Raw genomic sequence first — 57,671 nt, forward strand, 5'->3', positions numbered from 1 at the left:
CAGTTCGATCCGGAGGGGATCTTCAATCCTGGCCGGCTCTATCCGGACCTCTGATCCGGTCGACGCCGTCATCCGCCAGCTTCCGCCCGCACGATGCAAACCCACCTGGCTCCCGAGTTCCAAGGCACCCCGGAAGGCAGCGCCGCCGAGGCGATCCTGCGCCGCTGCGTGCATTGCGGCTTCTGCACGGCGACCTGCCCGACCTACCAGCTGCTCGGCGACGAACTCGACGGCCCGCGCGGACGGATCTACCTCATCAAGCAGGTGCTGGAAGGCTCGCCGCCGACCGCGGCGACGCAGCAGCACCTGGACCGCTGCCTGACCTGCCGCAATTGCGAAAGCACCTGTCCGTCCGGCGTCCAGTACGGCCAGCTCGTGGAGATCGGCCGCCAGGTCGTCGAGGCCAAGGTCGGGCGCCCGCGCGAGGAGCGCCTCAAGCGCTGGCTCCTCAAGGAAGGGCTGACCTCGCCGCTGTTCACGCCGGCGCTGCGGCTCGGCCAGGCGCTTCGGCCGCTTGTGCCCGCCGCGCTGAAGGACAAGGTGCCGCCGCGTCCGGAAGCCCGCGCGTTCCAGTGGCCGCGGCGCGAGCATCCGCGCAAGGTGCTGATGCTGCTCGGCTGCGTGCAGCCGGCCATGATGCCCAACATCAACGCCGCCACGGCCCGGGTGCTGGATGCCGCCGGCGTGCAGACACTGGTCGCCGACGAGGCCGGCTGCTGCGGCGCGATCCGCGCCCATCTGAATGACCACCATGGCGGGCTCGACGACGCCCGGCGCAACATCGACGCCTGGTGGCCGATGGTCGACGGCCATGGCGGCGAGGTCGAGGCCATCGTCATGAACGCCTCCGGCTGCGGGGTCCAGGTCAAGGACTACGGCCGCCTGCTCGCCCACGATCCGGACTACGCCGAGAAGGCCGCCCGGGTTTCGGCCCTGACCCGCGACTTGAGCGAGTTCCTGCCGGCGCTGGCCGAGCCGCTGCGGTCGCGCCTCGGGCAGGGCGGGCCGGGAGCGCGGCCCAAGCTCGCCTACCACCCGCCCTGCACGCTGCAGCATGGCCAGCAGTTGCGCGGCGGCGTCGAGGGGCTGATGCGCGAACTCGGGTTCGAGATTTCGGTCGCGCCTGCCGAGAGCCACCTGTGCTGCGGCTCCGCCGGCACGTATTCCGTGCTGCAACCCGCGCTGTCCAAGCAGCTGCGGGACCGCAAGCTCGAGGCGCTGGCGCCGCTCGCGGCGGACGCCATCGTCTCCGCCAACATCGGTTGCATCCAGCACCTGCAATCCGGCACCGGGACGCCGGTGCGCCACTGGATCGAGGTCCTGGACGAGGCGCTGGGCGCCTGAGCGTCGCGCCGGCGCGTCACTCCCCTCGAAAACACCTCCCACTTGAGGAGGAGTTCTCACTCTCAGCGCACCGCCAAGGGCAAACCCGGGCATGCGCATTGCCTGCGGCCCGCACAATCGCGCTCAATAACAGGAGGGGAGCGCGTCAAGCGATCCAACCAGAAAGCGAAAGAGGCCGGTCACCGCGTGGTGACCGGCCTTTTTTCCGTCCTCGGCGGCTGGCGGCCACGGATACTCCACGGTCACATTTCCTTCATCCGGCTTCGTCCGAAGCCCGATCCGCCATGATCCTGACCCGTCGCACCTGGCTGCTCGCGCCCGTCCTGGCCGCGCTGGCCGCCTGCAGTTCCGCTCCGACTTCCACGCCGGCCGCCCCGCCGGCATCCGCCGCCGCCCAGGCAAGCCCTGGCCCCTTCGCGGCGAAGAAGCCGCCAAGACTGGTGGTCTTCATGGTGATCGACGGGCTGCCGATCCGGCAGGTGCTCGGCTACCGCGACCAGCTGCAGCCGGACGGCTTCAAGCGCTTCCTCGATCGCGGCGCCTGGTTCGCCAATGCGTATTACGGCCACGGCTACACGGTCACCGCGGCCGGCCACTCGATCATGCTCAGCGGCGCCTATCCGCAGCGCAGCGGCATCATCGGCAACGAATGGCGCGACCCCGTGACGGGCGAGCCGCAGTACAACACCGCCGATCCGCGCTACCAGTACATCGGCAACAAGACCGAGCCGCTGGCCGGCACCAGCCCCGAGAACTACAAGGTGGAGACCGTCGGTGACGTGCTGCGCACGCTGCAGCCGGGATCCAAGGTGATCGGCATCTCCGGCAAGGACCGCGGCGCGATCCTGCCGGCGGGCCACAAGGGCACGGCCTACATGTTCATGGGCGGGACCGGCCAATTCGCGTCGTCCACCTATTACATGGACAAGCATCCGGCCTGGGTCGACGCCTTCAACGCGGCCAAGCCGGCCGACCAGTTCTTCGGCAAGACCTGGGCCCCGATGCTGCCCGAGGCCGCCTATGCGCGCAGCGTGCCGGACGGCCAGCCCTGGCAGGCCAACAGCGGCAACGGCAACAGGCTGCCGGCGGTGCTTGGCGCCGGCATGGACGGTCCGGGACCGCGCTTCTACGGCAACATCCTGCCCTCCCCGTTCGGCGACGAATTGACGCTGGCCTTCGCCCGCGCCGCGGTCGAGGGCGAGCAGCTCGGCACCGACGACCAGACCGACATCCTGTCGGTGAGCCTGTCCAGTCACGACTACATCAACCACGCGTTCGGTCCGGAATCACGGCTGTCGCACGACCACTTCCTGCACCTGGACGCCCACCTGCAGGCCTGGTTCAAGTACCTCGACGCCAAGGTCGGCCGCGACAACTACATCGCCGTGCTGACCGCCGACCACGGCTTCACCGACACCCCCGAATGGGCGAAGTCGCAAGGCCGGGATGCCGGCCGGATCAATCCGGCACAGGCGGTGGGCTTCGTCAACGCGGGACTGGCGAAGCAGTTCGGCGAAGGCCGCTGGGTCGCCGGCCTGTCAGGCACCGGGCTGATCTTCGACGAGGCGGCCATCCGGGCGAAGGGCCTCCAGCCCGACGACGTCTACGCCGCCGCGAAAACGCTGGTCGAGCAGGTGGACGGCGTGCAGGCCGCCTTCACGCGGGCGCAACTGGCGGGCACCGACACGGCCACGCCCTACCTCGAGCAGATGCGCAGGTCCTGGTATCCGGGCATCGCCGCCCCGCTGCAGGTGGTGCCGAAGCCGGGCTGGATGTTCGGCGCCCGCATGACCGGCACCACCCATGGCAGCCCCTATGAAGCCGACACCCATGTGCCGCTGCTGACCTGGGGCCCGGGCTGGGTCGGCCAGGGACGCATCGAGCAGCGCGTCGAGATCGTCGACTTCGCGCCCACGCTGAGCGCGATCCTGCACATCCCGGCGCCGCGCCAGGCTCAGGGCAAGGTGTTGCCACTGCCGGCGCAATAAGGAACGGGGGACGCCGAAAGGGGGATGGCGTCGGCCAGCCGTACGGCGATTCCCCCCGTTCAGCGCAGCCACCCGCCACCGAAGCGGGGAGTGGATGCGCCTGACAAATGGCTGCTGTAGGCTGGCCGGTCTCAAAGAAATAAAAGGGAGACCGCCATGTTTGGCTGGTTCGAGAAACTCGTCGATCCGTTTCCGCAAAGCCCGGCGCCGCAGCCGCCCCAGGGCTTCTTCGCGTTCGTCTGGGCCGGCTCGCACGGCATGCGCAAGCTGGTGCTGGTGCTGGTCGTCCTGACCGCCGCCATCGGCGCCTTCGAGGCCTTGCTGTTCTCGATGCTGGGCTCGGTCGTCGACTGGCTCAGCCAGGTGCCGCCGTCGCAGTGGTGGTCGACGCAGCGCGACAAGCTGCTGCTGCTGGGCGGCATCCTGCTGGCCAGCCCGGTGCTGATCGCGCTGCAGGCGATGAGCAAGTACCAGGGTCTGTCCAGCAACTTCCCGATGCGGCTGCGCTGGAACTTCCACCGGCACCTGCTCGCCCAGAGCATGAGCTTCTACCAGGACGAGTTCGCCGGCCGCGTCTCCGCCAAGCTGATGCAGACGGCGCTGGCGGTGCGCGAGTGCTGGCTGATCGTCACCGACATCCTGGTCTTCATCACGATCTACTTCGTGACGATGCTGGGCGTGGTCGGAAGCTTCGATGCGACGCTCCTGATCCCGTTCCTGGGCTGGCTGGCCTGCTACCTGGTCGCGCTGGTCGTCTTCGTGCCGCGGCTGGGCAAGGCCGCCGCCGCGCAGGCCGACGCCCGCAGCCTGATGACCGGCCGCGTCACCGACGCCTACACCAACATCAGCACCGTCAAGCTGTTCTCGCATTCGAACCGCGAGGCCGGATTCGCCCGCGGGGCGATGCAGGACTTCCTGGGCACGGCCTACCGCCAGATGCGGCTGATCAGCGCGTTCGAGATCGTCAATCACGCGCTGTCGATGGGCCTGATCGCCGCCACCGCCGGCATGACGCTGTGGCTGTGGACGCAGGGCCAGGTCGGCATCGGCGCGGTCGCCGCGGCCACCGCGATGGCGCTGCGGCTCAATGGCATCTCGCACTGGATCATGTGGGAGATGGCCAGCCTGTTCGAGAACATCGGCACCGTGCAGGACGGCATCACGACGCTGTCGCGCCCGATCGCGATCCAGGACGCCGCCGGCGCGGCGGCGCTCGACGTGACCCGCGGCGAAGTGCGCTTCGACCATGTCGACTTCAGCTACGGCGGCCGCAAGACGGTGCTGCACGACCTGACCCTGACGATCCGGCCGGGCGAGAAGATCGGCGTGGTCGGGCGCTCGGGCGCCGGCAAGTCCACGCTGGTCAATCTGCTGCTGCGCTTCTATGACATCGACAAGGGCCGCGTGCTGATCGACGGCCAGGACATCGCCACGGTGACGCAGGACAGCCTCAGACGCCAGGTGGGCATGGTCACGCAGGACACCTCGCTGCTGCACCGCTCGGTGCGGGACAACCTGATGTATGGCCGCCCGGACGCGACCGAGGACGAGATGCGGGCGGCCGCCGAGCGCGCCGAGGCGCAGGACTTCATCGATGGCCTGACCGATCCGAAGGGACGCCAGGGCTACGACGCCCACGTGGGCGAGCGCGGCGTGAAGCTGTCCGGCGGCCAGCGCCAGCGCATCGCCATCGCCCGCGTGATGCTGAAGGACGCGCCCATCCTGTTGCTCGACGAGGCGACCAGCGCGCTGGACTCCGAGGTCGAGGCCGCGATCCAGCGCAGCCTGTACCGGCTGATGGAGGGCAAGACGGTGGTGGCGATCGCGCACCGGCTCTCGACCATCGCCGCGATGGACCGGCTGATCGTGATGGACCAGGGCCGCATCGTCGAGCAGGGCGACCACGCGTCGCTGCTGGCGCAGGGGGGCCTGTACGCGAAGCTGTGGACCCACCAGAGCGGCGGCTTCCTGGTCGAGGACGGTCTGGACGAGGAGACCGGCGGCACGCCTGCACCACGCCGGAACGGCCCTGGCGGCCAGCTGGCCAGCGATGACCGTGACGTGGTGCACGACGAGGCGGATTGACCCGGTCCGCCGCTGTCGCTGGAACAGGGCCGGCGGCATGGCGCGTTCGGCCCGGCGCGGCGCGAGGGCCCGGTGTCATGCTGGCGCTCAAATGAGGTTTGCCAACGGATTTCTCGTAAGCCGGCGCTGACTTATCCCTCGAATGACGGACGCTGCACGCCACCCGTTCAAGGGGTTCGGCGGGGTATCCGGGTGAGGGCAGGTATGAAACACTGCGTTGGCAGGTCGGACGGAAGCGCCGATCCGCTTGAGCGTCCGCCCTTTCCGGGGGCGCGTGCACCACGAAAGCTGAGCATATGGACCACAGCAGCGACACCACCCCGCAGTCTTCGGCCACTCCGGCGCCCGGCGCCGGATCCGTCGTCTCGCAGCGCCGCCGCCGCTTCATCCAGGCGGGCGTGGTGCCGGTCGGTCTGACGCTGGCCAGCCGTCCGGCGATGGCCTGGCACTGCAACACGACCTCGGCCTGGGGCTCGGCGATCCTGCGCAATGGCGGGGCCAGCGTGCAGGCCCGCGCCGATCAGGCGGTGATCAACAACACCGAGTGCTGGACCATCACCAACTGGAACAGCAACTCCGGCCGCTCGTCGGTGCGCGGCGGCACCGCGCCGTGGACCCTGGTCATCAACACCTGGTACGCGGGCAAGAGCCTGACCTATGCGCGCAACACCCTGACGGTGGCGAAGGTGTATCCAGGCGGCCTGAAGAACGTCAGCAGCACGGCCAAGGTGTCCGATCTGCTGAAGAACGATCCGGGCGGCTACGGCACGATGATGCTGGTGGCCCGGCTGAACACGCTGTTCGCCGGCAACAACGTCGCGCAATGCGTGGTGTCGTCGAGCGGCCAGGACATGCTCGTGCAGATGGCGTCGCAAGGACCCGGCGTCTTCAAGCCGGCCAACTCGACCGGCGCGGCCTGGTCGACGACGGACTTCAAGAACTACCTGTACAGCAACTGGCTCGTGTCCACCTGATGGCTGGGCCGGCCTGGCACTGCAGGCAATCGCTGAATGACGTGCTGCTCGCCTGGGAGGGTGAACAGCACGCCGTCTATTTCGACCCCGAGAGCGGGGACACCCACCTGATCGCCGCGCTCGGCGCGCAACTGGCTGAATGGCTGGCCGACGCTCCGCTCGACCGCGATCAGCTGCTGCAGCGGCTCGCGCGCGATGTGGACTGGGACGAGCCGCCGGCCCCCGAAGCGCTGTCCGAGATCCTCGACCTGCACCTGCGCCGCCTGGCCGAGATCCACCTGCTGAGCGAGGACCCGGCACAGGAGCCAAGCGCTTGAAGCTGCAGGACATCGGCACGGACGGGCTGCGGGCCCGGATGAGCGGCGAAGGCCTGACGCTCAGGCTCTCGCCATTCACCGTGCGCGTGCGGTCCGACATTGCGCATCTGGCGGCCGATGTCGCGGCGATGTACCGCGACTTCGAACTCGCCGGCGATGAGGAGTTCGTCGACTTCCACGTCGCCGTGCTGCGCAGCCCGCATTGGCTGAGCCGGCTGCAGGGCCGCGCCGAGTTCTGGTTCGATGGCCAGCGCTCGTTCACGCCGCTGCCGGCCGCGCAGGCGCTGGCGATGCTCGAGTGGGGCATCAACTGGTGCATCGCGGCCCACGCCCATCAATACCTGCTGATCCATGCCGCCGTGCTCGAGCGCGGTGGCCGCGCGCTGCTGATGCCGGCGCCGCCGGGTTCCGGCAAGAGCACGCTGTGCGCCGCGCTGGCGCATCGCGGGTGGCGGCTGCTGTCCGACGAACTCGGCCTGCTCGACATGGCCACCGGCCTGGTCCACGGCATGGCGCGGCCGATCAATCTCAAGAACGCCTCGATTCCGCTGATCCGCGCCTTCGCGCCCGACGCGTTCTTCAGCGCGTCGATGCCCAACACCTCGAAGGGCACCGTCGCGCTGGTGCGTGCGCCGCGGGACGCGATCGAGGCGCGCCTGGCGCCGGCGCGGCCGGCCTGGGTCGTGCTGCCGGCCTGGCGCGCCGAGGCGCCCGCCGCGCTGATGCCGATCGAGCGCGCCCGGGCCTTCATGGATCTCGCCGAGCAGTCGTTCAACTACGACGTGCACGGCCAGGCCGGGTTCCAGGCGCTGGGCCGGCTCGTCGGCGCCTGCGGGTGCTACCGCTTCGAGTACAGCCGCCTGGACGAGGCGCTGGCCCACTTCGACCGGCTCGCCGAATCCGTGCCGGAGCCCGGATCCGTGTCCGCACCCATGCCGGCGGGAGCGCCATGAGCGCCGAGCGCCGCCGGCCGCTGCTGGTCCGGGTGCTGCTGCAGCCGGCGGTCGCCGCCGGGCTGGGGCTGTCCGACTGGGACCTGCTGCTGCGGCAGGCGCGGCGTTCCAATCTCGCCGGCAAGCTGGCCGAGCAGATGGAACGCGGCGGCTGGCTCGACACCCTGCCCGAGCCGGTGCGCCCGCATCTGCGCTCGGCGCTGCTGCTGTCGCGGCGGCAGGCGCAGATGCTGCGCCGTGAAGTCGACCTGCTGCGCCAGACGCTGGCCGAGCTGCCGGGCCCGCTGATCCTGCTCAAGGGCGCGGCCTATGCGCTCGGCGGCCACGCGCCGGCGCCGGGCCGGATGTTCAGCGACATCGACCTGCTGATCCCGCCCGAGCAGTTGCCGCGCTGCGAGACCACGCTGCTCGTCCATGGGTGGGACTTCGACGAGGGGCTGGACGCCTACGACCAGCGCTATTACCGCGACTGGATGCACGAGCTGCCGCCGCTGCACCACAAGCGGCGCGGCACCTCGCTGGACGTGCACCACACGCTGCTGCCGCCGACCGCGCGCACGCCGCTGGACAGCCGCGCGCTGTTCGATGCGCCGCGGCCGTTGCCGGGACTGCCCGGCGTGTTCGAGTTGCCGCCCGAGGACATGCTGCTGCACAGCGCCGCCCACCTGTTCCATGAAGGCGAGCTGACCAACGGCCTGCGCGACCTGTTCGACCTCGACGCGCTGCTGCGCGAGTTCGGCGCGATCGAGGGCTTCTGGCCACGGCTGACGGCGCGCGCGCGGCGCATTGGTCTGACGCGCCCGCTGTGGCTCGCGCTGAGATATACGCGGATGCTGCTGGACACGCCTTGGCCGGAGACGCTGCTGGAGGAGGTCGGGCCGCCACCGGGCGCGCTCGCGTTGAGGCTGCTGGACGCGTGCTATCGGCGCGCGCTCAGGCCGGCGCATGACAGCTGCCGGCTGCCTGGGCATGAACTGGCGGAAGGGGCGCTCTATGTGCGCTCCCACTGGTTGCGCATGCCGTCGGGACTGCTGGCGCGGCATCTGCTGCGCAAGGCGTGGTCCCGGATGACAACCTCTCCCGAAGTGCGCAAGGCTGAGGTGCCAGGCAACGGCTGATGGCCCTCCACCCCCACCCGCTCCCGCAAGCGGGCGAGGGGGTAAGAGCCGGACGTCGTAGTAAACCCCCTCGCCCCAGCGGGGAGAGGGAGGGGAGAGGGGGCTCGTGCCACAGCGCTGCTGCCGTTCGAAGCACCCCCTCTCCCCTGCCCTCTCCCCCCTCGCGGGGGGCGAGGGAGTTCTTGCGCAAGGCAAGTGCGGGTAGACACCGGCCCCGGAGCAGAGCGGGGCGGGGCGGGCGCGGCCATTGCCGGGGGGCGGGGAGCCTTCGCTTATGCTCGCTCCCCATGAACCGACCCAAGCCTTTCTCCATGATCCGCGAGTTTCATCTCGCGGACTGGTTCACCCTGGGCAACGCCTTCTGCGGAGTCGGCGCGCTGTTCTCCGTCATGACCTTCCTGCAGACCGGGCTGACGCTGCATCTCTACTACGCCTGCGCGCTGATCCCCGCGGCGCTGGTCTTCGACGTGCTGGACGGCCGCATCGCGCGCTGGCGTCAGAAAAGCTCCGCGATGGGACGTGAGCTGGACTCGCTCGCCGACGTGATCTCGTTCGGCGTCGCGCCGGCGGTGATCGCCTACGGCTGCGGCATGCAGGGCCTGTGGGACCGCATCATCCTGGGCTTCTTCGTCGCCTGCGGCGTCTCGCGCCTGGCCCGCTACAACATCACCGCCGAGTCCCTCTCCGGCGGCAGCGACAAGGTCGCCTACTTCGAGGGCACGCCCATCCCGACCTCGCTGCTGCTGGTCATCGTGCTGTGGATCGCGGCCTGGCAGGGCGCGATCGGCGAAGCGCTGTGGTTCGGCAGCCTCAGGATGGGCGGCTTCACGCTGCATCCGCTGGTGCTGCTGTTCGCGATTTCGGGCTCGCTGATGATCAGCCGGATCCGCATTCCCAAGCTGTGACCGCCGGGACGGCGGCCCGCGCCGCCGCCCGCTGCCGGCTCACTTCGTGACGGCGCTCGTCGCGGTCGACATGTTGCCGGCGGCGTCCCGCGCGACCGCCTGGATGGTGTGCGCGCCGCTGGACGCCTTCTTCAGGTTCCACGTGTAGCTCAGACTCGCCCCCGTGCCGGAGGCCACCACCGCGCCGTCGATGTAGATCGTCTGCTGCAACCCGGCCGTGCCGGCGTTGTCGCTGGCGCTGGTGGTGATCGTCACGTTGTTGCCCGTGAGCCGCGTGTTGCTGGCCGGGCGCGTGATGGCGATCTCCGGCGCCTGGGTATCGGCCAGCGCCGAGTTGGACACGTTCAGCGTCACCGAGGCACTGGTCCCGCTGTTGCCGGCGGCATCGACGGCGGTGGCGGAGATCGTCACCGGCCCGTTGCCCATGCGGGTCGAATCCCAGCTGAAGCCATAGGGCGGCGACGTGTCGGACGCCACCACGCTGCCGTTGACCCGCAGGTCCACGCGGGTGACGCCGACGTTGTCGCTGGCGGACACGTCGAAGGCGACCAGCCCGCTGACGATCGCGCTGCCCAGCGGCGCATTGACCGCCACGGCCGGCGCCTGCGTGTCGGGCGCCGGCGTGGTCAGCACCGCCTGCATCGCCGCGCCCGCGTTGAGGCGGCCCCAGCCGTAATACGGATCGCGCCCCGCCGCGCCGAGGTCGACGGCCGTGGTGAACAGCGCGTTCTGGATCGCGGTGATGCTCAGCGAGGGCCGCGCCGACATCAGCACCGCCACGGCGCCGGCGACGACCGGGCTCGCCAGCGAGGTGCCCCACCAGGTCCCGTAGCTGCCGCCGCGCTGCGTCGTCCAGATGTTCTGCCCGGGCGCGGACAGCGCGACGAAGCTGCCATAGCTGGACCAGCTGGTCTTGGTGTCGGTCTCGTCGGTGGCGGAGACCGGGATCATGCTGGCGGTCGGCGTGATGCCCTCGTCGATGCCGTTGTTGCCGGCGGCGACCACGACCAGCCCGCCCTTGCTGCGCATGTAGTCGGCGGCGCTCTGCACGGTGCTGCTGCCGGCGACGCCGCTGTAGCTGATGTTGGCCACGCGGGCGCCCTGGTCGGCGGCCCAGGTGAGGCCCTGCGCCACGGTGCTCCAGTAGGCGTAGGCATTGGGATCGGCAATGCGCACCGGCATCAGCTGCGCCTGCCCGGCGATGGAGGCCACGCCGACGCCGTTGTTCAGCGCGGCTGCCGCGGCGCCCGCCACCGCGGTGCCATGTCCGTTGACGTCGCTGGTATCGGCATTGCCGTCATAGAAGTTCCAGCCCGGGACCAGATGTCCGGCCAGGTCGGGATGCGTGCCGTCGACGCCGGTATCCAGGATCGCGATCTTGATGCCGCTGCCCTGCGCCGTGTCCCAGGCCTGCGGCGCGTTGATGCGTGTCAGGTGCCACTCGCTGCCCATGTAGGGATCGTTGGGCGCCATCGCGGGCGAGACGCGCATGTCGAGCTCGGCCGACTTCAGCTGCGGATGGCGCGCCAGCAGCATCGCGATGGCGGTCTCGGAGGCATTGGCCGGCAGGTCCACGACGGCCAGCTGCGTGCGTCCGACGCGGCGTGCCTTGCCACCATGCGGGGCGAGGATCCTGGCCAGCGCCTTGTCGTCGAGCCCGGCGCGGGTCTGGATCAGCAGGCGCTGGCGCGCCCAGCCGTTGGCGGTGCCGGCGGCGGGGGGCGGCAGCATGATTTCCGACTGCGGTCCGCCCGGGCGGATGCGCAGCGCCTGCGCGAGCGCATCGAAGGCATCGGGCTTGCGCCGCACCAGCCGCGCGAGCATGCGGCCCTCGACGGTCATCGCGACGCAGGTGTCGCCCTCGCAGAACACCAGGGCGCCGGCCTCGGCGGCGGGTTTCCAGGACGACAGGTCGAGGCGGTCGCACAGCTGGCCGCCGATCAGCGCATGGCGGATGTCGTCCTCGTAGCGGTACTGGCCCTGGACGCCCTCGCGCCCCAGCATCACCAGGTCGTCCACGCGCAGCTGCGCGATGCGGCGGGCCAGCGCGTCGCGGACGGCGGGGCTCAGGTCGGTGTAGCGGTCCAGGGCCTGCGTGGGCGCCTGGTCCGAGCGCAGCTGCGACGGCAGCGCCGGCGAGCACGGCGGGGTCGAGGCTGGCGGCGCCGCGGCGGCGGCGGCAAGGATGAGCGAAGCAAGCACAGGCATGGCAGTCCCCTCCTCTCCGCGAGGCATGGCGGCCATGCGGGCACGCCGCCGCGGAGCTTCTCGTCACCCCCCTGCTCGCTGCCGGCGCATCTGCGCGCGTCCGGCCAGACGGGGCGAGCAAGCCCCGGGCCAGATCGGCAAGTGCTGATAGGGATTGAAGTTTTTCAGCAGCCCGCGAAGCGGACGCGCGGGACTGTCAAATCAGCCGACACGGCGAGCGCCGGCGCGGCGCCGGCTCAGTGTCCCCGGGCGGCCAGGCGCAGCCGCCGGTGCACCGCGCGCGCTTGCGGGACCCAGCCCAGGCGCGCCCAGCGGCGCCACATCAGCAGGCCGCGGATCCACTCGTCGGCGGCATAGGCGATCCAGAGCCCGACCAGTCCCAGGCCCAGCACCTCGCCCAGCAGCCAGCTCCCGCCGGCCAGCACCACCAGCATCGAGCCCGCGCCCACCACCACCGGGTACTTCGCGTCGCCGGCCGCGCGCAGCGCGTTGATGACGACCAGGTTGAAGGTCCGTCCCGGCTCCAGGATCACCGTGATCCACATCAGCACGGCGGCGCTCGCGAGGATGGTCTGGTCGTGCGTGAACATCGTCAGCAGCCACGGCGCCGCGAGGGCCGCCGCGCCGGCGACCGCCACGCTGATCGCCAGCCCGCGCGCCAGCGCCCGCCGCACCAGCCGGTGGGCGTCGTGCAGCTGCCCGGCGCCGATCAGGTGGCCGACGACGATCTCCGCCGCGAAGCCGGTCGCCAGCCCCGGCAGCAGCACGAAGTACATCAGCTGCGAGGTGTAGCTGTGCGCCGCCAGCGCCGACGCGCCGAGGTGGCCCGCCACCGCCACGCTCACCATGTAGGCGAGCCGGTAGGCGATGTTCTCCGCCGCGCCGGGCAGCCCGATGTGCAGCACCGCCGCCAGTTCCGCGCGCGGCAGCCGCCACCAGTCCGAGGCCCGGGGCCGCAGGTCCAGCCGGGCGCGCCACAGCCACACGTGCAGCCCCAGCCCGAAGGCCCGGCTCATCGCCAGCGCCAGCGCGAAGCCCGGCAGTCCCAGACGCGGCATCAGCGTCAGCGACAGCAGCAGCTGCGCGAACTGCATCGCCACCAGCACCATCAGCGTGTCGCGGCTGCGCAGGTGCGCGCGCATCACGCTGGCCATCGAGGCATTCCAGGCGTCGAGCATCAGGGCCGGCGCCAGCGCCATCAGGAAGGGCTGCGACAGCGGCAGCACCTCGGCCGGCGCATTCATCAGCCGCAGCAGCGGGCCGGCGAAGAGCAGCGCCATCAGCGCGGTGACGCCGCCCAGCCAGCTGCTCGCGCCCAGCGCGGCGCGCGCGGTCGCGTCGGCCACCGCGCGCCGGCCGCCGCCCAGCGCCTGCGTGATCACCACGCTGATGCCGGCGCCGATGATGCGGAACAGGATGAAGAGCGTCGCCGCCAGCTGATTCGCCAGCGCGAACGCGGCGCCGGCCGGATCGGAGATCCGCGCCGCCAGCATCGTCCCGATCACGCCGACGGCGATCCCCAGGCAGAGCTCGAGGAACAGGGGCCAGGCCAGCGAGAACAGGCGCGGGGTCGGCGTCGGCAGCGGAGAAGGGGACGGCATGGTGCGGCGGCGGGAGATCGCGGCCCACCGATGACAACGGTGGACATGAGCGCGGGATTCTCTCGTGGCGCTTTCGCGCCAGAGGCCGTAACCGCGATGAAACCGGGGCCGGCGGGCGAAGACGTCCGCGTCTGTGGTTTCGCCGCCACCGCGGCGCGGCGCGTCAGGCGCGGGGCGTGGCGATCAGGGGCGCGTGGCGTCGCCGCCGGCCGCGGCGACCGGGCACATCGGCAGGCCGCCGGCGAGGAAGGCGCCGCGCTCCGAATCGGCGGCGGCGCGCAGCGACGCCAGTTCGGCGCGCTCGCCGTAGAGCTCGTCGAGCTCCTCCAGCAGCAGCGCGCGCACCTGCGCCTCCGCGCAAGGCGGCAGTGCGCGGACCCATTGGCGGTCTCGCCCGTCCAGGCGGTATCCCACCACCCAGATCACGCAGGTATCGATGAAAGCGGACATGCGCGCAGCCTAGTCGAGCCGCCACCGGCTGGCGATGGGGCCGCCCCGCGCGAGGTGCGCCATATTCATCGAATCGGCCCGCCGCGAAGGGGCGGCGGTCAAGTCCCGTGACGGAAGTCCGGATCGCCGTGACGAATGGACGCCAGCCTCAGCGCCACTCGACCACGGACACGCCCAGCCCCACGCGCGATTCGCGGAAGTTGTAGTCGATCAGGCTTTCCCCGTAGCCGCTGAACAGCTGCAGGTAGCCATGCAGGCCGCCGCCGATCGGGAACGCCCACTCCAGCTGCGCGGAGCCGCGCGAGCGATCGCCAAAGCGCAGGCTGTGCCGCGCCGTCAGCGCCAGCACGTGGCGCCCCAGCTTCTGTGTCACCAGCACCTCGCCACGGCCGACGTAGTCCTGGATGCGCGGGTTGTCGTCGTTGCCGGTGTTCAGGATCCGCCACCAGGGGCGCAGGCTGACGGTGGTCTCGCCGCGTTCCAGGCTCAGCTCGCCGATCAGCCGGTTCCAGCTGCGCGACAGCGGCGCCGCCCGGCCATTCGATTGGTGATTGAAGCTCAGGCCCACCAGGCTCGCCTTCCATCCGAAAGGCAGCGTGACGTCGCTGCCGTGCGTCACGATCAGCTCGGGCTCGTAGTTGGTCTCGCGGAACGGGCGCGACACCCGGCCGTTGTAGACCTGCCAGCGCGAGCTCTGCGTGTAGGCGCCCCACACCGACAGCGTGCCGTGGTCGTCCAGGGACCAGATCTTGGACTTCAGGCTGATCTGGAACTTGGCCTCGTTCTTGTCGAGATCGAGCGCGTCGACCAGCCCGTTGTCGGGCGTCTCCGACGAGCGCGCCGGCGACCGGTTGCTCCGCGAGGTCCACGACACCGGCAGCAGGTAGACCGGCTTGTAGGGGCGCGGCAGGAAGCGCGGCAGCTGATCGCGGCAGGACAGCTCCCAGCGCTCCGACAGCGTCGAGCCCAGGTAGTTGCGCGCGCTGCCGGACGCCTCCGGCAGGCGCGAGCAAGGATCCTCGCCCGGCATGCTGGCCGCCGCCGCCACCGGCAGCGCGGCGGGCACCGGCTGCACCGGCGCCTGCACGGCGGCCGACGGGGGCGCCACCTCGGGCGGGCGGCCGTGCAGCCGGTCGTAGCAGGCCAGCCGCGCGCTGTTGTCGGCGATCGCCGCGCAGTCCTGCGCGCGCGGCTCGGACTGCGCCGACGCGTCGGTCGGCAGCGCCGCGATCAGCGCCGCCAGCAAGGCCGTCAGCAAGGTCACGGCCATCGCGAAACGATGACGCAGCTCCCGGATCCACAACTTCCGCACACGGCCTCCTTCGGTCGGACGGCCTCCTCTGCAATCAGCGTTCCCGGCCGCCAATGGCCGCGTCGGGAAGACTTGCCGCACGCGATCCCTAGAATCGCTCGCCATGCTGCCGCTCTCGCTTCCACGCTTCGCCCCGGCCATCCCTGTGACGGGCAAGTCCTGGCCCCGCTGGATGGCGCTTGGCGCGCCCCTGCTGCTCGCGGCCTGTGCCCAACTGCCCAAGCCCGCGGCCACGCCCGCCGGGCCATTCAGCCCGGTCGCGCTGCAGGCCCTGAGGCCGGAGCAGTTCCGCTCGACGGTCGGCAGCGCCGCGCAGGCGCAGGAGCGGCTCGACGCCGATCGGGCGCGCATCCGCGCCGCCGCCGCGCAGGCGCTGGCCGCGCCGCAGGACGAGGCCGCCCTGCGCGAGCTCGCGCAGGCGCTGCGCCTGGCCGCCCACTACCGGACGGAGATCGACAGCGCCCGCCCTGCCCTGCTGGCCGCGCTGCCGGCGCTTGGCGCCCAACCGGTGGACGTCCAGCGGCCGCTGCTGACTGCGGCCCACACGCTCTATGCCTTCGACGCCGCGCCGCTGCTGCGCCCGCTGCTGCCGCAGCTCGCCACGCCGCGCGAATTCGCCATCGCCGCCTATGCGCTGATGCAGTCGCGCCAGCCGGCTGACCTGGCGCTGATCCAGTCCCAGCTCGCGCAGCGCGACCGCGACGAGCCGCGGCTGCAGGCGCTCGCGACGGCGGTGGCCGCGGCGCAGGGCGTGCCGCAGCCGGCGCGGCCGCCGCTGGCGGATCTGCTGGCGATACGTCCCGGCTATCCGGTGGTCTTCAGCTTCCAGCGTCCGGGCCGTCAGCAGATGGGGCTGGCGCTGGTGCGGCAGGCCGACGGCCGTTTCGTCCGGCGCGCCGACGGCGGGATCTTCAACGTCGAGCAGCTGGCGTTCTCGAGCAGCGGCCTGCCCGGCACGATCACGCTGGGCAACACGCCGCAGGGCTTGTTCACGATCCAGGGCGCGGGCCGGGCCGCGACCAACATCTGGATCGGACCGACGCCGTACCTGCACACCAAGGTGCCGGGAGAGGCGAGCGTGGCCGAGTACGAGCAGCGCGTCCCGGGCGCCGACGAGCCGGCCTGGACGCTGGATCGTTACCGCGCGCTGCTGCCCGCCTCATGGCGCGACTACGCCCCGCTGCAGGAGGCATGGCTGGCGGGCCGTGCCGGCCGTGACGAGATGCTGATGCATGGCAGCACGATCGACCCGCGCTACTACGCGGGCAGCCGTTTCTATCCGGGCACGCCCTCGGATGGCTGCCTGGTCGCGATGGAGTACTGGTCGCCCGAGGGTGTCATGGTGCACAGCGACCAGATCGCGCTGCTGCAGGCCTTCACCGCGCAGGGCCGGGACCGCGGCTACATGGTGCTGGTCGAGCTCGACGCCGCTCCCACGCCGGTGGCCCTGGCCGAAGTGATCCAGTCCGTGCTCGACGCCGAGGCCCGCGCGCCTGGACGCCGGTGAGGCTCGAACAGGGCGTGAGGTTCGCGGACGCGAGGCCTCATGCCCTGGTCGGGCCTGCGCGCCGCCGGTGGCAGTCCTTGCCAGAGCCCTCGCGATCACCATGGGTTATGGCGTTCCCGCGCCGTTTCATTGGCAGCGGTCCGGCCTGGCCACTAGAGTAGGTCATGCCTCATTCCCAGCAGCCTCTGAACACCGAATCCCCGAGCGAGCTCCATCCCGACCTGGATCTGTACGACAGCGCCCGTCTGATGGAGGTCTTCATCGATGACCAGCGTGTCGCGGTGGACGCGGCGCGGGCGGCGGCGCCGGCGTTGGCTGCGGCGGTGGAGGCGGCCTTGCCGCGCATCGCGGCGGGTGGCCGGTTGCTGTATGCCGGCGCGGGCACGTCCGGCCGGCTGGGCGTCTTGGACAGTGTCGAGTTGGTGCCGACCTTTTCGTGGCCGCGCGAGCGGGCCCTGGCGGTGCTGGCGGGCGGCGAGGGGGCGATGTTCGTTGCCGTCGAGGGCGCGGAGGACGACGAAGGCCAGGGCCGCCGCGACATCGAGGCGCTTCGCCCCACGCCGGATGACGTGTTGATCGGCATCGCGGCCTCGGGCCACACGCCGTATGTGCTGGGCGCGCTGGCGGCCGGCCGGGCGGCGGGTTGCCTGACGATGGCGCTGGCCAACAACCCGGGGGCGGCGGTGCTCGCCGCGAGCGCGCATCCCATCCTGCTGGACACCGGTGCCGAGGTCATTTCCGGCAGCACGCGGCTGAAGGCCGGCACGGCGCAGAAGATCGCGTTGAACAGTTTCTCGAGCGCGCTGATGGTGCGGCTGCACAAGGTCCACGGCAACCTGATGGTGGACATGAAGGCGACCAACGCGAAGCTGGTGCGCCGCGCGGTCGCGCTGACGATGCGGGCCGCTGGCGCCGACGAGGCCGCGGCGCGCGAGGCGCTGGGCCGAAGCGGCTTCAGCGTGAAGACCGCGGTCGTCATGCTGCTGCGCCAGCTCGACGCCGACGGTGCGCAGGCGCTGCTGGCGCGCCACGCGGGCAGCGTGCGGCGCGCGCTTGCCGACCGCTGACCGCCGCGCCCGTGGTCCGCACGCAGGCGCGGCATGTCCCGATGCGGCCGCCTCCGCGTTTGCACCGACACTGAGGGCCATGCACGCCTCTTCCGTTTCCTCCAGCGCCCGCGGCCCGTGGGCCTGGGTGCCCACGCTGTACTTCGCGCAGGGCATGCCGTACGTGGTCGTGATGACGCTGTCGGTCATCATGTACAAGAACCTGGACCTCTCGAACACCGACATCGCGCTCTACACCAGCTGGCTCTACCTGCCCTGGGTCATCAAGCCGCTGTGGTCGCCGCTGGTCGAGATGCTGGGCACCAAGCGGCTGTGGATCGTCACGCTGCAGTTCGCCATCGGCGCGGCGCTCGCGATGGTGGCGCTGACGCTGCCGATGGCGCGTTTCTTCCAGCTGTCGCTCGCGGTGTTCTGGCTGATGGCCTTCGCCTCGGCCTCGCATGACATCGCCACCGACGGGCTCTACCTGCTCGCGCTGGAGAAGCATGAACAGGCCGCCTTCGTCGGCGTGCGCTCGACTTTCTATCGCGTCGCCAACATCGGCGGCCAGGGCGGGCTGGTGTGGCTCGCCGGCGAGTGGCATGACCGCGGCGGCAGCTGGGCGCTCGCGTGGCAAGGCGTGATGGCCTTGCTGGGGGGGATCTTCCTGGTGCTCGCGGCGTACCACTGGTGGCGACTGCCGCGCCCCGCGATCGATGCGCCGGTGCCGCCCGGCCAGCGTCATCCGCGCATGTTCCTCGAGATCTTTCTCGAGTTCTTCCGCAAGCCGGGCCTGGCCGTGACGCTCGGTTTCCTGTTGCTGTATCGCTTCCCGGAGGCGCAGCTGCTGAAGCTGGCCACGCCCTTCCTCCTCGACAGCGTGGCCAAGGGCGGCCTGGCGCTGAGCAACAAGGAGGTCGGCCTGGCGTACGGCACCATCGGGCTGCTCGCGCTGACCTGCGGCGGACTGCTGGGCGGCTGGATCATCTCGCGCGTGGGGCTGAAGCGGGCGCTCTGGCCGCTGGTCCTCGCGATGCACGTGCCCAATGCGGTCTTCCTCGCGATGGCGTGGTCCCACCCGGGCAGCCTGGCGATCGTCAGCGCCGCGCTGGCCGTCGAGCAGTTCGGCTACGGCCTGGGTTTCACCGCCTATCTGATGTACATGGTCCTGGTCGCCGAGGGCCCTCACAAGACCGCCCATTACGCGATCTGCACCGGCTTCATGGCGCTCGGGATGATGCTGCCCGGCATGTGGAGCGGCTGGCTGCAGGACCACCTGGGCTACCTGCATTTCTTCGCCTGGGTGCTGATCGCCACGATCCCGTCGCTGGTCATGACGGCGCTCATCCGGATTCCCGACGGCTTCGGCCGCAAGGCGTCATGAGCGCGCCGCGCGCCGGCGGCGAGCGGCTGCTCGCGCTCGATGCCTTCCGCGGTTTCGCGATCGCGTCGATGCTGCTGGTCAACAACCCGGGCGACTGGTCCGCGCTCTACGCGCCGCTCGAGCACGCCCCGTGGCATGGCTGGACCTTCACCGACTGGATCTTCCCGTTCTTCGTCTTCATCAGCGGGATCTCGATGAGCTTCAGCCTGGCCCGGCGCGGCCAGTCGGTCGACCGCGGCGCGCTGCTGGGCCACATGTGGCGGCGCGGCGCGACGATCGTCCTGATCGGCCTGCTGCTGAACCTGTTTCCTCATGTCGATCCCGGCACGGTCCGCATTCCCGGCGTGCTGCAGCGCCTCGGGCTGGTCACCATCCTGGTGGCGCCGATCGCGCTCTGGTGCGGCGGGCGCGCCCAGCTGGCGTGGTTCATCGGACTGCTGCTCGGCTACGGACTGGTCCAGACACTGGTTGCCGTCCCCGACGCGCAGGGCGTCTGGCATCGCGGCTCGCTGCAGCCGGGCGAGGACGTCGGCGCCTGGCTGGACCGGACGCTGCTTTCGGGCCATCTCTGGGTCAGGAGCAAGACCTGGGACCCCGAGGGCCTGCTGGGCACGCTTCCCGCGGTGGCGAGCCAGATCGCGGGGCTGCTCGCGGGACGCTGGCTCGCGCGGCGCGGCCGCGATCCCGGCGAGAAGGCCACCTGGTTCATGGTGGCGGGTCTTGCCTGCCTGTGGATCGCCCAGGTCCTCGACGCCTGGACGCTGCCGATCAACAAGAATCTCTGGACCCCCGCCTTCGTTTTCCTCACGACCGGCTGGGGCTGCCTGGTGTTCGGCGTGTTCTACTGGCTGCTCGATGCCGCGCCCCTGCCGCGGATGCGCGACGCGATGGCGCGGCGCTTGCAGCCGCTGGTGGTGCTGGGCATGAACGCGCTGTTCCTGTTCGTGCTGTCGGGCCTGGTCGCCCGGTTGCTCGGGCTGGTCCATGTGGCCGAGGGCGTCTCGCTCAAGGTCTGGCTCTTCGCGCCGCTGCGCGCGCTGCCGGTGGACCCGCGCTTCGCGTCGCTGCTGTTCGCCGCCGGCTTCGTCGCGGTGTTCTACGGCATCGCCTGGGCGATGTGGCGGCGCGGCTGGATCGTGAAGGTGTGAGCGGGCCGCGCGGCGCCGCCGGGTGAGCTTCGATGCGACGACGACAGTGGATGACCGCGGCCCTGGCCGCGCCGGTGATGGGAACCTTGGGCGGCGCGCTGGCGGGCTGCTCGACGCGGCCTGCGCAGGCCGTGCCCGCGCAGCCGGGCGCCTCGGGGGGCGAGGTGCCGCCGCCCGCGCCGCGCGAGTTCCGCGCCGCCTGGGTCGCCACCGTGGCCAACATCGACTGGCCGAGCCGGCGCGGACTGAGCGACGCGGCGCAGATCGCGGAGATCCACGCGCTGCTCGACAGCGCGAGCGCGCTGCGCCTCAACGCGATCGTGCTGCAGGTGCGCACCAGCGCGGACGCGCTGTACCGCTCGGCGCTGGAGCCGTGGAGCGAATACCTGTCCGGCGTCCAGGGCCAGGGGCCGGGCTATGACCCGCTGGCGGTCTGGATCGAGCAGGCGCATGCGCGCGGGCTTGAGCTGCACGCCTGGATCAATCCCTATCGCGCGAAGCAGAGCGGCGCCCGCTCGGCCCCGGCGCCGTTGCACGTGAGCCGCACGCGGCCGGAGTGGGTGCGCAAGTACGGCGACCAGCTCTGGATCGATCCCGGCGAGCCCGCCGCCGCCGAGCACACGCTGGCCGTGTGCCGGGACCTGCTGACGCGTTACGAGATCGATGGCCTGCACATCGACGACTACTTCTATCCGTATCCGGTCCAGGACGCGGCCAAGCAGGACATCGACTTCCCCGACGAGCCCAGCTGGCAACGCTACGTGCGCGGCGGCGGCACGCTGGCGCGCGCCGACTGGCGGCGCGACAACGTCGATCAGTTGGTGCGGCGAATGCACGAGCTGGTCCGCGAACTGAAGCCGGCAGCGCGCGTCGGCATCAGTCCGTTCGGGCTGCCGCGGCCGGACCTGCGGCCGGCGGGGATCACGGGGTTCTCGCAGTACGACAAGCTCTATGCCCATGTCGAGCACTGGCTCGCCGAGGGCTGGCTGGACTACCTCGCGCCGCAGCTCTATTGGCCGCGCGCTCAGAAGGCCCAGGCCTTCGAACCGCTGATGCGCGCCTGGCAAGGCGTGAATCCGCTGGGGCGCCATGTCTGGCCGGGCCTCTTCACCAGCCGGGCCGGCAACGACGCCGACGGCTGGCCGCTGGACGAGATTCCCGCGCAGATCGAGGTGATGCGCGCCGCACCGCCAACCCATGGGCATCTGCACTTCAGCATGGTCGCGCTGCTGAAGAACCGCCGCGGCATCGCGGACGCGCTGCGGGAGGGCGTTTACGCGCAGGCGGCGCTGCCGCCGGCAACGCCCTGGCTGACGGCGCCAGCGTGCGGGCCGGTCGCGCTCGCCAGGGAAGCAAACGGCGCGCTGCGCGCCATGGTGAGCGGCCCGCCAGCGGCGAGATTCGCGCTCTGGCGGCGCGCGCCGGGCGGTGCCTGGCGCTTCGACGCGCTGCCGCCCGACGGACGCCTGCCCGCGACGGCCGCGGGCGAAACGCTGGTGCTGTCGGCGCTCAACGCGATCGGCGAGGAAGGCCCCCGCACGACGTTCGTGGCCTGAACCCGAGGCCCATTCTGTCGATTCGGCGCAACGACTGACCCTGGCCGCGTGCGGTGATCACGCCCAGGGAAAACCCTCGATTCCAGCAGCTTCGAGCCCTCCACGAAGCGCGGCTCCGCGCGCGCCGCGGCAGTGCCTTCGCGCCCCGTTTCCGGCGCGTGTTGCGCGAGTGCACCAACCGTCAACGCCAGTGAACACTTGTCACAGCTCCTCAACATTGGCTCACCAGACTGCGGCGCTGACGCGGTGGAAGGTGCTCCGCCACGGCCCCGGAAAAGGGCCCGAATGGCGCATTGACACCGCGGCGAAAGCGAGAGGTCTCCCGATATTGCCGCATTGATGCGGCATGTTCCGGCTGGTAGGCTTTTTGCTTCATAAGCGGAGATGGCGCGCCCAGGAGCGTGCCCGTCGCAACAACAAAACGAGGGCGCGAGTCGCCGGCAGACGCATCAGATTGCGTGGAAGTCGGCAACGGAAAACGTTTGCGGAACGTTTTCCGCCGCCTTGGGAACAGGTTTCGGTCTGACGTCGCACAGGAGCACAGGAATGAATCAGAAGGATTGGTTGGGTTTTTCGCGCACGGCGCTCGCCGCCGCGGTCGCCATCGTGGCGGCCGCGCCGGCACTGGCCCAGAACACCACCTCGGCCATCGGCGGCCGCGTGGTGGGCGCTGACGGCAAGCCCCTGGCGGGCGCCACCGTGGTGATCCTGCACAAGGAGTCCGGCTCCTCGAACACGCAGACCACCGACGCCGACGGCCGCTACAACGCGCGCGGCCTGCGCGTGGGCGGCCCCTACGTCGTCACCGTCACCAAGGGTGGCGACCGCGAGGTCAGCGAGAACGTCTACCTGGCCCTGGCCGAGACGTTCAATCTGGACGTCCAGCTGGGCAGAGCCTCGACGCAGCTCGACACGGTCGTGACGACCGGCTCCAGCACGGCCGCGAAGTTCAACAACTCGTCCATGGGCGCCGGCACGCAGTTGAACCGCGCCGACCTGGATGCCTTCGCGTCCTTCTCGGGCAACCTGCAGGACTACGCCCGCAACGATCCCCGCCTGGCGCAGACCGACAAGGAGCGCGGCGAGATCTCGGCGATGGGCCAGAACTCGCGCTACAACTCGATCACCATCGACGGCGTCGCGATCAACGACACCTTCGGCCTGGAAAGCAACAACCTGCCGACCGCCAAGCAGCCGATCTCGATCGACGCCATCCAGTCGGTGCAGGTCAACCTGTCCAACTACGACGTGACCCAGAAGGGTTACACCGGCGCCAACATCAACGCCGTCACCAAGTCCGGTACCAACGAGTACAAGGGCAGCGTGTACTACAAGTACCGCGACGACTCGATGATGGGCCAGCGCTTCGACCGCGGCACCGGCCGGTACAGCGACTTCCTGTCGTTCAAGGAAGACACCAAGGGCGTCACGCTGGGCGGCCCGATCATCAAGGACAAGCTCTTCTTCTTCGCCAACTACGAAGAGACCAAGAGCAACCGCGCCCAGCCCGAATACGGCCCGATCGGCAGCTCGCTGTCGAACACCGCCATCTCGCAGGCGCAGCTCGACGCGATCACCAAGACCGCCAAGGACGCGTATGGCATCGACACCGGCACCGTGCTGGGCACCTCGCGCCTGACGGTCAAGGATTACCTGGCCAAGATCGACTGGAACATCAACGACCAGCACCGCGCCAGCGTGCGCGTGGCCCGTACCGAGCAGTCGGACACCAACAACGGCGGCTTCGGCGGCTACAGCGCCACCGGCCTGCAGATGACCTCGCAGTGGTGGCAGCAGAAGAAGAAGATCGACACCGTCGTGGCGCAGTGGTTCGCCGACTGGACGCCGGACTTCTCGACCGAGCTGAAGGTCTCGAGCCGCGACTACAACAGCGTGCCGCAGAACAACAGCAACCTGCCGGCGATCGGCATCCGCTTCAACGGCGCGCTGCCCGACGGCGCGCCGGCGGGCGCCAGCACCGGCAACCGCTTCGTCAACTTCGGCACGGAGCAGAGCCGCCAGTACAACATCCTCGACACCAAGACGCTGGATGGCTACCTGGGCGCGACCTGGATCAAGGGCGACCACGAGATCAAGTTCGGCGGCGACGTCCAGCGCAACAAGATCTTCAACGCGTTCTTCCAGAACGTGAACGGCAACTACACCTTCGGCTGCGAAAGCGCGTGGCAGTACACCTTCGGCACGATCAACTGCAACACCGCCTCGTCGGCGCTGGTGCAGCAGGCGGTGCTGGAGAACTTCACCCGCGGCCGTCCGTCGTCGTACCAAGTGCAGGTGCCGGTCACCGGCGGCACGCTGGATGACGGCATCGCCAAGTGGACCCTGACCCAGGCCGGCCTGTTCCTGCAGGACACCTGGAACATCTCCAAGGACCTGAACATCACGGCCGGCTTCCGCGTCGACCAGATGAGCACCGGCGACAAGCCGACCTACAACGCCGCGGCTGCCGCCCCGGCCGCGGCCGGCGCCGTGACCGGCCCCAGCGCAGTGACGCGCGCCACCGGCGGCTTCGGCTTGGACAACTCGACGACCGTCGACGGCGAGAACCTGTTCCAGCCGCGCTTCGGCTTCAACTACGCGCTGGACAACCGCGCCGGCCACAAGAAGCAGATCCGCGGCGGCGCGGGCCTGTTCCAGGGCGCCGCGGCCTCGGTCTGGCTGACCAACCCGTACTCCAACACCGGCATGGCCACGCGCCTGGTCGGTTGCGGCACGGCCGGCCTGAGCGCCTGCTCGGGCACCGCTTCGGGCGTGTTCAACGCGGATCCGTCCAAGCAGCCGATCCTGCCCGGCGTGACGCCGGCCGCGAACGTCGACTTCATCCAGAAGGGCCTGGGTCAGCCGTCCGTCTGGAAGATGAACCTCGCGTATGACGCGGAGCTGCCGTTCTTCGGCATGAACTTCGGCGTCGAGTGGGTCTACACCAAGGTCAACACCGGCATCTACTACCAGCATCTGAACCTGGGCGATCCGACCCGGACCGGTCCGGATGGCCGCTCGCTGTACTACACGCCGCAGAGCTATGACCCGGGCTGCTGGACCAACACCAGCGGCAGCCTGAGCACCACCGGCGCCTGCGCCAACGGCCGTTCGCGCGCGCTGTCCAACGCCTCGTTCGGCAACGTGACGCTGGCCACGAAGACCAAGAAGGGCGACGGCAACGCCATCACCCTGTCGTTCCAGCGTCCGGCGCGTGACGGCTTCGGCTTCGGTGTCGCCTACACGTACACGGAAGCGTCGGAAGTCAGCCCGCTGACCTCGTCGGTGGCCAACTCCAACTTCAACTCGCGCGCCGTCTTCAACCCGAACGAGAACGTGGCCGCCAACTCGGCGTACATGATCCGTGACCGCCTCACGGCCAACGTGACCTGGCAGAAGGCGTTCATCAGCAACCTGAAGACGACGGTGGGCCTGGTCTGGGAAGGCCGCAAGGGCAAGCCCTACAGCTGGACCTACCTGAACGACATGAACGGCGACGGCGTGGCCGGCAACGACCTGCTGTACATCCCGGCCTCGCGTGGCGCGGCCGGCGTCAAGTTCGTCACCCCGGCGGACGAGGCGGCGTTCTGGAACATCGTCGACAGCACGCCGAGCCTGTCGAAGTACAAGGGCGCCGTGGTGCCGCGCAACAGCTCGTTCTCGCAGTTCGTGAACAGCTTCGACCTGCGCGTCAGCCAGGAAGTGCCGGGCTTCTTCCCGCAGCACAAGGGCAAGGTCACCTTCGACATCCTGAACATCGGCAACCTGCTCAACAAGAAGTGGGGCCGCATCGACGAGGTGACGTTCCAGTCCGCCGGCGGCAACCGCCGCAGCTTCGTGAACTTCGCCGGCATCGACAAGGACGGCAACTACGTGTACCGCACCAACGCCGCCGCGATCAACGACAACCTGAACATCCGTCAGGTCAAGGGCGAATCGCAGTGGGCGCTGCAGGTCACGGCCAGCTACGAGTTCTGATCCCCGCCAGGATCGGCCGGCCCTCGCGGCCGGTCCTTCCAGCGACCGCCACGGGCTCCTTCGGGAGCCCGTTTTTCATGGGAGCCATGACCCAGACTCATACCCGCCCCGCGCATTGACAATGGCGGGCGCGCGATGCGGCTCGTAAGCTCCGCGCGCCAAGCCGCCCCGACATGAGCTCCCTCTCCCCTCCCCTCGCCGACTCCCGCGCGCCCCACCGGGCCGGGACCGCGCGCGCCGGTGCCGGGTTGGGACTCGGGCTGGACGCCGGCGGCACCCAGACGCGCTGGGCACTGGCCCGGCGGGACGGCACCCAGGTCGCGCGCGGCGAAGTCGGCGGCTTCAGCGCGCTGCTGCTGGACAGTGGCGCCGGCCGCGTGCTGCTGGCGCAGACGCTGCAGTCACTGGCCGCCGCGGTGCTCGCGCATGCGGCGCCGGGCGCGCTGCGCGGCCTGCAGGCCGGCATCACCGGCCTGGGCGAGCCCGACGGCCCCGCCGGCCGCCAGCTGCGCGCCCTGCTCGCCCAGCAGCTGGGCCTGGCGCCGGCGCAGATCCATTGCGACAGCGACATCGCCCAGGCCTGGCACGCGCTGTACCGACCCGGCGAGGGCTATCTCGTCTACGCCGGCACCGGCGCGATCGCCGCCTTCATCGACGAGGACGGCACCCTGCACCGCGCCGGCGGCCGCGGTCCGCTGCTGGGCGACGAAGGCGGCGGCCAGTGGATCGCGCGCGAGGCGCTCGCGCTGGTCTGGCGGCGCGAGGACGAACACCCCGGCGCCTGGTCCGCCTCGCCGCTGGCCCGCCATCTCTTCGACGAACTCGGCGGCAGCGACTGGCCCACGACGCGCGCCTTCATGTACGGCGGCGACAACGCCGCCCGGCGCGGCGCGATCGGCCGCCTGGCGCTGGCCGTGGCGCGCGCGGCACGCGAGGACGATGCCGACGCACTGACGCTGCTGCGCCGGGCGGGCCACGAACTGGCGCGCCTGCCGCTGGCGCTGGCGCGCCGGCTGGGGGTGCGTCCGGTCACGGCCTCGGGCCGTGTGCTGCAATTGCACCCCGCGATCGAATCCGGCCTGCGGGCCGCGCTGCCGCAAGACCTGCCCCTGGCCGTCCATCAACCCGACACCGCCCTGGCCGCCGCCCGGCGCGCCGCCCTCGCCTCATGAAGACCAAACTCCTGACCCTCGCCGCCGCCTCGCTGCTCGCGGCCTGCGCCTCGCCCACGCTGCAGATCGACCGCTCGCATGTCTCGCAGAACCAGGACAGCCGCGCGCAGTTCCTGATCCTGCACTACACCGTGCTCGACTTCGACAAGTCGATGAAGGTGCTGACCACCGGCGGCAAGGTCTCGGCCCATTACCTGGTGCAGGACAACCCGTCCCGGGTCTACCAGCTCGTCGACGAGAACCGCCGCGCGTGGCACGCCGGCGTCAGCTACTGGGCCGGCGCGACCAACCTGAACTCGGCCTCGATCGGCATCGAGATCGTCAACCCCGGCTTCACCGAGACGCCGATGGGCCGCGTCTACGCGCCCTATCCGAAGGCGCAGATGGACGACGTGATCCGGCTGAGCCAGGAGATCGTCGCGCGCCACGGCATCCGCTCGGACCGCATCCTGGGCCACAACGACATCGCCCCGGGCCGCAAGCAGGACCCGGGTCCGGAGTTCCCGTGGAAGCGCTTCGCCGAGGCCGGCCTGATCCCCTGGCCCGACCAGACGCAGGTGGAGATCAAGACGGCGATCTACCAGGTCGGCCCGGTGCCGGAGGTCGACTGGTTCCAGGACCGGCTGACCAAGGTCGGCTACCAGACGCCGCGCACCGGCGTGTTCGACGTCGCCACGCGCGAGGTCATCAGCACCTTCCAGATGAAGTACCGTCCGGCCAACTTCTCCGGCGACATGGACGCTGAGACCGCCGCGCTGCTGGACGTCGTGAGCTCGCCCGGCGGCATGAAGACCAAGGCCCCGCTGCCGGCCGACGAGCAGCCGCGCTCGGAGTTCTGAACCCCCCTGGCTGGACCGCCTTGCTGAACTTCCTGCTCCGCCGCCTCGCCGCGCTGCTGCCGACGCTGATCGGCGTGACGCTGGTCGCCTTCGGCCTGATCCGGCTGGTGCCGGGCGATCCGATCGCGATCATGATGGGCGAGCGCGCCCTGGACGACGCGACCCATGCGCGGCTGATGCACGAGCTCGGCCTGGACCAGCCGCTGTGGCGGCAGTACGCGGACTACGCCGGCGGCCTGCTGCACGGCGACCTCGGCCGCTCGCTGGTCTCGCACGAGCCGGTCTCGCAGGAGTTCCTCGCGCTGTTCCCCGCGACGGCGGAGCTGGCGCTGTTCGCGCTGCTGCTGGCGATCCTGCTGGGCATGGCGCTGGGCACCGGCGCGGCGCTGCGGCGCGGCTCGCTGCTGGACCAGGGCGTGATGGGCGTGGCCACCGTCGGCTACTCGATGCCGGTGTTCTGGTGGGGGTTGATCCTCATCATGTTCTTCTCGGTGGGCCTGGGCTGGACGCCGGTGTCGGGCCGCATCGCGGTCGAGTACGACGTGCAGCGCGTCACCGGCTTCATGCTGATCGACGCGGCGCTGCATGACGAGGCCGGCGCCTGGCGCTCGGCGCTGCGCCACCTGCTGCTGCCGGCGCTGGTGCTGGGCACCAGCACGACGGCGGTGATCGCGCGCATGACGCGCTCCAGCCTGCTCGAGGTGCTGCGCGAGGACTACATGCGCAGCGCCCGCGCGCGCGGGCTGTCGCCGGCGCGCGTGGTGCTGGTGCATGGGCTGCGCAATGCGCTGATCCCGGTGATCACGGTGATCGGTCTGAAGGTCGGCAGCCTGCTGGCGGGCGCCGTGCTGACCGAGACCATCTTCAGCTGGCCCGGCATCGGCAAATGGCTGATCGACGCGATCGCGCGGCGCGACTATCCGGTGGTGCAGGCGGGGATCCTGATCTCGGCCTGCACCTTCATCGCGGTCAACCTGCTGGTGGACCTGCTGTACGGCGTGGTCAATCCGCGCATCCGCAAGCAGGGATGAGAACGGCATGAGCGCCCTGCCCGCCTCCTCCGCGCCGAGGCCCCCTCCGGTGCCCCCTTCCATGCCCCCTTCGGCGCCGGCCGCTCCGCCGGGGCCGCTGGCCGAGTTCTGGCGCGGCTTCTCGGCCAATCGCGGCGCGCTCGCCGCGCTGATCGTCTTCACGCTGCTGGCGCTGGCCGCGCTGCTGGCGCCCTGGATCGCGCCGCACGATCCGGTGCGGCAGTACCGCCAGCACATGCTGACGCCGCCGGTGTGGATGGAGGGCGGCCTGCCGCGCTTCCTGCTGGGCACCGACGAGCTCGGCCGCGACCTGCTGTCGCGGCTGCTGCACGGCGCGCGCGTGTCGCTGGGGATCGGGCTGGCCTCGGTGGTGCTGTCGCTGATCCCCGGCGTGCTGCTGGGCCTGCTGGCCGCTTTCCATCAGCGCCTGCTCGCGCCGGTGGTGATGCGGGTGATGGACGTGATGCTGGCGCTGCCCGGGCTGCTGCTGGCGATCTGCGTGATCACGGTGCTGGGCCCAGGACTCATGAACACGGTGATCGCGATTGCCATCGGCAGCCTGCCGGAGTACGTCCGGCTCACGCGCGCCGCGGCGCTGGCGGAGCTGGGCAAGGACTACGTCACCGCCAGCCGCGTGGCCGGCGCGTCGACCTGGCGGCTGATGTTCTCGGCGGTGCTGCCGAACTGCATGGCGCCGCTGATCGTCAATGCGTCGCTGAGCTTCTCGGCGGCGATCCTCGAGGCGGCCGGTCTGGGCTTCCTGGGCCTGGGCGTGCAGGCGCCGATGGCGGAGTGGGGCACGATGCTCTCATCGGCGCGCGACTACATCGTCCGCGCGCCGTGGGTGGTGACGCTGCCGGGGCTGGCGATCCTGGTCTCGGTGCTGAGCGTCAACCTGATGGGCGACGGCCTGCGCGACGCGCTCGATCCGCGCCTGAAGAGGGCCTCGTGATGCTGGAGATCCGCGGCCTGCGCGTGCGTTTCGGCGCCTTCCCGGCGGTGGACGGCGTGGACCTGGCGGTCGCGCCGGGCGAGGTGCTGGGCATCGTCGGCGAGTCGGGCTCCGGCAAGTCGGTCAGCATGATGGCGCTGATGGGACTCATCGACCCGCCGGGCCAGGTGAGCGCGGCGACGCTGCGCTTCGAGGGCCAGGACCTGCTGACGCTGCCGCCCGCGCGGCGCCGGCGGCTGATCGGCAAGGACATCGCGATGGTGTTCCAGGACGCGCTGGCGAGCCTCAATCCCAGCTACACCGTCGGCCACCAGATCGAGGAGGTGCTGCGCGCGCACCTCGGCCTGCGCGGCGCAGCAGCGCGGCAGCGGGCGCTGGAATTGCTGCAGCAGGTCGAGATCCCCGATGCCGCGAGCCGGCTCAAGGCCTATCCGCACGAGCTGTCGGGCGGGATGAACCAGCGGGTGATGATCGCGCTGGCGATCGCCTGCGCGCCGAAGCTGCTGATCGCGGACGAGCCCACGACGGCGCTGGACGTGACGATCCAGGCCCAGATCATGGATCTGCTGCTGCGGCTGCAGCGCGAGCAGGGCATGGCGCTGGTGATGATCACGCACGACCTGGCGGTGGTGGCGGAGATGGCGCAGCGCGTGGCGGTGATGTACGCGGGCCAGGTGGTGGAGACGGGCGCGCTCCCCGAGGTCTTCGAGCATCCGTCCCATCCGTACACGGCGGCGCTGATGGCCGCGATCCCCGAGCACAACCGCGGCGCGCGCCGCCTGCAGGCGCTGCCGGGCATCGTGCCGGGCGCGTTGGACCGGCCGGCGGGATGCCTGTTCTCGCCGCGCTGCCCGCGGGCGCGGGACCGCTGCCGCGTGGAGCGGCCAGAGGTCGTCGACGGCGTGCGCTGCTTCTTTCCGCTGACCGAGGAGCGCCCGGCATGAGCGCCCCGCTGCTGCAGGCGCGCGATCTGGCGCGTCACTACCGCGTCAGCCGCGGCTGGTTCGCGCCGAAGGCGACGGTGCGCGCGCTGGATGGGGTGAGCTTCTCGCTGGCGCCGGGCCGGACGCTGGCGGTGGTGGGCGAGTCGGGCTGCGGCAAGTCGACGCTCGCGCGCGCGCTGACGCTGATCGAGACGCCGACCTCGGGCGAGCTGCTGATCCACGGCCGCGATGCCGCCGAGGCGGGTGCGCGCAAGGCGCTGCGGCGTGACGTGCAGATGGTGTTCCAGAACCCGTACGCGGCGCTCAATCCGCGCAAGACGATCGCGTCGACGCTGGCGGAACCGCTGGTGATCAACACGGCGCTGGGCCGCGCGGAGCGGCGCGAGCGCATCGAGGCGCTGGCCGCGAAGGTCGGACTGCGTCAGGAGCATCTGCAGCGCTACCCGCACATGTTCTCGGGCGGGCAACGCCAGCGCATCGCGATCGCGCGGGCGATGGTGATGCAGCCGGGCATCGTGGTGGCGGACGAGCCGACCTCGGCGCTGGACCTGTCGATCCAGGCGCAGATCCTGAATCTCTTCATGGACCTGCAGGAGGAATTCGGGACGGGCTACGTGTTCATCTCGCACAACCTGGCGGTGGTGGAGCATGTGGCGGACGAGGTGATGGTGATGTACCTGGGCCGCGTGGTGGAGCACGGCGACAAGCGGCGCGTGTTCGCGCGGCCGCTGCATCCGTACACGCAGGCGCTGATCAGCGCGACGCCGGCGTTGCGCCCGGCCGACCGGCGTCGGCGCATCCGCATCCACGGCGAGCTGCCGAGCCCGCTCACGCCGCCGACGGGATGCGCGTTCCATCAGCGCTGCCCGATGGCGATCCCGCGCTGCGCCGAGCAGCGCCCGGAGCTGCGCGAGATCGACGGGCGACTGGTCGCGTGTGATGTGATCTGAGGTATCGATGCGCCCTGCCCTTCCCCTCTCGCTGGCCGCGGTGCTCCTCGCGGCGCTGCCCGCCGTCCACGCGGCCGGACCGGCCGCGCCCAAGCCGCTCATCTACTGCACCGACGCCAGCCCCGAGGGCTTCGATCCCGGGCTGTGGGACTCCGCCAGCACCAACAACGTCAACAACCAGATGTTCCAGGGCCTGGCCCGCTTCGAGCGCGGCGGCACCGCGCTGCAGCCAGCCCTCGCGACGTCCTGGACCATCTCGCCCGACGCCCGCGTCTTCACCTTCACGCTGCGGGAGAACGTCCGCTTCCACAGCCGGCCCTGGTTCACGCCGACGCGCCCCTTCAACGCCGACGACGTGCTGTTCACCTTCGGCCGCTTCCTCGACCGCGCGCATCCGTTCAACCAGGCCTTCCCGGCCAACTTCGTCTATCCGCAGAACCTGGGCCTGGCCAAGGCCATCGCGAAGATGGAGAAGCTCGACGACCGCACCGTCCGCTTCACGCTGAGCCAGCCCAACGTCACCTTCGTCACCTGGTTCGCGATGGCCTTCGCCGGCATCCAGTCGGCCGAGTACGGCGCCCAGCTGCTGCGCCAGGGCAAGGCCGCGCAGATCAACCGGCTGCCGATCGGCACCGGCCCCTACCGCTTCCGCAGCTATGCCAAGGACGACGTCGTCCGCATGGAAGCCAACCCCGACTACTGGGGCGAGCCGCAGAAGACGCGCAAGCTGATCTTCACCATCAGCCGCGAGGCGCCGGTGCGCGTGCAGAAGCTGCTCGCCGGCGAATGCCAGATCACCTCGCCGCTGCGCGACATCGACGTCGCCGCGATCGACCGCCACCCCGAGCGCATCCGGCTCGAGAAGATCCAGGCGCTCAACATCTCCTACCTGTCCTTCAACCTGCGCAAGCCGCCGACGGACAACCGCCTGGTGCGCGAGGCGCTGGACATCTCGATCGACCGCGACGCGATCTTCCGCGCGCTGTTCCCGCGCGGCGACGCGATGCAGGCCGTCAACCCGTTCCCGCCCGCGATCCCCGGCTACAACCACGCGCTGAAGAACGCGTACGACCCCGATCGCGCCAAGGCGCTGCTCCAGCAGGCGGGCTTTCCGAATGGCCTGGACATCGACCTGTGGGCGCTGCCGGTGACGCGGCCGACCAATCCCAACGGCCAGCTGATGGCGCAGCTGATCCAGCAGGACTGGGCCCGCATCGGCGTGCGCGCGCAGATCCGCACCTACGAGTGGGGCGAGTACCTCAAGCGCGCCAACGCCGGCGAGCACTCGGTCTACATGAGCGGCTGGTCCGGCGAGAGCGGCGATGCCGACGACTTCCTCACGCCCAACCTCAGTTGCGCGACCAACAAGTCCGGCGTCAAGTTCTGCAACCCGGAGTTCGAGCGTCTGATCGACGCGGCCCGCGCCACGCCCGACCAGGCCCGGCGGATCGCGCTCTACGAGAAGGCCCAGGAGATCTTCAAGCGCGAACGCCCGTGGATCACGATGGCACACTCGACGGTCTACATCCCCACCAGCAAGGACCTGCGCGGCTTCAAGATGCAGCCGAATGGGGGGGTGGTCTTCGAGAACGTCTACCGCGAGTGACCATGCGCCTCCGTCACATTGAAGTCTTCCACGCGATCATGCAGGCCGGCACGATCAGCGGCGCCGCCCAGCTGCTGCACATCTCGCAGCCGGCCGTGACGAAGGTGCTGCAGCACTGCGAGCTGCAGCTGGGCATGCCGCTGTTCGACCGTGTCCGCGGCAAGCTCTATCCGACCCCCGAGGCGCAGCGGCTGTTCGTCGAGATCGACAAGCTCAACCGCGACCTGGTGGCGATCCGCCGCCTGGCCGCCAACCTGCGCGGCGGCGAGTCCGAATCGCTGCGCCTGATGGCCACGCCGACGCTGGGCGCGGCGGTGATCCCGGCCGCGATGACGCATTGGGCGCAGGCCTTCCCGCGCAGCCGCTGCCAGCTCAGCACCAATCACACGCGCGAGATCGTCTCGGCGCTGCTGCTGGGCGAGGCCGATCTCGCGCTGAGCCTGCACGATCCGCGCCATCCCGGCATCAAGGCGGAAGTGCTGGCCAGCGGCTCGATGATGGCGCTGTGCCCGCTGACCAGCCCCGAAGCGCAGGGCAGCGGCCCGCTGCCGCTGGAGGAGATCCAGTCCGAGCTGATCGCGATGGCCGAGGACGATCCGCTGGGCCACATGCTGCACAACGCCAGCGAGGCCGAGGGCCGTCACCTTGACAGCCGCATCACTGTGCAGACCTACCAGCTCGCCCGCGCGCTGGTCGAGGCCGGCGTCGGCATGACCGTCGTCGATCCCTTCACCGCCGCGTCGGCGGACCGTGCCCGCGTCAAGGTCCGCCCGCTGGCGCCGTCGATGACGATCCAGCTCTACCTGCTGACCTCCGCGAGCGCGCCGCTGGCGCAGGCGGCGCGCCGGCTGGTCGGCTATCTGCGGGACGCGGCCCGCGCCAACCTGGAGAGCCTCGGTTGACGCCGCCCGCGCCCATCCCCTGCGAGGAGATCGCCGCGCATCCCGAGTTCCGCTCGCTGCTCGCGATCCCCGGCATCGCGGTGGACCTGCGCTACGCGACGCCGGACAACTTCGTCGGGCGCAACGTGTACGGCGGCCTGGACTGCGCCTTCCTGCGCCGGGAGGCGGCGGCCGCGCTCGAGGAGGCGGCCGGCCATCTCGCGCGCCACTGCCCCGGCCTCACGCTGGCCGTGCTGGACGCGCTGCGGCCGCAGCGGGTGCAGGAGGCCTTGTGGAAGGAACTCGAAGGGACGCCGCTGACGAAGTACCTGGCCCATCCGGCACGGCGCTCGATCCATTCCTTCGGCATGGCGGTCGACGCGACGCTGCTGGACGCGGACGGCCGCGAACTCGACATGGGCACGGGGTTCGACGAGATGACGCCCGCGTCGCACCCCGAGTTCGAAGCGGAGCAACTGGCCGCCGGCGGACTGACCGCCGCGCAGCTGACGCATCGCGGCTGGCTGCGCGCGGCGATGCGCCATGCCGGCTTCCAGACCATCAGCACCGAGTGGTGGCACTTCGACTTCGGCGACCGCGACCAGGTCCGCCGCACCCTGCCCCTGGTGCTGTGAGCGCCACCCCGCCTGAACGCCCATGACCGCCTCCCGTCGACAGATGCTCACCGGCGCCGCGACCGCGGCGGCTTGCGCGCTCGCCGCCGCGCTGCCCGCGCAGGCGCAGACCGGAGCGCCCGCGCCGCTGCGCGCGCGCCGCCTCAAGCCGGGCGACACCATCGGCCTGGTCAGCCCCGCCAATGCCACCTTCGAGCGCGAGCCACTGGACATCGCCATCGAGTCGCTGCAGGCGCTCGGCTTCAAGGTCAAGCCCGGCGCCCATCTGCGCAGCCGCTACGGCCAGTTCGGCGGCACCGACGCGGAGCGGGCCGGCGACATCAACGACTTCTTCGCCGATGACGGCGTCGACGGCATCCTCGCGATGACGGGCGGCTCCGGCAGCAACCGCATCGTCGACAAGCTGAACTACGCGCTGATCCGGCGCAAGCCGAAGTTCTTCGGCGGCTTCTCGGACCTGACCAGCCTGGTCAATGCGATCCACCGGCAGACGGGATTGATCACCTTCCATTGCCCCGTGGCGGGGTCGGAGTGGAACGAGTTCTCGGTGCAGCAGTTCCGGGCCGTCGCGATGGAGGGGCAGGCGCAGTTGATGCAGAACCCGCAGGGCGAGCGCGGCAGCGACCTCGTCCAGCGCGAGGACCGCATCAGCACGCTGCGAGCGGGCGTGGCGCGCGGGCCGCTGATCGGGGGGAACCTGGCGGTGCTGTGCTCGCTGGCGGGCTCGCCGTACTTCCCGGATACGCGCGGCGCGATCCTGTTCCTGGAGGAGATCAACGAGTACATCTACAGCGTCGACCGGCTGCTGTCGACGCTGCGGCTGAGCGGCGCGCTCGATCAGGTGGCGGGCGTGGTGCTGGGCAAGTTCACCAACTGCGGGCCGGGCAGCGGCGGGTATGGCGTGCTGACGCTGGATGAGGTCTTCGACGACTACTTCCTGCCGCTGAAGGTGCCGGTGTACCGGGGGGCGATGATCGGGCACATCAAGAAGAAGTTCACCGTGCCGGTCGGGCAACCCGCCGAAATGGACGCGACTGCGGGAACGATCAGGCTGCTGTCGCCCGCAGTGGTCTGAAGACCCTCTCCCCTGCCCTCTCCCGCAAGCGGGCGAGGGAGTTCGAAGCGCGGGACGGCGCAGTAACTCCCTCGCCCCTTCGGGGAGAGGGAAGGGGAGAGGGGGCTCGTGCCACGGCGCTGAAGCTCTTCGACGCTCCCCCTCTCCCCTGCCCTCTCCCCCTGTGGGGGCGAGGGAGTTCTTGCGGTCGGTGGTGGCGATCGCTGGGCTTTAGTGGCTGGCCACCCACTCCACCAGCGCGTCGATCGCGGGCCGGGCTTTCATCGCCTGCTCGTCGTTGACGACGGCGACGACGATCCAGGTCTTGCCCCTCGCGTCCGGCACGAAACCCGCGAGCGCCACCACATCGCGCAGCGTCCCGGTCTTCATCCGCGCCCGCCCCTCGGCGGCACTGCCCGTGAACCTCCGCGCCAGCGTCCCATCAACGCCGGCCACCGGCAGCGTGGCCAGGAACTCCGGCCCGTGCGACCCCTTCGCCGACGCCTGCAGCAGCCCCGCCAGCTGATTCGCCGTCGCCCGCTCCACGCGCGACAGGCCCGCGCCGTTCTCCAGCACCAGCCCCGCCGCATCGAGCCGCTGCGCCGCGAACCACTCGCGCACCACGCGCGCCGCGGCCTGCTGCGTGTCCTCTCCCGGCTGCGCGGCCGACGCGCCCAATCTCAGGAAGATCAACCGCGCCAGCGCGTTGTCCGAGGCCTTCATGATCGGCCGCAGCAGCTCCGCCAGCGGCCGGTCCCGATGCTGCGCGAGCACCTTGGCGCCCTCCGGCGCCGTGCCCTCGCGGATCTCCCCGGTCAGCGTCCCGCCCAGCGAGCCCCACAGCTGCCGCAGCGCCTGGGCGGTCTCCCACTGCCGGTCCAGCACGTTGAGCGCCTGCACGACCTGGCACCCGCGCGGGAACTCCCCCGCCAGCGCGACCCGCGCCGCGCCGCCCGGCAGCGCCTCGAAGCGCGACGGCATCCAGCCGTCGTCCCAATCCTTGCAAGGCTTGTCATTGAGCCGCATCCCGCTCGTGTCGACCGCCAGCGCGCCGAACTGCGGGAAGGGCCGCGCCGTCACCCCGCGCTCGTCGGCCGCGAGATCGAACTGCAGCAGGCTGCCATTGAGATGCAGCGCATCGGGGATGACGTTGTAGGGGAACTCCGCCTGCTCGTCGAAGCGCGGCGCGCCGATCTCCGGCCGCGCCGGATTGAACAGCCCCCGGTCGACCACGATCCCGCCCGCCAGCTCACGCACGCCATGGCGCTCGCGGACCTCGCGCAGCATCGTCCACAGCGCGCCCCAGTCGAGATCGGCATCGCCGCCGCCCTTGAGCACCAGCGGCCCGTCCAGACGGCCGTCGCGGATCTCGCCCGCCGCGAGCAGCTGCGTCTGCCCCCGGCTGTTGGGCCCCAGCCGGTCCAGCGCGACCACCGCGGTGACGGTCTTCATCGTCGAGGCCGGCGCCATCGGCCGGTCCGCGTTCATCCGCCAGCCGCTGCCGGGCGCCTCCATCGGGAACGCCACGACGGCCAGCGAGGAGGCCGGCACGCCGGCTTGCCGCAGCGCCTGCTCCACGGGCGCGGGCGGCGTGTCGCGCAGGCTCGCGCAGCCGGTGGCGGCGAGCGCGGCGCTCAGGAGGACGAGGGCGGGGATCGATCGCATGAGGGGCGACTGTATAGTCCCGGCCCCGTTGCATTCCCACAGGTTATACGCGCGCGACAAGCATTCATCGGGACGGATGCAACAAATGGGTGACGTTCCTAGGACGGGGCCCGCGCCTCGTGCTTGAAGATCGTTCACAGCTCGCAACAGGTCGGTCACGCAGCGCCGTCCTCGGTCGTTGGCGGCGCGCGATGCGCCGGTCCGGTTAACAAGGAGAAGGTCGTGAAACTGAATCAACTTGCCCGCTGTCTCGTCGTCGTCGGGCTGGGCAGCCACGCGGCGGCCTGGTCGCAGGAAGTCCAGAGGATGGAGCGCGTGGAGATCACCGGCTCGAGCATCAAGCGCATGCAGGACGAAGGCGCGCTGCCGATCCAGACGATCTCCCGCAAGGACCTGGACCGCCAGGGCATCGTCTCCGCCGAGCAGCTGATCGCGACGCTCTCGGCCAACGGCAACGGGCTGGACAACCTGGCGTCCAACTCGGACGTGGTCTCGGGCCAGGCGCGCGGCAACAACGGCGCGACCTCCGCCAACCTGCGCCTGCAGGGCGCCAACGCGACGCTCATCCTGCTGAACGGCCGCCGCATCGCGGCGCACGGCCTCAATGGCGGCGTCGTCGACCTGAACCAGATCCCGATGGCCGCGATCGAGCGCGTCGAGGTGCTCAAGGACGGCGCCTCGTCGACCTACGGCACGGACGCCGTCGGCGGCGTCATCAACTTCATCCTGCGCAAGGACTACCAGGGCCTGCAGGCCAGCGCCTTCACCGACGTGACCGAGCATGGCGGGGGCAACATCTACCGCGCCTCGCTGACCGGCGGCCTGGGCAACATCGAGAAGGACGGCTTCAACCTGCTGGCCGTAGTCTCGGTGACCGACAACAAGCGCCTGGACGGCTCGCAGCGCGACTTCGTCAACAGCTTCCAGCCCGCGCGCGGCCTCTCGCCCGACACGCGCGGCACGCCCTTCGCGACGCTGTTCCTGCCCACCACCACCGGCACGACGATCCGCAACGTGCTGAGCCGCCCGGGCTCGCCGGCCAACACCGGCCCGCTGTACAACGGCGCCACGATCGGCAACGTCAACATCCTGGACCTGCCCGGCCAGGCCGGCTGCGCGTCCCAGCCGGGCATGGACGCCTACGCGGAGAAGCTCTGGAACTCGGCCTCGGCCTCGCCGGCCAACCAGTTCGGCTGCGCCTGGGACACCGGCCGCGCCGCCGTGATCCAGCAGCCGGTCAGGAACACCAACCTGGTCACGCGCGGCCAGCTCAAGCTCGGCGAGCACATGCTGACCGGCGAGGTGCTGCTGGGCAAGTCGGAGTCGACCAAGTTCTTCTCGCCCAACCAGATCAGCAGCGCCGCGTCGACCTCGACCATCGGCCTGCCCAACGGCACGACCACGCGCAACCCGTTCGCCGACCTGGCCTATCCGTCCACCGGCGCCGGCTATCAGCGCGTGTTCGACGCGCTGGTGAAGCAGTTCCCTTCGCTGGCGGCCAACCAAGGCCTGCCGATGACCTTCCGCTGGCGCTGCATGGAATGCGGCCAGCGCGACATCGGCACCGACACCGACACCGGCCGCTACCTGGTCAGCATGGACGGTCCGCTGCCGTTCATGAAGGACTGGGACTACAAGGCGGGCGCCTCGCATGCCTTCAGCAAGAGCACGTCGACGCTGGGCAGCGGTTATCAGAACTACGTCGGCCTGGCCAACCTGATCAACACCGGCGTGCTCAACCCGTTCCTGCTGGCTGGTGAGTCGCAGACGCCGGCGGCGCTGGCGGCGCTGGACGCGATCTCGGCGGCCGGCACCAGGCTGTATGGCGGCAAGTACACGACGGACGAGTTCGACGCCACCGTGTCGGGCCCGGCCTTCAAGCTGCCGGCGGGTGACGTGATGGTGGCGCTGGGCGCCAACTACCGGATCGAGAAGTACCACTTCGACGGCAACACGACGGTCAACACCAACGACATCAACACGTGGGTCTACAACGCGCCGTTCGACAACATCAACGCGCTGAGCGGCGTGAAGCGCAAGGTGGGCGCGATCTTCGGCGAGACCATCATCCCGGTGCTGAAGAACCTCGACCTGAACCTGTCGGTGCGCTATGACAAGTACACCGGCTTCGGCAGCACGACCAACCCGAAGGCCTCGATCCGCTACCAGCCGCTGCAGAGCCTGGTGCTGCGCGCGTCGTACAGCACCGGCTTCCGCGTGCCGACCTTCAACCAGCTGTTCAACGGCGTGACGCAGTCGCCGTACACCGGCGCGGGCGTGCCGGATCCGGCGACCTGCCCGGGCAACGTGGTGAGCAACGCGCCGGGCTGCCAGGCGATCACCTTCGACACGCTCTTCGGCGGCCGCACCGACCTGCGTCCGGAGGAGTCGAAGATGTCCAACATCGGCTTCGTGTGGCAGCCGTCGCCGGACTACAGCATGAGCGTGGACCTGTGGGACATCAAGCGTGACGGGCAGATCCAGAGCCTGACGCTGTCGCAGATCCTGAACAACTACCAGTTGTTCCCGCAGGCCTTCCTCCGCGATGGCAGCGGCGCGCTGAAGATCGTGGACACGCGCTGGATCAACACCGGCGAGACGCGCACGCGCGGGCTGGAGCTGTCGATGCGCGGCAGCACGCCGCTCAATGGCGGCCGCCTGACGGCGGGGCTGGATGGCACCTACCTGCTGGAGAAGAAGTCCAAGCTGCTGGACAACGTGGCCTTCGGCCCGAGCGAGGTGGGTCAGTTCACGCGCTCGAGCGAGCTGGGGCTGCGCTGGAAGCACAACGCGTATGTCACCTACTCGTATGGGGACTGGGCGTGGTCGCTGCGGCAGACCTACTCGTCGGGCTACTACGGCTACGTGCCGCCGGGCGTGGCGAACGGCAATGCGTCGGCGCCGCTGTTCGACCCGTGGGTCAAGCCGTACTACCTGCACCACGTCAGCGTGGCGTACAGCGGCATCAAGAACCTGACGATCACCGCGGGCATCAAGAACATCTTCGACCAGGACCCGTCGTTCGCGAACAGCTACGACAGCAACACCGGCTCGGGCAGCTCGTGGGAACCGCGCGTGGCGGATCCGCGTGGGCGCTCGTTCACGCTGGGGGTGGACTACAAGTTCTTCTGATCGCGATCCGCAGCCATTTCTTGCCTTGCGCAAGAACTCCCTCGCCCCCCGCGAGGGGGGAGAGGGCGGGGGAGAGGGGGTGCTTCGAAGGGCAGCAGCGCTGTGGCACGAGCCCCCTCTCCCCTCCCTCTCCCCGCGGGGGCGAGGGGGTTTACTACGACGTCCGGCTCTTACCCCCTCGCCCGCTTGCGGGAGAGGGTGGGGGTGAGGGCCGAGACCCTGCGAAGGACATCTAGACGGCGAGCGTCCTTGTCACTGGATCCAGCGTCACCGTCACCCCGATCGGCAGTGGGACGTTCGGTGTCGCGTGGCCGCTGGGCCAACCGGCGAGCACCGGCACGCCCAGCCCGCCGAAGTAATCGGCGAGCACCTCCTCCGGCGAGTCCGCGTCGCTGAAGCTGCCCAGCAGCACTCCGGCCACCTGGTCGAGAGCGCCGCTCAGTCGCAGCTGGCACAGCAGGCGATCGATCTTGTACGGATCCTCGCCGACGTCCTCCAGGAACAGCACCGAGCCCCGCAGGTCCGGCATGAACGGCGTGCCCAGCAGCGCCACCAGCACGGCCAGGTTTCCCCCTGCCAGCACGCCGCGAACCGGCGCGATCCCTCGATTCAGCGGATGGGGCGCGAGCGCCGGCCCCAGCCGCTCGCCCTCGCGCAGCCCCTGGCGCAGCCGCTCCGCCAACGCGACGGCATCCGCCCAGCCAGCATCCCCCTTGCACCAGTCCGACGCCGGCATCGACGCGTGCCAGCTCGCCAGGCCCAGTTGCTGCCGCAGCGCCATCAACGCCGTCAGGTCGCTGTAGCCGATCAGCGGCTTCGGACAGCGGCGCAGCAGTTCGCGATCGACGCGATCCAGCAGCCGCATGCAGCCATATCCGCCTCGCAGCGCGATCACCGCGTCGACGTCCGGATCGGCCACGGCCTCATGCAGGTCGGCGAGCCTTCGCTCGTCATCCGCCGCCAGATGACCGAGGAACGCCGGTCCCGCGCAACCGGGAAACACCTTCGCCCGGAAGCCAAGCCGCTCGATCATCGGCACGACCTGCTCCAGCGTGCCCGCTCGAGGCGGACCGGCCGGCGCGATCACGCCCAGGCAGGCGCGCTCAGACAGCGGAGGCAGGAGGAAACGTTCGTCGGCCATGGCATGCGCCGGCGCGCCAAGCGCCGGAATCCGGTTCGATGAATCGGCCTGCGCTCGCGCTCAGGCCTCGAGCCACGCCGCCATGCGCGCATCGACCGCGGCGCCGAGCGCCGGGATGCGCCACGTCGTCGGGCAGCGGGGATCGGGAGCGTAGCGCGACCCGAGGCTGGTCAGCAGCGCGATCAGGTAATGGCGGCGGCGCGGCAGGATGCCGCGCACGATGCCGGCATCGGAGACGTAGTTCTCCGTGTTGCCGGTCTTGTGCGCGAACCACACCTCGCCGCCGGCCGCGAAGCGCCGCAGGTCGCCGGGCAGCGACACCTCGCCCGCCCGCAGCGAGCCATCGGGCTGCAGCCACCGGCCCGGCAGGCGCGCCGGCAGCCCCCGCACCCAGCCCGGCACGCCGCCGAGCGCGCTGCTCGACAGCACCTCGTGCAGCGCCTGATCCTGCAAGGCATGCATCACATGATTGCGGCTCTCCGGCGACAGCCGCGGCGCGTCCGCCCGCAGCCACGGCGCGCGCGGTGCCAGCGGGTCCAGCCACCACAACAGCCGCACCGTGTCCCAGGCCGTCATCTGGATCTGCCCCACGCCCGATCCCGCCCCATTGCCCCAGCCGCCGTCCGCCGTCGTGTTGGCCAGCCGCAGCGTCGTCAATCCGAGTGCCGCGAACAGCGCATGCAGCTCGTTGCGCACCTCGCGACCATCCTCGCGGCGGATCGCCCCAGCTGCGTGCATCAGCGTCACCAGCGCGGAGGTCGCCTCATTGCTGCTCCACGTGACCATGTCCGACGCCCAGTCGGCCACCAGGCGCTCGCGCCCGCCGTGACTCAGCGGCTGCCACCAGCCGGCGCGCCCCTGATCGACCAGCCGGCCCACGCCGGCCAGCAGCATCAGCTTCAGCAGCGACGCCGGATAGGGAGCGACCATGCGCGCGCCGCCCTCCTCCTCGCCACCCGCGAGCGGGAGCCAGTCCATCGCCGACCAGTCCGAGTCCGGCCGCCAAGCGACGGAGTTGCCGTCGGCATCGCGTTGATCCGCGAGGAAGCGGATGTTGCGGACCGGCCCAGCTCCCTCCGAGATATCGGCGACCAGGCCGGCCGGATGCTCGCGCGAGAACAGCACGTTCGCGGCGACGGGCGCGCCGTGGTCCGGGAACGCGACCACCGCGAGATCAAGGCTCGGAAAATGCCGCACCGGCCGGCCGCCGTCCTGCGAGTCCGGCGTCGCGCCGAAGTCCTGGGCGAGCACCGCCTGCCGCAGCGCCTCGGCGAGCAAGGCCGCCGTCAACGGCTCACGCCGGACCTTGGACGCAGCAGCCGGTCTCGCCGTCATCGCCATGCCTCAGGCCGCGCGCAGCGCCAGCCCGTCGAGCGCGATCGGGCTCGGCTTGCCGGAGACCAGGTCGGCCACGATGCGGGCCGACCCAAACGAAAAGGTGAATCCCAGCGCGCCATGGCCGACATTCAGCCACAGCCCGCGCAGCGGCGTGCCGCCGAGCATCGGCGCGCCGCTCGGCGTCGCGGGACGCAGGCCGGCCCAGGGCACGGCGTGGTCATAGTCGGCGGCCTTCGGGAAGGTTTCGCGCACGTTGCGCTGCAGCGCGGCCAGGCGCGCTGGATCGATGCGCGTGTCCTCGCCGACCAGGTCGACCATCGCCGCCACCCGCAGTTGATCGCCGATGCGGGCGTAGAGCGTCTTGCGCTCGAAGTCGGTCACGCTGATGGACGGTGGACGGTGCACGCCGTTGATCGGCGCCGACAGGCTGTAGCCCTTGAGCGGATAGAGCGGCAGCCGCACGCCCACCAGCGCCGCGAGCGCCGCGCTCTGCAGCCCGGCCGCGAGCACGACGCCGTCCGCGCCGAGCTCGCCCTGGTCCGTCTTCACCGCGGTGACGCGGTCGCCGTCGACGGCGAAGCCGGTGGCGTGGGCGCGGACGCGCCGCTCGAAATTCGGATGCCTCGCCAGGCGCTCGCCGAGCTGAACGCTCAGCGCGTGGCAGTCGGCGACCGCCTCGCCGGCGGTGAAGATGCCGCCGGCCAGCCAGCCCGCGCCGCCATCGCCCAGCGCCGGCTCCAGCGCCAGGCACTCGTCGCGGCTGAGTGCCCGCTCGGGACCGCCGGGTGGCGTGCGCGCCGCGACGCGCGCGAATTCCTCGGGTTTGCGGTAGACGACCAGCTTGCCGGGCGTGCGCAGCGCGATGGCATCGAGCCGCGCCTGCCGCTGCAGCTCGCCGAAGCATTGCTGGCTGAAGGCGCCCAGCTCGAGCAGGCGCTCGGTGGTGCGGCGGTTCACCGGCCCCCGGCAATGCGCGAGGAAGGCCGCCAGCCAGCGCCACTGCGCCGCGGTGCCGTCGGGCTTGAAGCGCAGCGGGCCATCCGGATCCAGCAGCCAGCGCAGCGCCTTCAGCGGCACGCCGGCATCGGCCAGCGGCGACACGTAGCGGTAGCTGAGCTGGCCGCCATTGGCGCGGCTCGCGCCGGTCGCGAGCTCGGCCTCGCGCTCCACCAGGGTCACCCGATGTCCCGCCTCCGCCAGGGCCCAGGCCGTGGTCACTCCCACCACGCCGCCCCCGATCACGACAAGCTGCTTCATCCGGACAGATTCATTCTTGAATGGTCCGGCAGGGTACGGATTCGCGGCGGCCTCAGCCAATGAAAGCGAGGCCGCCACCCATAACCCTGTTGAATGCGCGCAAGAGAAATGCCCGCGGCGCGCAGTGCGTCAGTCCGCCGGGGCGCGCGCGCCCCATTCCGATCCCACCCAGCGTCCGCGATTGAGCTCTCCATCGCCCTGGCGCGGATGCTGCGCCGCCCACCCACAGTCCACCATGCACTCCCGGATGGCATCCCGCAGGCGCCCCGGGCCGTGACTGCCGACGATGACGTGCGTCAGCCGATTGATCTGCCTGCGGGACAGGAGACGGCGAAAGATGGTCTGCGCCAGGCTGGCGGAGATACCGCACAAGCCATGCTCCCTGGACCGCGGATGAACCTCCACCGCCTGTCGATGAAGGTCCAGCTCATTGCGCTCCTCATTCAATCCGAGGTTCGCTCGCAGGACGCCGTCCTCCACGGCCTGGTCCAGCAGCGCTTCCGCCTGATCGTGCATGCCGCGCGAGGCCAGTGACGAGATCATCACGTGATAAGTGAGGTAATCCGGCGCTGGCGTCCGCCGGCGGCGCATCCGCTGGAAGTAGCGGCTGGCACGCCGAAAGTCGTTGGCGTCCAGGCATGCCCTGATCAGCGCGTTCCATGCGTCGACATCCGGCACCACCCCCAGACCGCGCATGTCCCTGAAGGCCCTGCGAGCACCCTTGACATCGCGCGCCTTCCGGTAGGCCGACATCAGTTCATTGCTGGTGGTGACATCCGGAGCCAACCCCTGGTCCAGCATCCGCCGCAATGCCTCCCGAGCGCCTGCGGGGTCAGCGGCCTTCGCATACGCCGAGATCAGCGCGTTGTGGACGTAGGCATTGGGAAGGACACGCTCACGGGTGCCAGGACGCACGGCGCGCTTGAGTTCCTGGACGCAGCGCTGTGCCTGTCCCACGTTGCCGCCGCAGCGATGGATGTTCGAGGCCGTGACTTTCAAGACGTCCAGCTCGCTGCGCCGCCCGTTGATGAACTGCTCGACGATCAAGGCGTTGGCGGGCGGGCGAGGGGGCTCGACGGAAGGCGTGTCCTCCGCCCTGTCGTGGACAGGACTGGCAACCGGTTGCGGCGATACGAACATGGCGACTCCTGGTGCTGAAGATGCCCCCAGTCACCCGCTCCATCGCCGAGGTTCGCCCACGACATCCTCGCCGGCACCCGCCTTCGCGGGACGCCGGCGGGTTCGCGTCAGGCCAGCACGGCCGCCATCGCGTTCGCGGTGGCCTCGACGTTGCGCGTGTTCAGGCCCGCGACGCACATCCGGCCCGAGCGCAGGATGTAGACGCCGAATTCCTCGCGCAGGCGGTCCACCTGCTCCGGCGTCAGGCCGGTGTAGCTGAACATCCCGCGCTGCGTCAGGAAGTAGTCGAAGTTGCGGCCCGGCACCTTGGCCGTGATCACCTCGAACAGCGCGTTGCGCATGGCCAGGATGCGCTCGCGCATCTCCTCGACCTCGCCCTCCCACAGCGCGCGCAGCGCCGGGTCGGCCAGCACCTTGGCCACGACCTGGCCGCCATGCATCGGCGGGTTCGAGTAGTTGCGGCGGATCGTGAACTTCAACTGCCCCAGCACGTTGGCCGCCTGCGCCGCGTCCGGGCACACCACCGACAGCGCGCCGCAGCGCTCGCCGTACAGGCTCATGTTCTTGGAGAAGCTGTTCGCGACGAAGAAGCTCAGCCCCGCCGCCGCCAGCGCGCGGATCGCGAAAGTGTCCTGCTCCAGGCCGTCGCCGTAGCCCTGGTAGGCCAGGTCCAGGAAGGCGATCAGCTCGCGCTCCTTCAGCACCGGGATCAGCGCGTCCCACTGCGACTGCGTCAGGTCCACGCCGGTCGGGTTGTGGCAGCACGCGTGCAGCAGCACGACGCTGCGCGCCGGCGCCTCGGACAGCGCCTGCAGCATCGCGTCGAAGCGCAGGCCGCCGGTCCTGGCGTCGTAGTACGGATAGGTCCGGCACTCCAGGCCCGAGCCCTCGAAGACCGCCCGGTGGTTGTCCCAGGTCGGGTCGCTCAGGTAGATCGCGCTGTCGGGGAAGTAGCGCTTGATGAAGTCGGCGCCGACCTTCAGGCCACCCGACGAGCCCACGCCCTGGATGGTCGCGACGCGGCCGCTCGTGAGCGCCTCGCTGCCGGCGCCGAACAGCAGCTTCTGCACCTCGGCGCGGAAGTTGGCGGCGCCCTCCATCGGCAGGTAGGGCCGCGCGCCCGCCTGCTCCACCACGGCCAGCTCGGCCTTGCGCACCGAGTCCAGCATCGGGATGCGGCCGTCGTCATCGAAGTAGATGCCGATCGACAGGTTGATCTTCTGCGTGCGCGGATCCTTCTGGAAGGCTTCGTTCAGGCTGAGGATGGGATCGCCCGGGTAGGCATCGACGTGCTGGAACATATTTGGAACTCCACGGAGGACAGTCAATCGGCTGCCGGTCATTATCCTCAGCCGGCCCCGCGGCCACCGGAACAGCGCCCGCGCCGGCGCACCAGTACAGCCTTGGCGACAATGCGGGCTTCGCATTCCCCGCCATACAGAATCACATGATCAACGACTTCAACACGCGCGGCGCCGCCTGCCTGCCCGGCCACATGGGCATCGAGATCGTCGAGGTCGAGAAGGGCCGCGTGCTGGCGCGCCTGCCGGTGCGCCAGCCGGTGATGGCCCCCAACGGCTACCTGCACGCCGGCAGCGTGGTGACGCTGGCCGACACCTGCTGCGGCTACGGCTGCATCGCCTCGCTGCCCGATGGCGCCAGCAACTTCACCACCGTCGAGCTCAAGTCCAACCACCTCGGCACCGCGCGCGACGGCGTCATCGAATGCACCGCCGTCGCCGTCCACATGGGCCGCACGACGCAGGTGTGGGACGCCACCGTCACCCACGGCGGCAAGACCATCGCGCTGTTCCGCTGCACGCAGATGGTCCTGTATCCGAAGGCCTGACGGCGCGCCGGCTCAGAGCGCCTTGCCGCTGCCGATCGCCATCAGCAGCCGCGTGACCAGCACCAGCTTGGGCGCGATCGCGTCGACGACCACGTACTCGCTGTCGCTGCTGTGCGCGCCGTAGCCGCGCACGCCCAGGCCCTCGAGCACCGGCGCCTTGCCCGACTGCGCCGCGTAGGCCGCATCGGTGCCGCCGCCGGTGGGACGGTCGCGCACGGTCAGCTCCAGCTTCTGCTCGCCGGCCAGCGCCTTGACCTTGGCGCCCAGCGCGCGCGAGGCCTCGGTCGCCTGCAGCGGCGGGCGGCCCCGGTTGAAGTTCAACGTCACCTCGGACTCGGGCAGCAGCTTCTTCTGGATGCGCTGGCGCAGCTCGGCCTCCATGCCGTCGAAGTCGGACATGCGATCGGCGCGGGCATCGCCCTGGGCCACCGCGTCGGCCGGAATCGCGTTGCGCACCGAGCCCGCCTTGGCCATGGTCCAGTGCAGCTGCTTGCCGTTCTTCGGATCGGACAGGTCGCGCAGCTGCAGGATCTGGAAGGACATCTCCTCCAGCGCATTGACGCCCTTCTCCGGCGCCGCGCCCGCGTGCGACGAGCGGCCCTTGACCTTCAGGTCCACCGACGCGATCCCGCTGGTGGCCAGCCGCATCGTGTCCGGACCGGTGGGGCCGCCGCCGCCTTCGAAGGACAGCACCGCGTCATGCTCGCCGCCCAGTTGCGCGATGGTCGCGTGCGACCCGGGCGAGCCGATCTCCTCGTCGCCGTTGATCAGCACGGTGATCCCGGCGAAGTCCTTGAAGCCCGTGGCCTTCAGCATCGCCAGCGCGTGCAGGATGGTCGCGACGCCCTGCTTGTCGTCGGCGATGCCCAGGCCGTAGGCGCGGTTGCCATCGACGCGGAATGGCTGCTGCTGCAGGCCGCCGCGCTGGTAGACGGTGTCCATGTGCGCGATCAGCAGCAGCCGCTTGCCATCCGCCGACCCGCCCTTGAAGCTCGCCTTGACCATCTGGCCGACCTTGGCCGGACCGTCGCCCGCGTCCGAGGACGGCGCCGCGATGGTCTTGTCCGGATCGATCAGCGTCACCTCGCCGCCCAGATCGCGCAGCCGCTGCGCGATCACGCCGGCGATGCGATCCAGGCCCTGGCGGTCGGAACTCCCCGACTCGATCTCCACCAGCTGCTGCAGCGTCTTCATCAGCGCGGGCTGCTCCCTGGCGGCGAGCGCCTGCAGCTCGGGCAGCGTCTGCGCCTGGGCGCCGAGGGCCGTCATCGCGGCCAGCGCGAGCGCGGCGCGGCGCAGCGGGGAAAGGGAAGCGGGCATCGGGATCTCCATCGTTCTGATGGGCGTCGATGCTAGCCACGAAGCGCCGCGACTTGAATCGGTGAGGACGATGCGGCAAGCTCGCCGCCATGCGCCATGCTCCGCCAATCGCCCCGCGCCCGTGCGGCACCGCACGCAGGGCGCTCCTCGCCATCCTGACAAGTGCGATGGCCGCGCTGCCCGCGCTCTGGCCGGCCGCCGCCATCGCGGACGAAGCGCGGCGCAACGTCTTCGGCGACCCCTTCGAGCAGTTGACCTCCGCGATCCCGCCCTCGGTGTGTCCCGCGCCGCCGGGGCCGCTGATGACCGACGCCGAGGCGAAGGCCCAGGCGCATGGCCGCATCGAGCGCGGCACGAGCTGCTTCCAGAGCGGCCGCTGCCGCCTGCCCAACGCCTATCTCTACGACCAGGAAATCATGCCGCGCGTGCGCAAGGCCGTCGCCGCCGACGGCCGCTTCGACGCGACGACCAGCGTGTGGGCGCTGGGCCAGCGGCGCTGGATCTGGCTGCAGGGCTGCGTGCGCAGCGCCGAGGATGCGGCGGCGCTGGAAGCGCTGGTGAAGCAGCTCGACGATGTCGAGGCGGTCTTCAACGAGCTCCAGGTCGTGCCGGGCGGGCCGGCCGCGGCGGCGTCACGCTGACGCGCCGGTCAGCGGCGCCGACGTCTTGAATCAGGGAGCCAGGGCGGCCTCGATCTCGCCGCGGATCGATTCCGGCGAGTCGTTCGGCGCGAAGCGCTTGAGCACCTGCCCGTCGCGGCCGACCAGGAACTTGGTGAAGTTCCACTTGATCACCTGCGTGCCCAGGATCCCGGGCTTTTCCCCCTTGAGCCACTGCCACAGCGGATGCGCCTCGCCGCCGTTGACCTTGATCTTGCCCATCATCGGGAAGCTGACGCCGTAGTTGAGCTGGCAGAACGAGGCGATCTCGTCGTTGCTGCCGGGGTCCTGGCCGCCGAATTCGTTGCTCGGGAAGCCGACGATCACCAGCCCGCGCGCCTGGTAGTCGCGCCACAGCTCCTCCAGCCCCTTGAACTGCGGCGTGAAGCCGCACTCGCTGGCGGTGTTGACGATCAGCAGCACGCGGCCACGGTACTGGGACAGCGCGATCGGCTCGCCGGCGATGCTGACCGCGTCGAAATCGAAGGCAGTCTTGCCATTGGCGCTCATGGGGGACCTCCTCGGGGTGGGGGGCGGCATCGTGGCCGGACCGGGTGCATCCTAGCGCGGCGGGCAGCGTCAGGCGCGGCGGCGTTCCAGGGCCGCGAGCATCGCCGCGGCCAGGATGGCCGCGCCGCCGGCCGCGGTCTTGCCGTCCAGGGCCCCGCCACCCAGCAGCAACGCGGAGATGGCGGCCACCGGCACCTCGGTCAGCATCACCACCGCCGTCACGTTGGCCGGCAGCCGCGCCGCCCCGTATTGCAGCGACAGGTTGGAGACGAAGAACAGCAGCGCCATGCCCGCCAGCGGCAGCAGCCACAGCGCGCCGGGCAGCGACGGCCAGGGGGCCAGGCCGCCGCCGGCCATGGCCGTGGCCGACAGGCTGGCCACCAGCACGCCGCCGCTGAACATCGCCAGCGCCCGCGCCCCGGGGCTGCGGGCGGCCTCGCGGCGCAGCATCACGTTGTTGAACGCGAAGGTCAGGCCGCCGGCCAGGCCCAGCACGTCGGGCAGGCTCGACGGCAGCGGCCAGCCGCCGCCGGCGGGCGCCAGCACGGCCAGCGCGCCGCCCAGCGCCAGGGCGATCCGCATTCCGGCCATCGCGGTCAGCGGCTCGCCCAGGATCAGCCGCGCCAGCAGCACCGCCCACAGCGGCATGAGATAGAAGAGCAGCACCACCCGGACCACGTCGCCGGTGGACACGCCCCAGTTGAAGGCGGTATTGGTCATGCCGGCGGCCAGCGTCACCGCCCACAGGCCGGGGGAGCGCAGCCACTCGGACGCCGCGCCGCGCTGGCTGGCCATCACCACGAGCCAGGACAGCGCGTACATGATCACCGTGGTCCAGAGGGGGTGCATGCCGGCCCCCTCGAATTGGCGGAACGGCCACCAGGACAGCCCCCAGATGGTGGCGTTGAGCATCAGGGCGAGGATCGGCATTCGAAGACGGTGGACAGAGAGGGGGGACAGCGGGAAGGGACAGGCGGTGGGGCTGGCGCAACAGTCGCGGGGACGGCGCTTGGAGCCGGGCGTCGGACCGGCCAACAATGCCCAGGGTTTGTAGCATGGCGCAAGGACTGACCCTGTCCTCCAATCGGGGCGCCGTGCGCCTGTCATGCACGCGGCCTACCCTGTCGCGTGTGACCCGTCCACCAAACTAGGGAGAGCTTCTCTTGGATCACCTGGCCTGTTTCGCCCCCGAAGATCTGCAGTCCCCCACCGGGCCCGATCTGCAGAGCTATCACTGGCGCCTGTTGGCCCAGGGGGACTCCTGGTTCTCGACCGCCCAGGCCAAGCTCAGCGCGCATGCGAACCTGCTCCAGGAACTGGTGCTGTCCAAGCCCGCCGCCGCCGTCAACTGCGCCGGGCAGCGCGAAAGCCTGTCCAAGGTGGTCGAGCTGGAATCCGCCCCCGAGTTCGTGCACCTGCTCACCGCGCCGGACGCGCCGGTGTGGGACGGGATCCTGCTGTCCGTGGGCGGCAACGACCTGATCAAGGCCGCCCAGACGCCGACCCAGCTCGATGGCGAGGAAGTGCCGCTGCACCTGCGCCTGCTGCGCCGGCAGACCGAATGGGGCGCGCCGTCCGCGGGCGTCGGGCGCTATTTCTCGGAGCCGGGCTGGGCCACCTACGCGGAGTACCTGAAGGCCAACCTGCGCCATCTGCTGACGCTGCGCGATCAGGGGCCCTCGGCCGGCAAGCCGGTGTTCATGCACTGCTATGCGGTGCCGATGCCGCGCCCCGCCGGCGCCGAGGACGCGGGCCACGGGCCGTGGCTGTATCCGGCCTTGAAGGCCTACGCCATTCCGGCCGCCGACTGGGCCGCGGTGAGCCGGCTGATGGTCATGCACCTGGCCCAGCTGCTGAAGTCGCTGATGGCGGACAAGGCGCAGTTCCCGGGGCTGTTCGTGTTCGACTCGACCGCCGTGCCGCTGGCCGCGGCGGCGCCCGGCGCCAGCGGCATCAGCGGCGACTGGCACAACGAGATCCACCTCAACCACAGCGGCTGCCTGAAGATCGGGCGCGCGTGGTCCGAGCACATCGAGCAGGTCCTCACGACCGGCGGCCTGGCCGCCGAGACGCCGCCCTCGGGCAAGGGACGCGCGCGGCGCTGACCGCGTCCTTCCACCGCCGCTGGCCCTCACCCCTCCCTCTCCCACTTCGCGGGAGAGGGGGTAATACCGGCGACAGCGTCGTTGCCTGACTCCCTCGCCCCCGTGAGGGGGAGAGGGCGGGGGAGAGGGGTCTTCAAAGTACCTGCCCCCGCGTACTGCGACGCCCCCTCTCCCCTGCCCTCTCCCCGCAAGCGGGGCGAGGGAGTTCTTCGGGAGTTGTTGGGGGACCTCGGGAGGGGTGGAGAAGGCCTGCGGCCTGCGGCCTGCGGCCGTCGCCCGTCAGTGCTTGTCGCTGCGCGCGATCGCGAGCAGGCGATCGAGTTCCTCGGTGTGCTCGCGCTTGTTGTGCTGGTGCCAGCGGCCCACCACCCACATGATCCCGGCGACCAGCAGCCCGAAGATCGTGATCGAGCCGAAGGCCGAGGTGCCGAAGCGCGTCAGCATCGTGTACAGCGCCCCCAGCCCCAGGATGCAGGCCTGCTCGTTGAAGTTCTGCACCGCGATCGAACGGCCGGCGCCCATCAGGTTGTGCCCGCGGTGCTGCAGCAGCGCGTTCATCGGCACCACCAGGTAGCCGCCGATCCCGCCCAGCACGACCAGGAACGGGATCGCCATCCACAGGTTGTCGATGAAGTTCAGCACCAGCATCAGCAGTCCCATGCCGATGCCCAGCGGAATGACGCTGGTGGCCTTGTCCAGCCGCACCACGGCCGAGGCCACCACGGCCCCCACCGCCGTGCCGATCGCCACCACCCCGGCCAGCGCCGAGGCCTGCGTCGTGCCATAGCCCAGCGCCGCCGCGGCCCATGCGAACACGATGTAGCGCATGTTGCCCGACACGCCCCAGAACAGCGTCGTCATGCCCAGCGAGATCTGTCCCAGCTTGTCCTGCCACAGCCGCGAATTGCAGGCGGCGAACTCGCGCACCAGGTCGGTCGCGTTGTGCGAGATCGGCTGCAGCGGCGAGTCGGTACGCGGGATCCGCAGGTTGAAGAGCGCCGCGATGAAGTACAGCACCACCATGAACGCGATCGCCGCTTCCGGCGGCGTGTCGATGCCGGTGTCGATGAAGGGGATGTCGATCGCCAGCAGCACCGCCGACGCCTTCTCCCCGATCAGCTGACCGCCGAAGACGGCGCCCAGGATGATGGAGGCGATGGTCAGGCCCTCGATCCAGCCGTTGGCCTTGACCAGCTGCGACGGCGGCAGGAGCTCGGTGAGGATGCCGTACTTGGCCGGCGAATAGGCGGCGGCGCCCAGGCCCACGATCGCGTACGCGATCAGCGGATGGACGCCCACCAGCATGCTCAGGCAGCCCAGCACCTTGATGGTGTTGGAGATGAACATGACCTTGCCCTTGGGCACCGCGTCGGCGAAGGCGCCGACGAAGGGCGCGAGCACGACGTAGAACAGCGCGAACATCGGCACCAGCGCGGCGCGCTGCCACTCGGCGGCCCCGCTCGTGCGGAGCAATTCCACGGCGGCGACGAACAGCGCGTTATCAGCCAGCGAGCTGAAGAACTGCGCTGACATGATGGTGTAAAAGCCTTTTTTCATCGACCCGGCATACCTGGAACTGCGGTGATCACGCTGGGTCCACGGGATGGGGAAGGCAGCGCTGCGGCGGGTTTATAGCACGGGGGCGTTTTCGTAACAGAGCTTGACGGGACAGCGCCCCGTCGCGCCAGGCGGGGGCGGCGCCCGGGTCACGGCGCGGCACAATGCCGCCCATGCCACGCCCGATCGAAGCCCTCATCCACCAGCCCGCGCTGGCTCACAACATCGCCCGCGCCCGCGACCTGGCGCCCGACGCGCAGGTGTTCGCCGTGGTCAAGGCCAACGCCTACGGGCACGGCATCGAGCGCGCGTTCGACGCGCTGCGCAGCGCCGACGGCTTCGCGATGCTGGACCTGGACGAGGCCCAGCGCGTGCGCGACCTCGGCTGGCGCGGCCCGATCCTGCTGCTGGAGGGCTGCTTCGAGCCGCGCGACCTGGAGCTGTGCTCGCGGCTCAAGCTCTGGCACTCGGTGCACCACGAGCAGCAGATCGACTGGCTGGCGATGCACAAGACCCACGAGCCGCATCGCGTGTTCCTGAAGCTCAACAGCGGCATGAACCGGCTGGGCTTCACGCCGAGCGCCTTCCGCGGCGCCTGGACCCGCCTGAACGCGCTGCCGCAGGTGGACGAGATCTCGCTGATGACGCATTTCTCCGATGCCGACGGCCCGCGCGGCATCGCGCACCAGACGGCCGTCTTCAAGGAAGCGACCGCCGACCTGCCGGGCGCGCGCACGCTGAGCAACAGCGCCGCGATCCTGCGCCACAGCCAGGACCCGGCGGTGCGCGCCGACTGGGTGCGGTCGGGGATCATGACCTACGGCAGTTCGCCGGATTTCCCCGAGCACGACATCGCCCACTGGGATCTGAAGCCGACGATGACGCTGCGCGCCAAGGTGCTGGCGGTGCAGCACCTGCAGGCCGGGGACAGCGTGGGCTACGGCAGCAGCTTCGTCGCGCCGGGCCCGATGCGCATCGGCACGGTGGCCTGCGGCTACGCCGACGGCTATCCCCGCCATGCGCCGCACGGCACGCCGGTGCTGGTCGGCGGGCAGCGGAGCTCGACGGTCGGGCGCGTGTCGATGGACATGCTCGCGGTGGACCTGACCGGCCTGCCCGCCGAGGGCGTCGGCAGCGAGGTCACGCTGTGGGGCCAGGGGCCGCACGGCGCGGTGCTGCCGATCGACGAGGTGGCCAGGCCCGCCGGCACGATCGGCTACGAGCTGATGTGCGCGCTGGCCCGGCGGGTGCCGGTGCACGTCGAGACCCTGGGCTGAGGCCCGGCCGGCGGCGAGCGGCGGCGGCATGCAGCTGGACTGGGCGCCGGCCGACTGGGAGCTCGAGATCACCGCGATCCGCGCCAGCGGCCCGGGCGGGCAGAACGTCAACAAGGTCAGCAGCGCGGTGCACCTGCGCTTGGACATCCGGCGCTCGACGCTGCCGGCGGTGATCAAGGAACGGCTGCTCGCGCTCTCCGACCAGCGCATCACGGCCGAGGGCGTCATCGTGATCAAGGCGCAGGAGTCGCGCAGCCAGGAGCAGAACCGGGCGGACGCGATCGCGCGGCTGATCGCGCTGGCGCAGAGCGTGGCGCACACGCCGAAGGCGCGCCGCGCGACCAAGCCGACGCGCGCCTCGCAAAAGCGCCGGCTGGAGGCCAAGGCCCAGCGCGGCGACATCAAGGCGGGACGCGGCAAGGTCCGCGCCGAGTGAGGAAGAGGACATGTTCAAGGCGATCCGCATCCTGGTGCTGCTGGCCATCCTGATCACGGTGGCGGGCACGACGCTGCTGGGCCGCTGGCAGGCGCAATCGTGGAAGCGGCCGCAGGTGGTGACGCTGTATCCGATCAACGCGGCCGGCGATGCCGCGACCGCGGTCTATCTCGAGCGCCTGGACGACGCGGCCTTCGCGCGCCTGGCGCCCTACTTCCAGGAACAGGCGCGGCGCTACGGGCTGCCGCTGCGGGAGCCGATCCGCATCGTGCTGGGCCGGCGGGTGCTGGCGGCTCCGCCGCCGGCGCCGCGCGACGGCGGGCCGCTGGCGGCGGTCTCGTGGAGCCTGCGGATGCGCTGGTGGGCCTGGCGCGAGACGCCGCCGAGCTCGCCGGTGCCGGACGTGAAGCTCTTCCTGATCTACCACCCGCCCGACTTCGCCGGCGCGCTGCCGCACTCGATCGGGCTGGAGAAGGGCCGGCTGGGGATGGTGCACCTGTTCGCGTCCCGGGCTCAGCAGGCGCAGAACGAGGTGGTGATCGCGCACGAGACGCTGCACACCTTCGGCGCCACGGACAAGTACGACCCGGCGACGCTGGCGCCGGTGTTTCCCGACGGCTATGCCGAGCCGGACCGCGAGCCGCGCCATCCGCAGGCGGCGGCCGAGCTGATGGCGGGCCGGATTCCGGTCCAGGATGGCGCGCTCCGGATCCCGGCGGGGCTGGGGGAGACGGTCATCGGTCCGCGCACGGCGGCGGAGATCGGCTGGAGGAAGTAGGCGGGCGCCAGGGCGCGGGCGGCCCGATCAGCGCTGCGGCCGCGTCGCCGCGTAGATGCTGCCCAGGCACAGCACCATGCCGGCGAGGGCCAGGGCCGTCGGCCGCCAGCCTTCGAAGATCGCCGAGATGCCCAGCGCGATCACCGGGATCACCACGCCGGTCAGCGCCGCGCGGGCCGTTCCCTGGCGCTGCGCCAGCTTGAAGTACAGGACGAACGCCACCACCGAGCCCAGCACCGCCAGGTACAGCAGGCTCAGCACGTACGGCGGCGTCCACGCGAAGTTCAGGCCCTGCCCCGTCGCCAGCGACGCCGACAGCAGGAACAGCGCCCCGTACCCCATGCTCCACGCCAGCACCGGCACCAGCGGCAGTCCCCGGCGCGTGAGCGTCAGCGTCAGCACATTGCCGATGCAGGCCGCCAGCACCGCCGCCAAGCCGATCGCCAGGCCATAGCCCGCCGTCGGACGCGCGCCCGTCGAGGCGATCTCCGGCCAGAAGATCATCACCACGCCCGCCACCGCGCCCACCGACGCCGCCAGGAAACGGCCCGTCACGCGCTGCGCGAAGAAGATCCGCCCCGACAGCGCATTGCCGAACACCATCAGGCAGAACAGCACCGCCACCAGGCCGCTCGGGATGTGGCGCTCGGCCTCGTAGACCGCGAAGTAGTTGCCGCTGTACTGGACGATGCCCGCCGCGAGCATCAGGCCATGGGCCGGCAGCGGCAGCCTCAGCGACAGCTTCTGCCAGCGCGCGAACGCCGCCAGCATCAGCGCCGCCAGCCCGAAACGCCAGCCCACCGAATTCAGCACCGGCACGCCGGAGGCCAGCTGGTACAGGATCACGTGCCAGGTGCTGGCCCAGATCAGGGTCGGACCCAGGAACAGCCAGCGGTCGGAAAGCGTGGGCATGCGCAGGAACTCTGTATCGGTCACCGCGGCCTCGAGGCACGCAGGGACCGGAGAAAACAAACAGGCCGCCTCGCGGGCGGCCTGCCGGATGAGAAGGGGGATCCGCCGCGCTCAGGCGGCCTTCTTGAAGGTCGCCAGCAGCGCGCCGGCCGCGACGAACAGCGAGCCGAACACCCGGTTCATCGCCTTCAGGTGAGCCTCCGAGCGCAGCGCCCGCAGCACGCGCGCCGCCAGCACCGTGTAGCCGGCCATGACGACCGCGTCGGTGAAGGCCAGCGTCGCGCCGATCACCGCGTACTGCGGCGTCAGGCTCTCATGCAGGTTGAGGAACTGCGGCACCACCGCCAGCAGGAACACGGTGCCCTTGGGGTTGACCGCGTTGATGCCCCAGCCGCGCAGCACCAGGTCGCGGCGCGAGATCTGCTTGCCCTCGGCCTGCTCCGCCACCAGCGGCTTGGCCGGCGAGCGCCACTGCTGGATGCCCAGGTACACCAGGTAGGCCACGCCCGCCCACTTGACCACCGCGAACGCCCGCTCCGACGCCGCGATCAGCGCGCCCAGGCCGGCGCCCACGAACAGGATCTGGGTCAGGATGCCCAGGATCAGCCCGATCGTCATGAAGTAGCCGCGCTTGAAGCCGTGATTCAGTCCGGCGCT

Annotated in this window: 48 protein-coding genes (2 of these 48 running past the window's edge); 32 read left to right on the plus strand and 16 right to left on the minus strand. The window is 70.6% G+C overall.

The window, feature by feature from the left end:
- The 9 genes from glcE to pssA all read left to right on the plus strand — a co-directional run.
- Positions 1-54, plus strand: the 3' portion of a protein-coding gene (gene glcE / locus ACEN96_RS00715; protein WP_495586140.1) for a glycolate oxidase subunit GlcE. It extends 1,137 nt beyond the left edge of the window; the window shows 54 of its 1,191 coding nt (coding positions 1,138-1,191); its start codon lies off the left edge, out of view; the stop codon is at positions 52-54.
- A gap of 39 nt (positions 55-93) precedes the next feature.
- Positions 94-1,344 (plus strand): glycolate oxidase subunit GlcF, encoded by a 1,251-nt coding sequence (gene glcF / locus ACEN96_RS00720; protein ID WP_495586141.1) that lies wholly within the window; start codon positions 94-96, stop codon positions 1,342-1,344.
- Positions 1,345-1,628: 284 nt separating this feature from the next.
- Complete coding sequence (locus tag ACEN96_RS00725) at positions 1,629-3,332, plus strand: alkaline phosphatase family protein (protein WP_495586142.1); 1,704 nt, start codon at positions 1,629-1,631, stop codon at positions 3,330-3,332.
- 156 nt (positions 3,333-3,488) lie between these two features.
- Positions 3,489-5,417 (plus strand): ABC transporter ATP-binding protein, encoded by a 1,929-nt coding sequence (locus ACEN96_RS00730; RefSeq protein ID WP_495586143.1) that lies wholly within the window; start codon positions 3,489-3,491, stop codon positions 5,415-5,417.
- 296 nt (positions 5,418-5,713) lie between these two features.
- On the plus strand, positions 5,714-6,391 hold the full coding sequence (locus ACEN96_RS00735; RefSeq protein ID WP_495586144.1) for a hypothetical protein: 678 nt from the start codon (positions 5,714-5,716) through the stop codon (positions 6,389-6,391).
- Between the two features lie 41 nt (positions 6,392-6,432).
- Positions 6,433-6,708 (plus strand): HPr-rel-A system PqqD family peptide chaperone, encoded by a 276-nt coding sequence (locus tag ACEN96_RS00740; protein ID WP_495586145.1) that lies wholly within the window; start codon positions 6,433-6,435, stop codon positions 6,706-6,708.
- Entirely contained in the window at positions 6,705-7,661 is a 957-nt protein-coding gene (locus ACEN96_RS00745) for an HprK-related kinase A (protein WP_495586146.1), read from the plus strand. Before ACEN96_RS00740 ends, ACEN96_RS00745 begins: the two co-directional genes overlap by 4 nt.
- The gene (locus tag ACEN96_RS00750; protein WP_495586147.1) at positions 7,658-8,779 is read left to right on the plus strand and encodes a nucleotidyltransferase domain-containing protein; all 1,122 of its coding nucleotides are present in this window, start codon (positions 7,658-7,660) and stop codon (positions 8,777-8,779) included. The genes ACEN96_RS00745 and ACEN96_RS00750 overlap by 4 nt, the downstream gene beginning before the upstream one ends.
- 287 nt (positions 8,780-9,066) lie before the next feature.
- Positions 9,067-9,684 carry a CDP-diacylglycerol--serine O-phosphatidyltransferase gene (gene pssA / locus ACEN96_RS00755; protein ID WP_495586148.1) on the plus strand — a complete coding sequence of 206 codons (618 nt, stop codon included), beginning with the start codon at positions 9,067-9,069 and terminating at the stop codon, positions 9,682-9,684.
- Between the two features lie 39 nt (positions 9,685-9,723).
- On the opposite strand, the gene ACEN96_RS00760 is transcribed toward pssA, so the two are convergent.
- The 4 genes from ACEN96_RS00760 to ACEN96_RS00775 form a co-directional block, all read right to left on the minus strand.
- Positions 9,724-11,892, minus strand: coding sequence for a S8 family serine peptidase (locus ACEN96_RS00760; RefSeq protein WP_495586149.1), 2,169 nt, complete (start codon positions 11,890-11,892; stop codon positions 9,724-9,726).
- A gap of 236 nt (positions 11,893-12,128) precedes the next feature.
- Positions 12,129-13,493, minus strand: coding sequence for an MATE family efflux transporter (locus ACEN96_RS00765; protein WP_495586150.1), 1,365 nt, complete (start codon positions 13,491-13,493; stop codon positions 12,129-12,131).
- A gap of 183 nt (positions 13,494-13,676) precedes the next feature.
- Complete coding sequence (locus ACEN96_RS00770; protein WP_495586151.1) at positions 13,677-13,943, minus strand: hypothetical protein; 267 nt, start codon at positions 13,941-13,943, stop codon at positions 13,677-13,679.
- A 148-nt stretch (positions 13,944-14,091) separates the two neighbouring features.
- Complete coding sequence (locus ACEN96_RS00775; protein ID WP_495586152.1) at positions 14,092-15,255, minus strand: phospholipase A; 1,164 nt, start codon at positions 15,253-15,255, stop codon at positions 14,092-14,094.
- Positions 15,256-15,358: 103 nt separating this feature from the next.
- Between ACEN96_RS00775 and ACEN96_RS00780 the strand changes: the two genes are divergently transcribed.
- From ACEN96_RS00780 to ACEN96_RS00855, 16 genes are all read left to right on the plus strand, one after another.
- Entirely contained in the window at positions 15,359-16,762 is a 1,404-nt protein-coding gene (locus ACEN96_RS00780; RefSeq protein ID WP_495586153.1) for a hypothetical protein, read from the plus strand.
- A gap of 164 nt (positions 16,763-16,926) precedes the next feature.
- Positions 16,927-17,829, plus strand: a complete 903-nt coding sequence (locus ACEN96_RS00785; RefSeq protein WP_495586154.1) for an N-acetylmuramic acid 6-phosphate etherase — start codon at positions 16,927-16,929, stop codon at positions 17,827-17,829.
- A 79-nt stretch (positions 17,830-17,908) separates the two neighbouring features.
- The gene (locus tag ACEN96_RS00790) at positions 17,909-19,192 is read left to right on the plus strand and encodes an MFS transporter (protein WP_495586155.1); all 1,284 of its coding nucleotides are present in this window, start codon (positions 17,909-17,911) and stop codon (positions 19,190-19,192) included.
- Positions 19,189-20,340 carry an acyltransferase family protein gene (locus tag ACEN96_RS00795; RefSeq protein WP_495586156.1) on the plus strand — a complete coding sequence of 384 codons (1,152 nt, stop codon included), beginning with the start codon at positions 19,189-19,191 and terminating at the stop codon, positions 20,338-20,340. Before ACEN96_RS00790 ends, ACEN96_RS00795 begins: the two co-directional genes overlap by 4 nt.
- Positions 20,341-20,372: 32 nt before the next feature.
- Entirely contained in the window at positions 20,373-21,896 is a 1,524-nt protein-coding gene (locus ACEN96_RS00800) for a glycoside hydrolase family 10-like protein (protein WP_495586157.1), read from the plus strand.
- 546 nt (positions 21,897-22,442) lie between these two features.
- Positions 22,443-25,874 (plus strand): TonB-dependent receptor, encoded by a 3,432-nt coding sequence (locus ACEN96_RS00805; protein WP_495586158.1) that lies wholly within the window; start codon positions 22,443-22,445, stop codon positions 25,872-25,874.
- Between the two features lie 173 nt (positions 25,875-26,047).
- Complete coding sequence (locus ACEN96_RS00810) at positions 26,048-27,046, plus strand: N-acetylglucosamine kinase (RefSeq protein WP_495586159.1); 999 nt, start codon at positions 26,048-26,050, stop codon at positions 27,044-27,046.
- Positions 27,043-27,885, plus strand: coding sequence for an N-acetylmuramoyl-L-alanine amidase (locus ACEN96_RS00815; RefSeq protein WP_495586160.1), 843 nt, complete (start codon positions 27,043-27,045; stop codon positions 27,883-27,885). Before ACEN96_RS00810 ends, ACEN96_RS00815 begins: the two co-directional genes overlap by 4 nt.
- A gap of 20 nt (positions 27,886-27,905) precedes the next feature.
- The gene (locus tag ACEN96_RS00820; RefSeq protein ID WP_495586161.1) at positions 27,906-28,916 is read left to right on the plus strand and encodes an ABC transporter permease subunit; all 1,011 of its coding nucleotides are present in this window, start codon (positions 27,906-27,908) and stop codon (positions 28,914-28,916) included.
- A gap of 61 nt (positions 28,917-28,977) precedes the next feature.
- Positions 28,978-29,868, plus strand: a complete 891-nt coding sequence (locus tag ACEN96_RS00825; protein WP_495588528.1) for an ABC transporter permease subunit — start codon at positions 28,978-28,980, stop codon at positions 29,866-29,868.
- Complete coding sequence (locus ACEN96_RS00830) at positions 29,868-30,812, plus strand: ABC transporter ATP-binding protein (protein WP_495586162.1); 945 nt, start codon at positions 29,868-29,870, stop codon at positions 30,810-30,812. Before ACEN96_RS00825 ends, ACEN96_RS00830 begins: the two co-directional genes overlap by 1 nt.
- Positions 30,809-31,762 (plus strand): dipeptide ABC transporter ATP-binding protein, encoded by a 954-nt coding sequence (locus tag ACEN96_RS00835; RefSeq protein WP_495586163.1) that lies wholly within the window; start codon positions 30,809-30,811, stop codon positions 31,760-31,762. Before ACEN96_RS00830 ends, ACEN96_RS00835 begins: the two co-directional genes overlap by 4 nt.
- Positions 31,763-31,769: 7 nt before the next feature.
- Complete coding sequence (locus ACEN96_RS00840) at positions 31,770-33,368, plus strand: ABC transporter substrate-binding protein (protein WP_495586164.1); 1,599 nt, start codon at positions 31,770-31,772, stop codon at positions 33,366-33,368.
- Between the two features lie 2 nt (positions 33,369-33,370).
- Positions 33,371-34,270, plus strand: a complete 900-nt coding sequence (locus tag ACEN96_RS00845) for a LysR family transcriptional regulator (protein ID WP_495586165.1) — start codon at positions 33,371-33,373, stop codon at positions 34,268-34,270.
- Positions 34,267-34,884, plus strand: a complete 618-nt coding sequence (locus ACEN96_RS00850) for a M15 family metallopeptidase (protein WP_495586166.1) — start codon at positions 34,267-34,269, stop codon at positions 34,882-34,884. Before ACEN96_RS00845 ends, ACEN96_RS00850 begins: the two co-directional genes overlap by 4 nt.
- A 22-nt stretch (positions 34,885-34,906) precedes the next feature.
- Complete coding sequence (locus tag ACEN96_RS00855; RefSeq protein WP_495586167.1) at positions 34,907-35,959, plus strand: S66 peptidase family protein; 1,053 nt, start codon at positions 34,907-34,909, stop codon at positions 35,957-35,959.
- A 210-nt stretch (positions 35,960-36,169) separates the two neighbouring features.
- On the opposite strand, the gene dacB is transcribed toward ACEN96_RS00855, so the two are convergent.
- Positions 36,170-37,603, minus strand: a complete 1,434-nt coding sequence (gene dacB, locus ACEN96_RS00860; protein ID WP_495586168.1) for a D-alanyl-D-alanine carboxypeptidase/D-alanyl-D-alanine endopeptidase — start codon at positions 37,601-37,603, stop codon at positions 36,170-36,172.
- 222 nt (positions 37,604-37,825) lie between these two features.
- Here dacB and ACEN96_RS00865 point away from each other — a divergent pair, with 222 nt between their 5' ends.
- Complete coding sequence (locus ACEN96_RS00865) at positions 37,826-40,735, plus strand: TonB-dependent receptor domain-containing protein (RefSeq protein WP_495586169.1); 2,910 nt, start codon at positions 37,826-37,828, stop codon at positions 40,733-40,735.
- Positions 40,736-40,967: 232 nt separating this feature from the next.
- Here ACEN96_RS00865 and ACEN96_RS00870 read toward each other — a convergent pair whose 3' ends face one another.
- The 5 genes from ACEN96_RS00870 to ACEN96_RS00890 all read right to left on the minus strand — a co-directional run bounded on the left by ACEN96_RS00870 (position 40,968) and on the right by ACEN96_RS00890 (position 46,912).
- Entirely contained in the window at positions 40,968-41,876 is a 909-nt protein-coding gene (locus tag ACEN96_RS00870) for a S66 peptidase family protein (protein ID WP_495586170.1), read from the minus strand.
- Between the two features lie 60 nt (positions 41,877-41,936).
- Positions 41,937-43,211, minus strand: a complete 1,275-nt coding sequence (locus tag ACEN96_RS00875; RefSeq protein ID WP_495586171.1) for a serine hydrolase — start codon at positions 43,209-43,211, stop codon at positions 41,937-41,939.
- Between the two features lie 9 nt (positions 43,212-43,220).
- A complete protein-coding gene (locus ACEN96_RS00880; protein ID WP_495586172.1) occupies positions 43,221-44,549 on the minus strand; it encodes a D-amino acid dehydrogenase in 1,329 nt (442 codons plus the stop codon).
- Positions 44,550-44,600: 51 nt separating this feature from the next.
- Positions 44,601-45,611, minus strand: coding sequence for a hypothetical protein (locus ACEN96_RS00885; RefSeq protein ID WP_495586173.1), 1,011 nt, complete (start codon positions 45,609-45,611; stop codon positions 44,601-44,603).
- 107 nt (positions 45,612-45,718) lie between these two features.
- On the minus strand, positions 45,719-46,912 hold the full coding sequence (locus ACEN96_RS00890; protein ID WP_495586174.1) for an amino acid aminotransferase: 1,194 nt from the start codon (positions 46,910-46,912) through the stop codon (positions 45,719-45,721).
- A 146-nt stretch (positions 46,913-47,058) separates the two neighbouring features.
- Between ACEN96_RS00890 and ACEN96_RS00895 the strand changes: the two genes are divergently transcribed.
- Positions 47,059-47,460, plus strand: coding sequence for a PaaI family thioesterase (locus ACEN96_RS00895; protein WP_495586175.1), 402 nt, complete (start codon positions 47,059-47,061; stop codon positions 47,458-47,460).
- Positions 47,461-47,472: 12 nt separating this feature from the next.
- On the opposite strand, the gene ACEN96_RS00900 is transcribed toward ACEN96_RS00895, so the two are convergent.
- Positions 47,473-48,780 (minus strand): glutamate carboxypeptidase, encoded by a 1,308-nt coding sequence (locus ACEN96_RS00900; protein WP_495586176.1) that lies wholly within the window; start codon positions 48,778-48,780, stop codon positions 47,473-47,475.
- Positions 48,781-48,947: 167 nt separating this feature from the next.
- Between ACEN96_RS00900 and ACEN96_RS00905 the strand changes: the two genes are divergently transcribed.
- The gene (locus ACEN96_RS00905) at positions 48,948-49,421 is read left to right on the plus strand and encodes a BON domain-containing protein (protein WP_495586177.1); all 474 of its coding nucleotides are present in this window, start codon (positions 48,948-48,950) and stop codon (positions 49,419-49,421) included.
- A gap of 30 nt (positions 49,422-49,451) precedes the next feature.
- Here the strand turns inward: ACEN96_RS00905 and ACEN96_RS00910 are convergent, their stop codons facing one another.
- Entirely contained in the window at positions 49,452-49,949 is a 498-nt protein-coding gene (locus tag ACEN96_RS00910) for a glutathione peroxidase (RefSeq protein ID WP_495586178.1), read from the minus strand.
- A gap of 69 nt (positions 49,950-50,018) precedes the next feature.
- The gene (locus tag ACEN96_RS00915) at positions 50,019-50,879 is read right to left on the minus strand and encodes a DMT family transporter (RefSeq protein WP_495586179.1); all 861 of its coding nucleotides are present in this window, start codon (positions 50,877-50,879) and stop codon (positions 50,019-50,021) included.
- 233 nt (positions 50,880-51,112) lie between these two features.
- Here ACEN96_RS00915 and ACEN96_RS00920 point away from each other — a divergent pair, with 233 nt between their 5' ends.
- Positions 51,113-52,054, plus strand: a complete 942-nt coding sequence (locus ACEN96_RS00920; protein ID WP_495586180.1) for a hypothetical protein — start codon at positions 51,113-51,115, stop codon at positions 52,052-52,054.
- 279 nt (positions 52,055-52,333) lie between these two features.
- Here the strand turns inward: ACEN96_RS00920 and lplT are convergent, their stop codons facing one another.
- On the minus strand, positions 52,334-53,611 hold the full coding sequence (gene lplT / locus ACEN96_RS00925) for a lysophospholipid transporter LplT (protein WP_495586181.1): 1,278 nt from the start codon (positions 53,609-53,611) through the stop codon (positions 52,334-52,336).
- Positions 53,612-53,784: 173 nt separating this feature from the next.
- On the opposite strand from lplT, the gene alr reads away from it, so the two are divergent.
- The 3 genes from alr to ACEN96_RS00940 are packed head-to-tail and all read left to right on the plus strand — an operon-like array spanning position 53,785 to position 56,102.
- The gene (alr, locus tag ACEN96_RS00930) at positions 53,785-54,888 is read left to right on the plus strand and encodes an alanine racemase (RefSeq protein ID WP_495586182.1); all 1,104 of its coding nucleotides are present in this window, start codon (positions 53,785-53,787) and stop codon (positions 54,886-54,888) included.
- A 28-nt stretch (positions 54,889-54,916) separates the two neighbouring features.
- The gene (arfB, locus tag ACEN96_RS00935) at positions 54,917-55,324 is read left to right on the plus strand and encodes an alternative ribosome rescue aminoacyl-tRNA hydrolase ArfB (protein WP_495586183.1); all 408 of its coding nucleotides are present in this window, start codon (positions 54,917-54,919) and stop codon (positions 55,322-55,324) included.
- Positions 55,325-55,334: 10 nt separating this feature from the next.
- Positions 55,335-56,102, plus strand: coding sequence for a hypothetical protein (locus ACEN96_RS00940; protein ID WP_495586184.1), 768 nt, complete (start codon positions 55,335-55,337; stop codon positions 56,100-56,102).
- Positions 56,103-56,129: 27 nt separating this feature from the next.
- On the opposite strand, the gene ACEN96_RS00945 is transcribed toward ACEN96_RS00940, so the two are convergent.
- Together ACEN96_RS00945 and ACEN96_RS00950 are read right to left on the minus strand one after the other, a co-directional pair.
- A complete protein-coding gene (locus ACEN96_RS00945) occupies positions 56,130-57,014 on the minus strand; it encodes a DMT family transporter (RefSeq protein ID WP_495586185.1) in 885 nt (294 codons plus the stop codon).
- A gap of 111 nt (positions 57,015-57,125) precedes the next feature.
- Positions 57,126-57,671, minus strand: the 3' portion of a protein-coding gene (locus ACEN96_RS00950; RefSeq protein ID WP_495586186.1) for a LysE family transporter. It continues 84 nt past the right edge of the window; the window shows 546 of its 630 coding nt (coding positions 85-630); its start codon lies off the right edge, out of view; the stop codon is at positions 57,126-57,128.

It is taken from the genome of Roseateles sp. Mitsp63 (assembly GCF_059491535.1).

Excerpts from the sequence above, each read along its gene's own strand:
- ACEN96_RS00790 (WP_495586155.1), top strand. The coding sequence starts at position 17,909 with ATGCACGCCTCTTCCGTTTCCTCCAGCGCCCGCGGCCCGTGGGCCTGG.
- ACEN96_RS00900 (WP_495586176.1), bottom strand. The coding sequence starts at position 48,780 with ATGCCCGCTTCCCTTTCCCCGCTGCGCCGCGCCGCGCTCGCGCTGGCC.
- ACEN96_RS00840 (WP_495586164.1), top strand. The coding sequence starts at position 31,770 with ATGCGCCCTGCCCTTCCCCTCTCGCTGGCCGCGGTGCTCCTCGCGGCG.
- lplT (WP_495586181.1), bottom strand. The coding sequence starts at position 53,611 with ATGAAAAAAGGCTTTTACACCATCATGTCAGCGCAGTTCTTCAGCTCG.
- ACEN96_RS00730 (WP_495586143.1), top strand. The coding sequence starts at position 3,489 with ATGTTTGGCTGGTTCGAGAAACTCGTCGATCCGTTTCCGCAAAGCCCG.
- ACEN96_RS00905 (WP_495586177.1), top strand. The coding sequence starts at position 48,948 with ATGGCCGCGCTGCCCGCGCTCTGGCCGGCCGCCGCCATCGCGGACGAA.
- arfB (WP_495586183.1), top strand. The coding sequence starts at position 54,917 with ATGCAGCTGGACTGGGCGCCGGCCGACTGGGAGCTCGAGATCACCGCG.
- ACEN96_RS00910 (WP_495586178.1), bottom strand. The coding sequence starts at position 49,949 with ATGAGCGCCAATGGCAAGACTGCCTTCGATTTCGACGCGGTCAGCATC.
- ACEN96_RS00945 (WP_495586185.1), bottom strand. The coding sequence starts at position 57,014 with ATGCCCACGCTTTCCGACCGCTGGCTGTTCCTGGGTCCGACCCTGATC.
- ACEN96_RS00890 (WP_495586174.1), bottom strand. The coding sequence starts at position 46,912 with ATGTTCCAGCACGTCGATGCCTACCCGGGCGATCCCATCCTCAGCCTG.
- ACEN96_RS00725 (WP_495586142.1), top strand. The coding sequence starts at position 1,629 with ATGATCCTGACCCGTCGCACCTGGCTGCTCGCGCCCGTCCTGGCCGCG.
- ACEN96_RS00780 (WP_495586153.1), top strand. The coding sequence starts at position 15,359 with ATGCTGCCGCTCTCGCTTCCACGCTTCGCCCCGGCCATCCCTGTGACG.
- glcF (WP_495586141.1), top strand. The coding sequence starts at position 94 with ATGCAAACCCACCTGGCTCCCGAGTTCCAAGGCACCCCGGAAGGCAGC.
- ACEN96_RS00835 (WP_495586163.1), top strand. The coding sequence starts at position 30,809 with ATGAGCGCCCCGCTGCTGCAGGCGCGCGATCTGGCGCGTCACTACCGC.
- ACEN96_RS00875 (WP_495586171.1), bottom strand. The coding sequence starts at position 43,211 with ATGACGGCGAGACCGGCTGCTGCGTCCAAGGTCCGGCGTGAGCCGTTG.
- ACEN96_RS00815 (WP_495586160.1), top strand. The coding sequence starts at position 27,043 with ATGAAGACCAAACTCCTGACCCTCGCCGCCGCCTCGCTGCTCGCGGCC.
- ACEN96_RS00845 (WP_495586165.1), top strand. The coding sequence starts at position 33,371 with ATGCGCCTCCGTCACATTGAAGTCTTCCACGCGATCATGCAGGCCGGC.
- ACEN96_RS00870 (WP_495586170.1), bottom strand. The coding sequence starts at position 41,876 with ATGGCCGACGAACGTTTCCTCCTGCCTCCGCTGTCTGAGCGCGCCTGC.
- ACEN96_RS00765 (WP_495586150.1), bottom strand. The coding sequence starts at position 13,493 with ATGCCGTCCCCTTCTCCGCTGCCGACGCCGACCCCGCGCCTGTTCTCG.
- ACEN96_RS00830 (WP_495586162.1), top strand. The coding sequence starts at position 29,868 with ATGCTGGAGATCCGCGGCCTGCGCGTGCGTTTCGGCGCCTTCCCGGCG.
- ACEN96_RS00795 (WP_495586156.1), top strand. The coding sequence starts at position 19,189 with ATGAGCGCGCCGCGCGCCGGCGGCGAGCGGCTGCTCGCGCTCGATGCC.
- ACEN96_RS00855 (WP_495586167.1), top strand. The coding sequence starts at position 34,907 with ATGACCGCCTCCCGTCGACAGATGCTCACCGGCGCCGCGACCGCGGCG.
- ACEN96_RS00770 (WP_495586151.1), bottom strand. The coding sequence starts at position 13,943 with ATGTCCGCTTTCATCGATACCTGCGTGATCTGGGTGGTGGGATACCGC.
- ACEN96_RS00735 (WP_495586144.1), top strand. The coding sequence starts at position 5,714 with ATGGACCACAGCAGCGACACCACCCCGCAGTCTTCGGCCACTCCGGCG.
- ACEN96_RS00750 (WP_495586147.1), top strand. The coding sequence starts at position 7,658 with ATGAGCGCCGAGCGCCGCCGGCCGCTGCTGGTCCGGGTGCTGCTGCAG.
- ACEN96_RS00885 (WP_495586173.1), bottom strand. The coding sequence starts at position 45,611 with ATGTTCGTATCGCCGCAACCGGTTGCCAGTCCTGTCCACGACAGGGCG.
- ACEN96_RS00800 (WP_495586157.1), top strand. The coding sequence starts at position 20,373 with ATGCGACGACGACAGTGGATGACCGCGGCCCTGGCCGCGCCGGTGATG.
- ACEN96_RS00895 (WP_495586175.1), top strand. The coding sequence starts at position 47,059 with ATGATCAACGACTTCAACACGCGCGGCGCCGCCTGCCTGCCCGGCCAC.
- ACEN96_RS00915 (WP_495586179.1), bottom strand. The coding sequence starts at position 50,879 with ATGCCGATCCTCGCCCTGATGCTCAACGCCACCATCTGGGGGCTGTCC.
- ACEN96_RS00785 (WP_495586154.1), top strand. The coding sequence starts at position 16,927 with ATGCCTCATTCCCAGCAGCCTCTGAACACCGAATCCCCGAGCGAGCTC.
- ACEN96_RS00810 (WP_495586159.1), top strand. The coding sequence starts at position 26,048 with ATGAGCTCCCTCTCCCCTCCCCTCGCCGACTCCCGCGCGCCCCACCGG.
- ACEN96_RS00805 (WP_495586158.1), top strand. The coding sequence starts at position 22,443 with ATGAATCAGAAGGATTGGTTGGGTTTTTCGCGCACGGCGCTCGCCGCC.
- pssA (WP_495586148.1), top strand. The coding sequence starts at position 9,067 with ATGAACCGACCCAAGCCTTTCTCCATGATCCGCGAGTTTCATCTCGCG.
- alr (WP_495586182.1), top strand. The coding sequence starts at position 53,785 with ATGCCACGCCCGATCGAAGCCCTCATCCACCAGCCCGCGCTGGCTCAC.
- dacB (WP_495586168.1), bottom strand. The coding sequence starts at position 37,603 with ATGCGATCGATCCCCGCCCTCGTCCTCCTGAGCGCCGCGCTCGCCGCC.
- ACEN96_RS00760 (WP_495586149.1), bottom strand. The coding sequence starts at position 11,892 with ATGCCTGTGCTTGCTTCGCTCATCCTTGCCGCCGCCGCCGCGGCGCCG.
- ACEN96_RS00940 (WP_495586184.1), top strand. The coding sequence starts at position 55,335 with ATGTTCAAGGCGATCCGCATCCTGGTGCTGCTGGCCATCCTGATCACG.
- ACEN96_RS00825 (WP_495588528.1), top strand. The coding sequence starts at position 28,978 with ATGCCCCCTTCGGCGCCGGCCGCTCCGCCGGGGCCGCTGGCCGAGTTC.